The sequence below is a fragment of the Porphyromonas gulae DSM 15663 genome (genome assembly GCF_000378065.1).
In the GTDB taxonomy this organism is placed as follows: Bacteria; Bacteroidota; Bacteroidia; order Bacteroidales; family Porphyromonadaceae; genus Porphyromonas; species Porphyromonas gulae.
The window spans coordinates 1-41,448 of record NZ_KB899173.1; the positions used below are offsets into that span (position 1 = coordinate 1).

The following is a 41,448-nucleotide window of genomic DNA, read 5'->3' on the forward strand; positions in this document are numbered from 1 at the left end:
CCCCCCGACCCGCTTGTCGGAAAAACCCCTTCATCCTCGGTCAATCGGTCATCGATCGCTTTTGCGGTCACAAAAGTACTCCTTTTTTCTTTACAACCAAATCTTTCAAAATCTTTTTTCCTCGAAAATGCCCACAAAACATGCGGAAAAGGAAAGACATCGCCCATGAGAAAAACCGAAAATACAGGCATATATATAATACGGTTCGCGCGCGTAAGAGAGAAAAAGGACTGAAAGAGGAGGAAAATGAGAAGAAGAAAATTTTCTCTGCAAAAAGACTTTTCAGCCGGAAATGTTGGCGGCTGGTCGGGAATAAAGGGCACACCGGGGGAGAGAAGGGTGTCGAAAAAAACAGAGGTTATCAATCGCACAAGCCGAAAATCGAGCCGTAAATCACCCAAATCTCAAACCAAAATCCACCAAAAATGGCGCGAGAATATTTTCGGTCCGGTGCGAGATTTTTTCAACTCCCGCACCAAAACAAAACTTTTCTCAGACCACGTTTTACAGCCCCAAATACACCGAATTTTTCAAACCAAAATGGAAATGACAGAGCTAAGCACCAAAAGTGAAGACATCATCATTAGAGGGGATAGACTTACGTCTGAAAAAAGGGTTTTCTAGAGCAATCCTAAAAAAGCAGTATCGACAACTTGACGTTGGCCGTCCAATTGTTTCTCCACCCCACACGCAAGTGTGCAACAGAGATACCAAGTGACAAATTGTCGTGAAGAAAATAATCGCCCCCCAACTCTCCCAACCAACCAAAACGTTTTACGGAAACATCAGACTCTTGTGGATAGGACACTGTATTAAATTCCATTCCGTAACCAATGCCTACCTGAGCATAGCACGAATAAAAATCGCCTTGGAGAAATTCATACCCTAACCCCACTGCCGGCAAAATACTATGGCGCCTGAAGCGCGCGTCAGGAGTATTACCAAGCTCATCGAAATAGCCGGAAGGGGATAAAGAAGAAGTGAATCCATAATTGACTGTAGCCAAAGAATATATTCGATCGGAGAAGTAGTAGCGCAGGACTACTCCGGTATTCCATCCTTTCTTCATATCCTCACTTGTGTTGTTGAAGTACTCGCGTCCGGCATGGACGCCCACCCACCAACTGTTGTTTTGCGCTATAAGCGTCATCCAAGAAGAAACGATCAGCAAAACGATCACAACGACACGAAATGTTCTCATCTGCATCTTATTGATTTGTCTTCGGAAAAAATTTATTCATGAATTGTCGCCTAATGCGAACTGCTTCAAAAAATGAAAGCGAACAGTCTCCCCTTCCATAAGGCAAGACTGTTCGCTGCATATACCATATTAACATACAACGAAGCCACCGCTATAGGGCACAGTAGCTTCGTTGTATTTAGCACGAAATGCGAATTACTTGAGGTCTAAAGCAGAACCCGCTTTGAAGCGAACTACCTTACGAGCAGGGATAGAAATAGACTTTTTCGTCTTAGGATTGATGCCTTTGCGTGCAGCACGCTCGCTTACAGAGAAAGTACCGAATCCGATAAGAGCAATTTTCTCTCCGGCGGCCATCTGCTCTTTTACAACATCTGCAAATGCATTTACTGCTCTCTGGGCATCAGCCTTGGTGAGGTTGGCCTTTTCAGCTACAGCTGCAATAAAATCTGTCTTGTTCATCTTTTCACGATTAGTTAGTTAGACAAAAAATTTAGTTAGATCATATCACCGCCCCGTAAGTTTATCTTCTTTGTCACAAACAACGACGAGATTCTCTCTCAGAGCTATGGGTAAATGAACAAGCCAAAAGTAACGATTTTTTTTTCCGCGCAATGATTTCAAGAGGAATTTAGCCTTTTCTGGTGCATTTTAGAGAAAAAAATTTGCTATTAGTGGGAATGATTGCAATAGTGCCCTAAATTTTTCGAGACTGATACCAGCGAATCAAAATGGGTGTTGGCAATATAGAAATCTTTTTCCGTTTGGTTATTAGATAAAAAGTATTACCTTTGTGCCACAATTAATCGCGGAGTGGAGCAGTGGTAGCTCGTTGGGCTCATAACCCAAAGGTCGTAAGTTCGAGTCTTGCCTCCGCAACTAGAGAGAAAGAGGCTGTCCATAGACGTAATGTCCGGACAGTCTCTTGTTTTTGTACGCCAAGGCCAAGAAAGAGAGAGACACATGAGGCCTGATTCAACACTGCGGAACTTTGCTTGATCCGACAGGGAGCATTTTCCGGACTTATATCCTTTTTGGAAAAACTATCCCATGATAGCATCTTACTAAACAAAAAAGAGAGACTGCCATCCCAAGGGAAGCAGTCTCTCCAATGAATGATAAATCGAATTTGCCGGAAAAACTTATCCGAAGTCGTCGAAAAAGAGCATATTGCGCGGTACACCAAGGTTTTCCAGCATACCTTTCACCGCATTGGCCATAGGCCCCGGGCCGCACATATAGTATTCTATATCCTCCGGAGCATCGTGATCCTTCAGATAGTTGTCATAGATTACTTGGTGGATAAAGCCTACATAGCCTGTCCAATTATCCTCCGGCTGCGGATCGGAAAGAGCGATATGGAATTTGAAATTCGGAAATTCTCTCTCGATCTCACGGAAGTCTTCTTCGTAGAAAATCTCGTTTTTGGAACGAGCACCGTACCAATAAGAAACCTTACGACCGGTCTTCAGTGTGCGGAAAAGATGCAGAATTTGTGCACGCAGAGGAGCCATACCGGCGCCACCGCCAATATAAAGCATCTCGGCATCCGTATCCTGAATATGGAAATCCCCATAAGGACCGCTCATCATCACCTTATCACCGGGCTTCAGAGAGAAAATATACGAGGAAGAAATACCGGGCTTGATACCGGCCTTCCACTTATTGGTGGCTCTGTCGAATGGAGGAGTAGCGATACGAACGTTGAGCGTAATGATATTGCCTTCAGCCGGATAGTTGGCCATTGAATAAGCACGAACGGTTTCTTCTTCGTTTTTACAGGTCAATGACCATGCATCCATCTTGTCCCAGTCGCCACGGAAGCGATCCTGGATATCGTAGTCGGCATAGCGGATATTGTATTTCGGTATCTTGATCTGGGCATAGCTACCGCTCTTGAAGTTCATGGTCTCGCCTTCGGGCAGCTTCACCACAAATTCTTTGATGAAAGTGGAGACATTCTTATTGGAGAGCACTTCACACTCCCATTCTTTCACACCGAATACCTCTTCGGGAATAACGATGCTAAGATCCTCCTTTACTTTCGTCTGACACGAAAGTCGCCAATGATCCTTTTGTTCTTTGCGAGAGAAAAATCCCTTTTCCGTCGGAAGGATTTCGCCGCCTCCTTCCACTACACGGCAGCGACACTGACCGCAGCTTCCGCCACCGCCACAAGCCGAAGAAAGGAATACTCCCTGATTTTGAAGCGTATTCAACAAAGTACCGCCAAGAGGGACTTCCATCTTGCGTTCATCGTTCACGGTGATCGTCACATTGCCGGAAGGCACCAATTTGCTCTTGGCATAAAGCAGGGCGACAACCAGAATCAGCGTGAGCAGCAGGAATACGACTGCACTGGTAATAATTACTGTACTCATATTTCTACTTTGTTCTTTTTAGAGTTTCACGCCGGAGAAGCTCAGGAAAGCAATACCCATGAGACCGGTGATAATAAAGGTGATACCCAACCCTCTCAATGGTTTGGGAACATTCGAATATGCCAGTTTTTCTCGTATGGCAGCCATACCGACGATGGCCAGCATCCAGCCGATACCGGAGCCGAATCCATAGACGGTAGCCATCCCGACATTGATAAACTCGCGCTGCTGCATGAAGAGCGAGCCACCGAGGATAGCGCAGTTCACAGCTATCAAGGGAAGGAAGATACCCAGCGAAGCATAGAGGGAGGGGCTGAACCTCTCCACCACCATCTCTATGAGCTGTGTAAACGATGCAATTACCGCAATAAAGATGATCAGCGAGAGGAAGCTCAGATCCACCTCGGCATATTGGGGTCCGAGCCAAGAAAGAGCACCGGCCTTAAAAATATAGTTCTGTAGCAGATAGTTGATGGGCAAGGTGCAGACCAGAATGAACGTAACTGCAGCTCCGAGTCCGATAGAGGTCTTCACATTCTTGGAAACGGCCAAGAAAGAGCACATCCCCAAGTAGTAGGCGAAAACCATGTTGTCCACGAATATCGAGCGGACAAACGTACTTATGTAATCCATAATTGATACTGTCTTAATTGATTGTCAGGCGTGTCCTACTTAGTTCTCTTGCAAATCCTTGTTGCGGGCACGGTGTACCCAGATGACAACCGCCACGGTGATCAGAGCCATCGGAGGCAGAATCATCAGACCGTTATTGACATAGCCCAGTTCATAAAAACTCTTGGGAATGATTTGCATGTTCAGCAACGTACCGGAACCGAGCAGTTCGCGGAAGAAAGCGATGATAACCAAAACCCATCCGTATCCCAGTCCATTCCCAACGCCATCGAGGAAAGACTCCCAAGGACGATTGGCCAAGGCAAAAGCCTCCAGACGTCCCATCAGAATACAGTTCGTAATGATCAGACCAACGAAAACGGACAACTGCTTATTCACATCATAAGCAAATGCTTTCAGCACCTGACTCACGATAGTCACCAAGGCAGCAACTACTACGAGCTGAACGATAATACGGATACGCCCGGGGATCGTATTGCGCAAGAGTGAAATAATAACGTTGGCAAATGCCATTACAGCAGTAACGGACAGGGCCATAACGATAGCCGGCTGTAGCTTAGCCGTTACGGCCAATGCAGAACAGACACCGAGCATCTGCACGATAACGGGATTGTTGCTGCTTAGCGGCCCGAGAAGAATTTCCTTATTCTTTTTATTCCAAAGTGACATAGCCCTTATTTTTTTACGTTGTTCATTAGGTATAGTGCATAAGGACGAAGGGAGGATATGAGCATCTCATTCACTCCATCGCTCGTAAGCGTACCGCCGGAAATACCATCCACATAGTCCTTTCCTTCGGCCTTCTGGCCTTTCTTGACTACGGCAACAGATCGGAATTCGCCCTCTTTGAAGATTTCTTTGCCGATAAACTGGCCGGAAAACTCCGTACGAGTGATTTCGGCTCCCAATCCCGGCGTTTCACCTTCGTGACTGAAGTCCGCACCGAATATCGTGTTGCAATCATCATTCAGCGCAATGTACCCCCAGATCGGCCCCCAAAGACCGGCACCGTTCATCGGGACAATATATTTCGTCCGGCCTTCCACCTCGGCAATATAGAGAGGGAGAGAGACGCTTGGATCGTTGGCAGCCAGCTTGAAAGCATTGCGTGTATTGAGTGTGAAAGCTTCGTTTTGGGCTAATTGCTCGCCCTCGAAAGTCTTAGCCACTGTACCATCCTGATTGATGAGCAGCTCTTGCTTGATCACATCCGTGTATCGAGCTATCACTTTGCCCTTATCCTCTGTTCCGGCATTCACCGAGCGGAGGATCTGCTGCATCTTGTCTATCTTCTCATTGTCACGCTGTCTATCGCCCAATGACTGAGAGACGTAAGCCAGCAAAACCGCCACGACAATAACCATCACCGAGGCATAGAGAACGGTATATGAGTTTTTATCTCTATTCATGTCTTTATCGAAATGTTTAGCGGTTAGGATTTCTTGAGCATACGTGCTTTGCGCGCCTTGATGTTGCTATCCACCACGAAATAGTCGATAAGCGGGGCAAATACGTTCATGAGCAGGATCGCAAGCATCATACCCTCAGGGTACCCCGGATTGAGCACGCGGATGAATACGGCCATCAGACCGACGAAGAAGCCGAAGATCCACTTGCCCTTCTCCGTGCGGGCAGAGGTGACGGGGTCGGTAGCCATAAAGACCAATCCGAAGGCAAAACCGCCATAGACAATGTGCATCAGGGGTGTGATCTGCATAGCGGCTGTCGTGCCGATGGCATTGAATACGAGAGCCATCGCAGAGGCTCCCACCAAACCGCTCAGCATGATCTTCCAACTGGCAATCCCTGTCCATATCAGGAGGATGGCTCCGATCAGGATAGCCAAAGTAGAGGTTTCGCCTATGGAACCGGGGATAAAACCGAGGAAAGCATCCATCAGGGAAGAGGGATTGCCCACCACATTATGAATTTCCGGCATATTGGCACCGGCGGTAGCTATCTGACCTAAAGGTGTAGCACCGGAGAACCCATCCGCCACCGGACCTGCGCCGAGGCCGAAGGTGTCAGCCGTGCGGACAAAAACCTGATCGCCGCTCATAGCTGCCGGATAGGCGAAGAAGAGGAAGGCGCGCGTCACGAGAGCCACGTTGAATATGTTGCGCCCCGTACCACCGAACACTTCTTTGGCAAAAACCACGGCAAAGGCCGTTGCCACTGCTATCATCCACAGCGGAGTATCCACCGGCACGATCATCGGGATAAGCAGACCCGACACCAAGAACCCCTCTTGGATCTCTTCTTTTCTATACTGAGCTATAGTAAACTCTATCCCCAGACCAACGGCATAGGAGACGATGAGCTTAGGCAGTACGGCGAGAAGTCCGAAGAGGAAAGCAGGCCAGAATACTACAGGAGCATCGATGGCCATATAGTGTTGTACCCCCACATTATACATGCCGAAGAGCAGGGCAGGCAGGAGAGCCATACACACGACGATCATCGTGCGCTTGCTGTCGATGGCATCGTGTACGTGCACACCATGCTGCGATGTCCTGTTCGGCACAAAGAGAAAGGTCTCGAAGCCGTCGAAGACGGAGTGCAGGCCGTGGAGCTTGCCGCCTTCTTCAAAATGGGGCTTCAGTTTGTTCAGTTGATTCCTTAACGCTTTCAATGTCTTATGCTTTAGAGTGTGAGGGATTCGTCAATTCATTTCCTTATAGAGCATATCCAAGCCCTCGCGTACGATGCGCTGGAGTTCGATCTTGGAGGTATCCACAAATTCGCAAGTGGCAAAGTCCTCCGGAGCTACTTCATATATACCCAAGTCCTCCATCTTGTCGATGTCGAATGCTATAATAGCCTTGAGCAAATACTCCGGATAGATATCCATGGGGAAAACACGATCGTACTCGTTGCTCATGATCATAGCGCGCTCGCCACCTTTGACACGCGCATCGAGCACATACTCCTTGTTTTTGCCCTGTAGCCATGAGAAATAAGCTCTACTCATGCTGTACTGATCCAGACGGGGGGCAGCCCAGCCGAAGAGCTCGTCCACATCGTCTCCTTCAGGGATGACCGTGATCTGGTCACATTGGGCAGAGAGGAAGGGGCTTTTCTCGCAGAGCTTCTTTCCGGTGAGCACATTGCCGTCGATCACACGCTCGTGAGATTCTTTTATTGTCAGTCGGCCAGGGAAGGAAGCAAAGACATTGCAACCCGGCAGGATGCGGACGTATCCGTGAGCAGCAGCGTCTGAACCGGTCATGGCAATCATTCTGGTAAAGTCGACTTTGCCCGTAAGCAGAAAGCGTCCGATCACGATCAGGTCGGTGGCTTTGAGCGTCCACACCGTTTCGCCCCGATTGATCGGTTTGGTATGGTTAATGAGCACGCCCACGTTTCCTGCCGGATGAGGGCCGTGCACTTCTACGATCTCTGCATTGCGCAAGCTCAGAGACGAGCCCGGCTTCAGCCCCACATAGACCTTGCCGGCCGTAAGCTTGGCCAAGGCGTCGATAGCAGTCTGCAGAGCACGCTCTTCTCCTCGAACGACGAAGTCGAAGTCCGGAGCCAATGGAGCAGAAAAGTTGGCGGTAATATAAATGTCGCGCGGAGCGATGTCCGGCGTAGCCACTATGTCGTAAGGACGCTGCTTGATGAAGCCCCACATACCACTTGAGAGGAGGAGGCTTTTGATTTGTTCGGCAGAGAGGGCAGACGGATCTCCGACGGAGAATGATTCGTATTCATTCAGTCCGTCCGGTTTTACCTCGATGCTCAACACCTTGCGCTTGGCACCGCGATTCACCGCGACTACTTCGCCGCTCACCGGACTGGTAAACTTCATGTCCGGGTATGCCTTGTGGTGCATCAGTGCTGAGCCGGCACGCACCTTATCCCCGGGACGAGCCGTCACCTTGGGGATAACACCTTGAAAATCATCGGGTACAACCGCGTAAGTCGGGCTTTTGGCCGGTTCCGGCAGCATTTCCGGTAGCGGTTTGCCTTTCAGATTAAGTGCAAGGCCTTTTTTTATTTTTATAACTTTTGCCATGACACAGAATTATTATTCCAATTTGTGTCGCAAAAGTAGCTTTTTCCCCTATATATACCTATAAGTATGGAGGCATTTGAGGAAAAATTTCCACATAGTTTTTTCCGACCTTTTTCACCCATATTCCGCAGGTCTTTGTCGAAAGAAAGTTTTTCACACTGTTTGCCAACTGCAAAAAGCCACAAATCAGCACTTTAGAAACAGCACCGGGCACTTCCTCCCGGTGCAAATCATCCTCTCGGGAGCGAAAAGCTCCTTGCCGCCCCCCCGGGGAGGATCTCCTCCGAACCATGCCCAAACTGCACCTCAAAATGACTGCCCGGCAAAGGGTGTATTGGGCTGTTATCAACCGAAAGCCGTTTTAAGGAGTAAGGAGTGTAAACCGACAACGGATTTTAGAGAAAACACTGTAATTGATCACGAAGCAGACCCCTCTTCTGTACACGGCACACAGGTCACAGCAATAAAAAGAAATGATCGTTCCCGGCCGGGAAAAGTTTTTTCTGCAGTACGGAAAAGTTGAAAAATCACGGTGCAATTCTTTATACAAAGCCTTCGGATACATAAATGAAGCTTTCAAATATATAAACAAAGACTTCGTTTATATATACGAAGACTTTGTTTAGAGATTTTCCGGCCGGATAATTTATTTTTGTCGGCCGACAGGGAAACTTTTCCCGGCCTGAAAAAAAACAATCTGACGGCGACGAGTAAATCGATATAGACCTCTGAAGAAATGAGGAGGGGTGTCAATATTTTTTTCAAAGGCCTCCAAAAGCAAAATTTTCTCGCTCCACGTTTTTCAGAACTGCGCCGCACAATCTTTTGGCACGACAAATAAAACTCTCGGAGCCATCGGTCTTTTTATCTCCGCAAGGGTGGTAAAATTCGATCGATCACAATAATGCCCTAAACCTTTTTCGGCTTAGGGCACGATTGAATAAAACTATGTTTTCTGAGTGTGTCTACGAGATTATTGCACGCGGAATCTGACTGGTTGGGTTACGCTCGTACGCACCGTCTTGCCTTTCTGTTTGCCGGGATTCCACTTCGGCATGACTGAAATGACCCTGACGGCTTCTGCGTCCAATTCGGGTGCTACGCTTTTTTCTACTCGTATGTTAGTCAGTCTGCCGTCTTTTTCGACAATAAACGAAACTATGACTTTACCTTCGATACCGTTCTTTGCAGATTGTTCCGGATATTTTAAGTTCTTACTCAGAAAGTGCATCAGCTTGGACATACCCCCGGGGAAAGATGGTGGAGTATCTACCTCGGAGTACACAGGATCCTCGTCCTGCTGCAGGGAGATGTCAGGAGCATCAGACAAGGGGGTGGGATCGCTCGCAACGGCTGCTACTACTTCCCGGACTTCGGATACGGCATTGCCTGCCCACAGCCATTTACCGCTCAGAAGCATAAGGGCAGCCAACGGGAGTGCGACAAGATACCTGGCTCCGGCCGCACGATTGGATTTCGTTTTGTTCATCATTCTAATTCTTTCTTTTAAGTCGTTTATATTGTAAGAACTACACAGAGGTCCGGCCGCGACCTCCATCGTAAATCCCAACAATTCATATTGGTATTCGCGTCTGCTCGCACCACTGAGGAGCACAGCCCGATCGGCCAAAAACTCCAAATTGCGCTGCATATCGCGCTTCAAAGCCCAAGCAAACGGATTGAACCAAAACAGCATACATGCCACTTCGGCGATCAAAAGATCGACAAAATGCGTTGCTCGGGTATGTTCTTGTTCGTGGATGAGAATATTTCGCACAGAAGGGTATGACCGCAGATCGGTCGGAAGATAAATACGTCCCCGGAAGCTGAACGGCGTCCTGACGCGAGGCGCAAAGTAAATCGGTACACCCTCTATCTCTGCCCGTTCGGCACCGCGAATAAGACACAGGAGGGAACCGAGGCGGATACCGAAACGAATCAGCAGTACGCCTATGCCAAGTAACCAAGCCAAGAACAGGCTCCGAACGAGAGGTGAGACGGTAGAAACAGAATCCGCCCCTGCCGTTCCGACCAAAGCCTCGGGCAATACGATCTCGATGGAACGGAGTATCTCCATCCCGACCGACCTGTTTTGGACAAATAAGCCCGGCCAAGAGGGAAGGAAATAGCCCAGGAAAGGCAAGATGGCTACCGAGACGAATCCTCCCAAGTAGTAAGCACGACGAAGACGACAGTGCGTATTGCCATGGATCATCAGCCTCTCGAATATCCAGAAGAGAGCCAAGCCGATAGAAGCCACTACCATATATAAAACAAGGGTGTATGACATAGTGCGTCCTAATAGTTTGAATGAACCGAGTCCCTACTCGCTTTCCTCTCCTTTTTCGATCATATCGATCACTTCGCGCAGATCCTTCACGGAAATATCGCTACCGGCGGCAAAAAACTGCACCAGATGCTTATAGCTGCCCGTGAAGTAGTTGTCCACCATGCGGTGCATGGTTCGCGTAGCATACTCTTCGCGAGAGATGCAGATACGATATTGGTAGGTCTTCCCGTCACGAAACGGTTTGATATAGTGTTTGCGTTCCAGATTTTTGAATACCGATGCAAGGGTCGTGTAAGGAGGCTTAGGCTCCGGCACTTCGGCCAGTACCTGACGAATGTTGCACGTCCCCAATTGCCAGATGATATTCATCGTATCTTCCTCTATAGCGGTCAGTCGTTCGATCTCTTTGGGCATACTTTTCTTTTGCTAATGCATTGTTACACCGCAAACATACGAATAATTCGTAAGTACGCAAGCGTTTTCTACGAAAATTTCGCAGATATATTTATCGAGCAAGGAAAAGCATGGCTATCGTGACGAGAGCCAAAAGAGAAAGGGCCTTGGCCGTACGGACAAGAAGTGCGTTCAGCGCCGCACCCTCCTCTCGGAGAAGACGGCGGTAATTGGTCATGAAAAAAGAAAGATAGAGCAGCAGAAGCAGCAAACCGCCGGCCGAGAAGAAAGGATAAAGCACCATCATGGAAAGCAGACCGCAGGCGAGATAGAGCTTGGGGCCGAGGTCGCGTCCTTTCTTCACGAGGATAGTACGCTTGCCGCTCTTGCGGTCTTCTTCATAGTCCCGATAGTTGTTTACGATGAGGATATTGACTCCGGCAAATCCCATCGCTGCGCCCAAATGCCAAAGATCGGCGGGGAAATTTCCGGCCAGGACGTAATAGGTGAAGAGGACAGGGATCAGACCGAAAAAAATAAAGACTGCCACTTCGCCCAATCCATGATAGGCCAGAGGATAAGGGCCGGCGCTATACGACAAAGCGCCGATGGCTACAACAACTCCCACGAGCAGCAGCCACCAGTTGCTAATGGCACAAAGCAGAAAACCGCTAAGGCCGAGCAGAAAAAGAAAAGAGAAAAGAGCTGCGAGAACCTGCCGCTCCGACAACCAACCTTTGGAGATCCCCCGATCGAAGCCTACACGCTGATCGGTATCCGCACCCTTCTTATAGTCGAACCAGTCGTTGGCTATATTGCTGACCGTTTGGGCAGATACTGCCACGATCAAGGCCAAAGCAGCCTGTGTCCAGCGAAAATGGCCATCGGCTATGGCATAAGCTATGGCTACAACGACAGGGCTGACAGATGCCGGCAGGGTATGGGGGCGAAGCAGTGCAAGCCAAGCCCTGAGGCGAGAGGGGGATTCGTTATTGCTCATCTGAGAAAAGACAGCCCGGTAGCGGACGCATATTATAGGAAGAAGCCATCACGGCTCCGTATGCTCCGGCCGAACGAATAGCCAGATAATCGCCGCGCTTGAGTTCGGACATGAGCAATTCGCGCTCGAATACATCGCTGGATTCGCAGATGGGACCGACTACGTCATATTTTTCTGTCAGAGCCGTTGAGGGAGAAGTCGCACGCATCGCCCATTCCCCGGGTTGCACCAACCGGATTTGGTGATGCGCCTCATACAAAGCCGGACGGACGAGGTCGGTCATACCGGCATCCACTATGGCAAACTTCTTGGCCTTTCCTTCCTTGATGTAGAGCACTTGAGTGATCAGACTGCCGCATTGTGCTACCACAGAACGTCCGGGTTCGATATGCAGCCGGGCCTCACCGGTCTCTATCATCCGTCGATACCGCTCGATATAAGCGGCAAAATCAGGTATAGGCTCGGCCTCCGGCTCGTCATAATTGATACCAAGCCCGCCTCCCATATCTATAATGTCAGGGAAATAACCCACTGTACGGAAAGAAGCAAGGATGCGGTTGGTCTTTTCGCATAACTCCTCAAAAACCTCGGCCGACCGTATCTGCGATCCGATATGGAAGTGCAATCCTCTCCATGCCAATGATCGGGACTGTAAAATGTGGGGCATCAGTGCGAGTGCATCTTCGGGCAAAAGACCGAATTTATTTTCTGCCAATCCGGTCGTCATATGGCTGTGCGTATGCGCATCGACCTCCGGATTGAGCCGAAGCAATATCGGTGCGATGACGTTCTTCGATGTAGCCAATTGTTCGATGTTCAGCAACTCGGCTACACTCTCTACGACAAAAGCACCTATCCGCGCCTCCAAAGCGAGCAAGATCTCTTCATCGCTTTTGCCTACTCCGGCAAAGAAAATATCGGAAGCGGGAAAGCCTGCCTCGATAGCCGCTTCGATCTCCCCTCCGCTCACACAGTCCGCTCCGAAGCCGACTGCGGCAATCGTCTGCAAAACACGAGGGTGATTGTTCGCCTTGAGCGCATAGTGAACGGCAACATCGTGCCTTTCCGCACTCCGTACCAGCGCAGCGAGCGTCTTGTCCAAGAGCGTCAGATCATAAAAATAGAAAGGTGTTTTCATTGAAAAACAGGAAGTGGCAGGGGAAGCCTCAGGCTTTTGTCGCACGTGAATTGAAGAGCTTGTTACTCAATGCTATCAGTGCTTTTTTCTTGTCTTCCGCCTTGACGAGTACCGAGACGTTGTAATTGCTCCCACCGTATGAAATCATCCGAACCGGCACTCCTTTGAGCGCATTGATGATACGAGCCTCGAAGCCCACATTGTCCCACTCCATATCGCCTACGATACAGATGATGACCATATCCTTATCGACCGTCACATCTCCGATGTCGGACAAGGCACGAACAATATCGGGCAGATTCTTGTCATTGTCGATGGTCAGGGAAACGCCCACTTCGCTCGTAGCGACCATATCCACAGGCTCCTGGTAGAACTCGAATATCTCGAAGAGCTTGCGCATAAAGTGCCATGAAAGGAGTTTGTTGCTGCTCTTCACCTTGATAGCCGTAATGCCATCCTTGGCCGCAACGGCCTTGATACAATCCTTTTCGGTGTCCAGCGAAATCAGCGTACCGGGAGCATCGGGATCCATCGTATTGAGCAGTCGCACCGGAATATTCTTCTCCTTGGCCGGCTTGATACAGGTGGGATGGAGGATTTTGGCCCCGAAGTGGGCCAATTCCGCAGCTTCTTCAAAATGGAGACGGCGAACGGGTGCCGTAACGTCCACGACACGGGGGTCGTTGTTGTGCATGCCGTCTATATCCGTCCATATCTGAATCTCATCGGCATTTACTGCCGCTCCGATCAGAGAAGCCGTATAGTCGCTACCGCCACGTTGGAGATTGTCGATCTCCCCGAAAGCATTCCGGCAAATGTAACCCTCCGTCAGGAACAGCATATCCTCATCCGGATGAGCCTCTATCATCGGCAAGAGATGCTTCCGGATATAGTCTTTGTCCGGCTCTGCATTCTTGTCGGTGCGCATATAATCCAAAGCCGGCAGCATGGCTACCACTGCGCCCATCTCCTGCAAATAGATCTGCATCATGGCCGTGCTCATCAGCTCGCCGAGGATCAGCACACGCTTTTCCTCGAAGAGGGTGAAGCCCTCCACGTCGCACATATGATCCAGGGAGTCGAGGATGGAGTCGACGGCCTTCATGGCTGTGCTCAGGGTGTCGGGACGCTTGTATAGCGCATTTATTTCGCGATGATATTTCTCTCGCAGCACCTGCACCACCTCTTTGGCCTGTGCCACATTGCGTTTGACGAGGTGCGAAGCTATTTCGACAAGCGAGTTGGTCGTTCCGGCCATTGCCGAAAGGACTATAATCTTTCTGCCTTTTACCGAAGTAATCAGTCGGGCAACACTGCGGATACGCTCAGCATCTCCTACAGACGTACCGCCAAATTTGAGAACTTTCAATTCCTGATCTTATCGTGCTAATCTATTTCCGTATTTTTTCTTGAAGCAGCAGCATCTGCCACCAGCTCCACCAAAGAGGAGGCATCGCCATTCTTGCGGACGGCCAAAGTCCTTGCCGGCAGATCCGACAGCAGACTGCTATTATGCGTGCTCATGAGTACTGCAGTGCCCTGCTTGCTGATTTCATAGAGCAGACAGGCGATCTGCAATCCGGTCTCCGAATCGAGATTGCCCGTAGGTTCGTCGGCCAGGATCAAAGCAGGCTTCGCCAGCAATGCCCTGGCGATACCTACGCGCTGCTGCTCGCCTCCGGAGAGCTCGTGCGGTCGCTTATAAGCCTTTCGGGTCATTCCCACACGGGTCAGAACCTCTTCGATACGCTGCTCGCGGTCGGCTCGGTTCTTCCAATCCGTAGCCCGCAAAACGAAATCCAGATTCTCCGCAACGGTGCGTCCGTTCAGCAATTGGAAATCCTGAAACACAATACCCAATTTTCTGCGCAAATAGGGCAGGTGCTTCCGTTTCAGCTTCACCAGATCGTAATCTATGACGCGGGCATAACCGGCGGAGATAGGTACCTCGGCATACAAAGCCTTCAGCAAAGTGCTCTTTCCCGAACCGACAGAGCCGATCAGATAGACGAAGTCGCCGGCAGAAAGGGACAGATTCAAATTCTGAAAGATGACGTTTTCCTCCTGACAGAGGGTCACATCCCTCATCTCCACTACAAGAGCTTTATCGGCCATACTCAAATATCCATTCGTTTTTTAGAGGCTATTTCCAAGCAAAGTTAAAAATAAACCGTGGAGGACAGCCACTACCGAGTGGCTCGGATCGGTTTACGCGCCATAATTTTCCTGTTTGGTGTGCTAAAAAACGTGGCGCGAGATTTTTGGAGTTTTGGTTCGGGAAGTAAAAATTTCTCGCGCCAAAACGAAAAACTTCTCGCGCGAGATTTGCAGGATTCTGGCGCGACAATTCAGTGGTTTTCGGTGCGTAAACTTCCATTCGGAAAGGGAACGAAGATATTTTGCTCTTGATCTTGTGATTTGGGCACACTACAACATTCGATTCCTGTGTATTTTCTGCACATTCCACCTTGAACCGCAGGAAGTACAATCCTCACCTCCTTGCACTTCAATAAAGTCACACAAAGAAGCAAACAACAAAATCAAACACCTCAAACACTTATCTACTGAAAAAATATTTTTTCACAGTGTTTTTCCACAACCCAATTAACTCTTTATTCAATCTCCCCTTTCCACCCAACGGAGTCTTTCATACAATCCGCTTAGTTGGTTTTCCAACTCCTCAATATTTCTGTCTGGTAGGAGTCCTCTATTTTCCCTAATAATGTCCTCTAAATTCCTGATTTTAGATTTTAGAAAACGAATATCTTCTTCTCGTGAGCTCATGTCTTATTGATTACAATGTTTGTTTTGAAATATCTCTCGAAACTAAAGTACAGATTTTTCTCACTCCTTTTCTAACGAATGCTGAAAAAGTTAACACACGGAAGAGTTGTGAAAATTGATTTCCGGCTCTGCTCGATCTCCCCCTCCCACCGGTCCGACAGAGACTGATGCCCGCTTTCGTCAAAAAAGAGGGAGTGAAACGCTTGTGCAACTGAAAAAAGATACTACCTTTGCATCGCAATCGCGGAAGTAGCTCAGTTGGTAGAGCATAACCTTGCCAAGGTTAGGGTCGCGGGTTCGAGTCCCGTCTTCCGCTCCAAGAGGCAGTAGGCATGCGGCCTATGGCAGTCTCCTCATCCTGAAAAAGGGTGCATCTTTCCAAGAAAGATCGGTCGATAAACAGACGCCCGGGTGGCGGAATTGGTAGACGCGCTCGTTTCAGGTGCGAGTGTTCAAAAGACGTGCAGGTTCGATTCCTGTCCCGGGCACCGACTATCGAGGGAAAGACAAACAAAAAAACAATTTGCGCGGGTGGTGGAATTGGTAGACACGCTACTTTGAGGGGGTAGTGCCGGTTACGGTGTGTGAGTTCAAATCTCATCTCGCGTACTTCAAGAAGAGGATGTTCATTCGGTTGAGCGTCCTCTTTTTTTGTTTGAAGAAAGAGCCAATCGGCGTCAAACCGCACGAAATAGGTATCTTTAGTCTTTGTAAAATAAAAAACAGGCAGAATGAAGCAGCAGGAAAGCGAGCATCCCACAAGTGGCGAAGCCATCATCATCAAAGGGGCGCGCGTCAATAATCTGAAGAATATATCGCTGGCTATCCCGCGAGGCAAATTGGTCGTGGTGACCGGTTTGTCCGGTTCGGGCAAGAGTTCTCTTGCTTTCGACACGCTCTATGCGGAAGGTCAGAGACGCTACGTGGAGAGCCTGTCTGCCTATGCGCGCCAGTTTCTGGGTAGGATGCGCAAGCCTGAGTGCGATCTGATCGCCGGCGTCCCCCCTGCCATCGCCATCGAGCAGCGCGTGGTGAGTCGCAATCCGAGGAGTACCGTAGCCACATCGACCGAGATATACGAATACCTGCGTCTGCTTTTTGCTCGTGTGGGCAAGACCATCTCCCCGACAAGCGGAGAGGAGGTGAAGAAGCACACGGTGGCCGACCTGGTCGCTTACGTTTCCGATAGACCCGTCGGCTCCAAATTGTATCTTCTGGTAGGGCTGCAAGCTCCTCAAGGGCGCAGTCTGCGTGAGCACTTGCAGATCCAACAGCAGCAGGGCTATACGCGCGTTTTCGTAGCCGGGGAGATGAAGCGGATCGAGGACATTTTATCGACCGAAACCGATTGCCCCGATACGACCTCCTGCTTCCTGCTGATCGACAGGCTCGCGGTGGCAGAGAATAAGGCGGACTATGAGTCGCGTCTTGCGGATTCGGCCGAGACAGCTTTTTTCGAAGGAAACGGGGCATGTCTGCTGCGGATCGAAAGTCCGGATGGAACGGTGGAGGAACGGATGTTCAGCAATGTATTCGAAGCTGACGGACGCACCTTTCAAGAGCCGAGTCCGGAGATGTTCAGCTTCAACAATCCTATCGGGGCATGCCCTACTTGCGAAGGCTTCGGGAAGGTAATGGGGATCGACGAAGATCTGGTGGTGCCGAACAAGTCGCTCTCCGTCTATGAAGAATGTGTGGCTTGCTGGATAGGACCCAAGTCACAGATGTGGAAGGACTATTTCATCCAAAAGAGTGCCCCCCTGGGCTTTCCCGTACACAAGCCCTATAAAGAGCTTTCTGAAGCAGAGCGAGAGATGCTCTGGCGCGGTGTACCCACGGGAGAACCGGACTACCCGAGTGTCGGCATCAACGACTATTTCTCCATGCTGCAGCGAGAGATGCACAAGATTCAGAACCGCGTCCGACTGGCACACTTTCGTGGCAAGGCCACCTGTCCCGATTGCCGTGGGATGCGACTCAAGCCGGATGCTCTGTGCGTGAGGATCGGCGGACGGAACATATCGGAACTGACGGCTCTGACCGTGGAGGAGGCTTCGGCATTTTTCGAGGGGCTACAGCTATCGGAAGACGATCTACATATAAGCAGACGGCTGCTGGAGGAGATAGGCAAGCGGCTACGCTTCCTGCTCGAAGTGGGATTGGGGTATCTGACGCTTGACCGCCTGTCCAATACGCTCTCGGGTGGAGAGAGCCAGCGCATCAGTCTGGCTACGCAGCTCGGCAGCAGCTTGGTGGGTTCGCTCTACGTGCTGGACGAGCCGAGTATCGGTCTGCATCAGCGAGATACGCATCGGCTTATCGGTGTGCTGAAGCGACTGCGCGATCTGGGCAATACCGTTGTGGTCGTGGAGCATGACGAGGAGACAATCCGGTCAGCCGATTATATCATCGACATAGGGCCGAAGGCCGGCCGTCAGGGTGGCGAAGTGGTCTATGCCGGCGAATATGACCGCATAGACATGGATACTCCGGGCTACACAGCGGCTTATCTGACAGGACGGGAGAAGATCGAAGTGCCACGGCTGCGTCGTCCGTGGAGTTCCTATATAGAAGTGCGAGAGGCCTCGAAGCACAACCTGAAAGGAGTGAATGTGCGCTTTCCGCTGCACGTACTCACGGTGGTGACCGGTGTGAGCGGATCGGGAAAGAGTACCTTGGTGCGCGATCTTTTCTACGAAGGAGTGAAAAGAATCCTCGAAGGAGGCAATACACAGGGACTAGCCTGTGAGGGCATCATCGGAGACCTCAAGTCTATCCGAGACATTCAGTACGTGGATCAGAACAATTTCGGCCGCAGTACTCGCTCCAACCCCGTCACATACATTGGGGCCTACGACGATATTCGCAAGCTCTACAGCGCATTGCCGCTGTCCAAGCAGATGGGCTACCAGCCCTATTTCTTCAGCTTCAATAAGGAAGGTGGCCGCTGTGAGGCCTGCAAAGGAGAGGGCAGTATCGTGGTGGAAATGCAGTTCATGGCCGATATAGTATTGGAGTGCGAAGAGTGCCACGGCAAACGTTTCCGCAAGGAGATTCTCGATGTGGAGTACTCCGGTGCTAATATCTACGACTTGCTGGAGATGACGGTCAATCAGGCCGTTGAATTTTTCACCGAACATCCGAAAGCCGGCTATACGGACAAGATAGTGGAGAAGCTCGAATGTCTTCGAGAGGTCGGACTCGGGTATCTCAAACTGGGACAGAGCAGCAGTACTCTATCCGGTGGGGAAAACCAGCGCGTCAAGCTGGCTGCATATCTGGGACAAGCCAAACCCGACCCCACGCTTTTCATCTTCGACGAACCGACTACGGGCTTACATATCCATGATATTCGTACCTTGCTGCACGCACTGAACGCGCTTATCGACAAAGGGCATTCGGTCGTGGTGGTAGAGCACAATATGGAGATGATCAAGAGTGCCGACTGTATCATCGACTTAGGCCCTGAGGGGGGAGGAGCCGGTGGGTATTTGGTGGCTTCGGGCACACCCGAAGAGGTGATGCGCTGTCCTACTTCCTATACGGGAATATGGCTCAAAGAGGTATTGGCGAGCGAACAAAACACTTAGCGTACCAATTATAATAATGAATACAATATGATAGGATCAGTATTAGCTTCAATTTTTATCGGCGCTTTGGCCGGTTATATAGCAAGTAAATTACGGAGAGGAAAGTCATTAGGCTTATTTCTCAATATTCTTATCGGTTTGATCGGCGGTGTCCTGGGCGGATACCTGCTGAATTTAATAGGTGTATATAACGGTGGATCATTCTTGGCCAGACTTGCCACGTCTACACTCGGGGCCATCGTTCTATTGCTGCTGGCCGACCTCTTCAGCAAAAAGCGTTGAGCGTCATCGGCTATCTGTTTAGCGATTGGGGGGGTGCAGCGCCCATTGCTTATATCATTTGGGTGTCTAATTATAAAAATGAATTGAAATGTTAGGATCAATCTTAGGCTCGATTATTATAGGTGGTTTAGCAGGTTTTATAGCAAGTAAGTTACGAAAAGGCCGGTCGTTGGGCTTATTGCTCAACATCATTGTCGGCCTGGTCGGTGCTGTTTTGGGTGGTTTTGTGTTGAGTATTTTAGGCTTTTCGGACGGTGGATCTTTTTTGGCAAGGCTTGCCACGTCTACGCTCGGAGCCATCATACTGCTGGCGATCGTAGACTTCTTCGGCGGAAAGCGGTAGGAGGGGATCATTCCCAAGGGCAAATACAATCGAGGAAAAGGCTGCGCACGGCAATCCTGTGAGCCACATTGCGCCTGTGCTCAGCCTTTTCAGCTTGGAAGCTATTGCCTAATTCCTTATATTTGAACTCACAATAAACATTAATTCCTTACAGACGAAAAACAGTTATGGCTAACAGGATAAAAGTTCTTCTGACAGGTGCCGGCAGTGCGCTGGGAAGAGAGATCTTGGCTCAACTCCTCACAATGCGCAAGGTCTTCGAAATTTCCGTTTTGGACATCAAGCGCGGGCATACGATGGCTTTCTTCGAAAAGTACAAGAAGGAGATTCATATTTTCTATGGAGACTGTTCGATACAGGACAATTCTGTAGAGGCTTGTAAGGGACAGGATTTTGTGATTCATTGCCAAAGTCTGGAGAAGGCCAATGCCGACAAGCGTCTTCGCTTGGCCGAGGACGTCAATACGATGGGTACGCGCTACATCATAGAGAATCTGGAACGGTTCTCCCCCGGCGCTTATCTGCTATATATTTCTACGGTAGGGGTATATGGCGACAGACTGAAAGCACCTATGATCAGTGCGGACAATATGACCTGCCCCTCCATGGGCGACTACGATGCTCTGACCAAGCTGCAGGCCGAAAAGCTGGTGCAGGAATCTAGCCTCGAATGGACTATCTACCGCCCGGGCATCATCCTCGGACACGACTCGTCCCTGCTGAACAGCTCGGTATTCTGTATGCCGCTGGCTACGCGTTTCGAGACGGTCCATATCCGCGACCTGGCCTCTGCTTGCGTCAAAGCCTACGAGCATAAGGCTTCCCTCTGGGGACGCACATACAATGTGGGAGGGGGCGAAACCTGCCGCATCGTTTACTCCGACTATATCCGTCGCCTGTTCAAGTTGCTCAGCCTGGGCTACCCGGAGTTTCCGGACAGAGCCTTCGCTACGCGCAATCGCTTCGGGGGGTACTTCGCCGATGGAGATGCACTGGAAGCGATCCTGCACTTCCGCAGTCATACGTTAGACGACTACTTTAAGGAGTTGGCATACCAACAGCCTATTCTGAAAAAGCTGGCTAACAAGATATTCGGCGGTATGCAGCGAAAGAGTCTGGAGGGCAAAAGTGCTCCGCTTCGGGCGATAAAAGAGAACGACAAAGCCAAAAAGAAGTACTACTTCTAATAGCTGGCCCTCTTTCCCTCATACGACATAGAGGCGGTGTATCAAGATTGCTTACGCGACAGCAATCTTGTCGCATCGCTTTCTGTTTTCAATAAAGTGCCGAGCCTAAACTTCCGTGTGCCTACGATTCTTTACAGCCATACTTTCAGGGGATGGGAGTTAGTCTCTTTATTTTCAGTAATTTTGTCGCTCGAAAAATATAATCAGGGGGAAAACAACTACTCCGCACCCTCTCGTTCGGAGATTCCCCGACACGAATCAAGCATATAATAATGATTACAGTCAATGACCTGAGTGTCCAGTTCGGCAAGCGAATACTTTTCCAAGACGTAAACCTCACTTTCACCCCCGGTAACTGCTATGGTATCATCGGTGCCAACGGCGCGGGCAAATCCACTATGCTGCGCGTGATCAGCAAGCAGCTCGATCCTACACGCGGGACGGTAACCTTAGGACCGGGCGAGCGTCTTTCAGTGCTGAGTCAGGATCACTTTGCTTTCGATGAGAATACAGTGATGGATACCGTGCTGATGGGGCACTCCGTCCTCTGGGCTATCATGGAGGAGAAGAATGCGCTCTACGCCAAACCGGACTTCAGCGACGAAGACGGCACACGCGTGGCGGAGCTGGAGGACAAATTCGCCGAAATGGAAGGCTGGAATGCCGAGAGCGATGCAGCCATGTTGCTGAGCGGACTTGGCATCAAAGAGGATCTGCACTATATGCTGATGAAGGATCTGAGCGGAAAGCAAAAGGTGCGTGTATTACTGGCGCGCGCCCTATACGGTAAGCCCGACAACCTTCTGCTCGACGAGCCGACGAACGACCTCGACCTCGAGACCGTTTCTTGGTTGGAAAACTATCTGAGCAACTTCGAAAACACTGTGCTCGTCGTAAGCCACGACCGCCACTTCCTCGATTCGGTTTGTACTCACACAGTGGACATCGACTTCGGTAAGGTGCAACAATTCAGCGGCAACTACAGCTTCTGGTACGAATCCAGCCAGCTCGCTCTGCGCCAGCAACAGCAGCAAAACAAGAAGGCAGAAGAGAAGCGTAAGGAGTTGGAAGAGTTTATCCGCCGCTTCAGTGCCAACGTGGCTAAGAGTAAGCAAACGACGAGTCGCAAGAAGATGCTCGAAAAGCTCAACGTCGAAGAGATTACTCCCTCTTCCCGTCGCTATCCGGGTATTCTCTTTACACCCGGTCGCGAACCCGGCAATAAGATTCTGGAAGTAAAGGGGCTGACGAAGAGTATCGAGGGACAACTTCTTTTCCGTGATCTGAATTTCAATGTCGAAAAGGACGACAAGATTGTCTTTATCAGCCGAGATCCTCGTGCGATGACTGCCCTGTTCAGCATTATCAACGGAGAGATGACGCCCGATGAAGGCACTTACGAATGGGGGCAAACCATTACCACAGCTTATTTGCCGTTGGACAACTCGAGCTATTTCAATACGGATCTGAATCTCGTGGAGTGGTTGTCCCAGTTTGCCAAGGACACGAACGAAGTTTATCTCAAAGGCTTCCTGGGCCGTATGTTGTTCAGCGGAGAGGAGATTCTCAAAAAGGCATCCGTTCTCTCCGGAGGGGAGAAGATGCGCTGTATGATCTCCAAGATGATGATGCTGGATGCCAATACACTCGTTTTAGACACGCCGACCAACCACCTCGACCTCGAGTCCATTCAGGCATTCAACAATACGCTCAAGACTTATCGCGGCAATGTTCTCTTCGCCAGCCACGACCATGAGTTTATCCAGACGGTGGCCAACCGTATCATCGAGCTGACACCGAATGGGATCATAGACAAGATCATGGACTACGATGACTACATCACCGATCCGATCGTAGCAGAGATGCGCCAGAAGCTATACGGCCAATAAGTCTCGCTCGGTCACGACGAGACGTACAAGCAAACGAGAGGGGAGACAAACCCGAAGCAAAGCAGGCTGTTGCAGCCATTATGCTTCTCAGGTTTGTCTCCCCTCTCGCTTTATCTATCGTTTTCTTCGGATCAGCTCGCTGTTCGACTTACCAACTCCCTGTACATCCGCTTATACACCGGCAGATCCACACGGAGAGCTTCGGCCTCACGCACGACATAGCCGGTCAGCGTCTCCACCTCCGTGGATCCGCCCCGCAAGAAATCGCTGTGCATAGACGAAGTACTTTCGGGAGGCATCTTCCGCTGTTTGTCCAGTAGCTGTTGGACTACATCGTCCGGGACTTGCCCGTATTTGGCACGGAAAAGCTCGGCCACCTCTTCCAATAAAGACAGCAGCTCAGGCTCGTGCTCGGTCAAAACAGAGCCGATAGGCTTATCGAAGTAGGCCGTAGCGGTAGCCGTTACGGAGATCATCATGAATTTCTTCATAATGTACCAATCGATGTCGGTCGGATTATATGCACGAATACCCGCAGCAGTAAGCAGTTCGGCAAGGCGCACCTCATCATCCGTCTGCTCGGGAAGTCCCGAACCGAAATAGAAAAGTTCGCGATCAGCCTCCAGCGTGATTAAACCGGGAGCACTCTTGCGAGCAGAAATATAGACACATCCTTTCCATACGACCGTATCGGGCAGATAGGTACGCATGCGTTCGGCTATGTCTGCACCGTTGAGCAAGGGCAGGATCTTCGTGTTCGGCCCGATCATCGGACGGATTTCTGCTACTCCCTTCTCCATGTCATAGTCCTTGGTACAAAAGAGGATATAATCGACCGTGCCGACTTCGGCAGGATTATCCGTGACGCAGGTAGGAGGAGCAAGGAAATCTCGTGAGGGAGTGACCACTCGCAGACCTCCTGCCGCACGGATGGCATCCAAATGCGCTCCGCGTGCGATCCATGAAACTTCGAGGAGACCGTCCATCGTGGCTGTATGGAGAGCAAGCATGGCTCCGTAGTAGCCACCTACCCCACCGAGTCCGAATACGGCGATTTTGATTGGTTGTTGGTTCATTTGCTTCTTTAGTTTATTGAGTATTGGCGACCGGAACTGTCTGCAGCTGTCTGCCACCATCCGTATGACCGGTAAACTCCGGCGCATAGGCACTGCTCACGGTAGCGATACCCGAGGCATAAGCTCCCGAACGAACCACAACGGTGGAGTATTGGAGCTTGTAGGATCCTCTTACCAGACGGTCGAAATAGAAACGCGTGCTGCTATCCTTTATTTCCCTGTAGTAGAACGTTCCGGCTGCATAATCATAACCGGAAAGTTGGCCGATAGGTTCCACCGCAGCCGCTCGCTTATCCGTCAGGACGATAAAATCCATATCGCGATCAAGCGTAATGGTCAGTTGCGTCACGAGCCGTTTGCCAACTTCCAGCCGATCGTCCTCTTGCAGAGGAATGAGTGTTAGCTTGCCATCTATCACCTGCTCGGAGAAAAGCTGCTTCTCCACCGACAGGCCATTACCCGTAGCCACGAGATCCGCTACCGGCGCATCGTATTCTGCCAGGAAAGAAGTCCATGCAAAGCCTTTGCCCGAACGAGCAAGTTCTGCACTTAGTTTGCCTTGCGGAAGATCTTCCACCGCAGCTATCCTACTCTCGCCTGCACCGGCAAATGTGCCCGACAAGGCAGGTATAGGAGCTTGGACAGACACAGTAGCCTCTTCCATTTGTTCTTTTCCTGCACCTAACAAGAGAGCATATACCGCATCGGAAGAAGCCGGCAGACTCGGCCAAAGCTGAGTTCTTTTCTGATTGAGGAGCCACATCTGCAAGCCTTCGATACGAGAGCTGTCCTCAGGTGTACCGATACGAGCGAAGGCTTCGATCGCCTCCGTCTGCATACCATAGCGACGGTCGCACCAGTAATAACCGCCTGAAGGCAGTGCAAAGTGCGCGCCCTGATCCGGTGTGCGGATGATATGCTCACGGATAGAACGGAGGAAATCATCGGCCAGTGCCTTACGCCCTACACCGTGGAGTACGATGGCAGCTCGCGGCATATCCAAAATGGAGATATGCGGAAGGGATCGGAAGAGTATATCGAGGAAATACTTGCGGGCAGCATGACCGCGAGAGCCGGGGGCGCGACTGTCGAGCGTAAGCAGATAGAGATAGTTGAGTGCTCGTTCCGGCAGTATTTTGTACTTACTCTTGGATTTCTTTTCGTATTCCTTCATTCTATCCATCAGTCGTGAGGCAGCATCATCGAGAGCATTCCACCCCATACGCTTCACCGCCTGAAACACCTTATGCTCCGGTGCAGCGGTAAGAGCGGAGAGACGTACCAGCATCGTCATCACATAGTCCGTCAGATAATCGTTGGATGACATCTCAGGATGCCAAGCCCACGAACCGTCAGACTTTTGCAGCCTTTTCAGTTTGTCAGTCAGCATCTGCTCCGTCCATGTCAGACGATCCGAAGCCACGAGAGCCTGCAAACGCTGACGATTGTTCTGTTCGGCCAGCATCTCCGCACGCCAAGGCAATTCGTCCGAGGACAAGGGCGATTTTTGTAAAGCGAGTGTATCCAAAGGCTGCGCCAAGTAGTGCCGCAAACTCTCACCCAAAGCAGGAGCATGCAGCAAGCGACCCGAAACGAGGGCAGCAGCAATACTATTGGCATAAAGAGCCGAAGCCACCGAAACGGCATCTTCCTCTTGTACATCAGTCATCACGGGCAAGGCCTGTACGGCCACCCAAAGCGGATTGCTCACCACCTGAAGAGCCATTGTACCCATAGCCGGTCTGCCGTTGCGATGGGGGAATAGACTATCCAGATCCACCGTTTGGGACTGTCCGCCGTAGAGAATCAGCGGTATGGTCTCCACCACTCGCTCCGTAGCCGGCAGTTGCACGATCGAGTGTTGCTCTCCATCGCTGAAGTCTTGGCTTTCGGCTAAGAAACGTACACCCAGAGCATCATATCCGGAGACAGGATCGAGCGGAAACGACACCGTAACCGTACCACCGGCTTCCACCGAGAACGGAAGCCTCTCGCCGCCCAATAGCTTGTCGGTAGCAGGGTCGAACAGTTCCATGCGGACGAAGCCCTGCTGCACCGTCTCGCTCTCGTTCCGAATCGAAGTCGAAGCCGTACCCTTGTCACCCATTCTCAGGAATCGTGGCAAATTGGGTGTAAGCATAAAGTCTTTCCGCACCTCCACGCTTTCCTCTTTCATGCCCAACCGCATATCCTTCGTATGTGCAAAGAGGAGCAGGTGCCAGCGTGTCAGTGTCTCCGGCAGGGTGAAAGACCAAGAAACTTCACCCCGTTCATCGGTCAGCAACGCCGGCTCGAAGAATGCAGTCTCAGCGAAATTGACACGCACGGAGGATTCTTGAATCCGGGATTCCTTCGATTCGGGTTTTGCTTCATTTACGGCATCTGCCCGAGCAGCTTCCACCGCCATCGGGAAAGCATCGACCGATTTGGCTCGCGAAACTCCATATCCCAATATCACCGGTTCATCATAATAATCCGAAGACACATATCTATAACCGGTAGCAGACCAGAGACAGAGTTGGGGAGTTTTGAAAACAGGGTGTTTGAAACCGACTTGCACGTAAGAATCCTCCACAGATCCCGACACCCGATACCCGCTATTCGGGAAAGACAACCTAATCAAAGAAGCCGGAGAGTCGGCAAAAGAAAAGAATCGGGAGGAGAAAACAGAACCATGCACGATCTTATCAAGAGCAGCATCGTACATCCAAGCAGCCATCATGGTGTGGGAGAGCGGTTTGCCCTCTGCATCGGCGAGACGGAGCTTCCATGTCTCTTTCTCGCCGGGTCGGAGCTTGTCGCGGAAAGTACTCCACGACATCTTTATCTCTCGCTTGGGCAGTCTGCGTTCCAGATCTATGCTTCGACTATACAGCTTCCCTCCGTATACATAATAGAGAGAAACATTCATACTCTCCGGCAACGGAGCTGCCGGAAGCATCGGCACTATCTCGACGATCTCACCCGGCCGGCAAGCGATCATCTCCCTTTCGATGAATCGGCCTGCCTGAGTCAGGTCGTAGAACAGATACAACTCCTGAGCATCCGCATCCTTGGGAGTGGCACCGACCAGGATGCGGGCAGGGCGCTGACTGTCGTATTTCTCCTCCGCCACATATGTCCAAAGACCTTGGGAGGGATTCGACAACTGACGGTCTTTCGGACGGAAGAGATAAATGTCCTTCGTAACACAGTCGGAATCCTCTCCGCCACTCTCGCCAAAACGCAATCGGTACTGTCCCGAAGGCAACTTGCCCCATTCGGCCGGAGCAGGCGTCACCACACCTGAAGCTGCGGTATAAAGCCGACCGATACGTTCATTGTTGCTATCGCACAGGAAGTAAGCGATGGATCCCTGCACCGTCTGTCCGGAAGTATTGGTAAGGGTGAATGTCAGATCCGGCAGATCGGTGGCAAGCCAGTTGTCTTCGTTGGCACGAATATATTTACCCACTTGGACATCCACCCTCTTGGGTTCTTTTCCCACGGGTATTCGGAGTACGGCGGTCTGCGTCTCGCCACCGGGGGCGGTCACATCTGCCGATAGCGTGTAGAGGAAGTAGGAATAGTCTTCCCGCCCTTCCGGCCGAGACAGCGAAACAGGTATGACGAAGTACCCCGATTCATCGACCACTGCCTCACCGGTCTGTACGATCTTATCGGCCACAGGCCTACCCCACCACCAACGCGTATAGGGGGTCAGGCTGAGCCGGTAGTTCACCGTAGCTCCTCGCATACCGATTCCGGTAAAGGTCTTGGCTTCGCCCCGTATGCGGAGGGAGTCGCCCATAGCGTATGCAGCATCGGGACTCCGGAGACCGACTTCGAATGTAGGCCGCTTGTACTCTTCCACACTGAAGGGATATGTATTCCCCTCCACTCGTAGTGCGAACAGGCCATTCAAGATCCCTGCCGGGAGGTCGAAGCTACCGGAGAAACGTCCCATCTCATCTGCCTTGCATAGCAGCCGACCGATCTCCTTGAAGTTAGCATCTTGCAGCACGACTTCAACTTCCGATCCACCGATGGCACGTGCGTCCTCCACGGCATAACCTATCCGGTCGCACTGCCCGAAGAAAAGGACTCTCTGCCCGGGACGATAGATGGCGCGATCCGTGGAGACAATATACTTGCGCTCATTCTTCTTGGAAAGATCCACCTGATCCTGTTTGTAGGTGTAAGCAGAAACAACGGGATGCGAGCGGTCACCGTCGGTATAGGGGAAGAAGCAATTGTAGCTTTTCGGCAGATCGATCCGGCCATACCGATCCGTGGGAGAAAGGGTATGAACCGATGGGCCTGTAGAATAACGCATGGAAGCATCCACCGATGCGCCCTCCACGGGCTTGCCCGTCAGCGCATCGAGTACCTGCACACCCGGCATGGCCTGCTGAGCGAGGAAGAAGAGATCCGATACATGGAGCAGATTGTATTGGGGCACCGGCTTGGTCTCTTCGAGTACACACTGCTCTGCCGAGGCTTTCACCAGATAGACCCCCTTGGGCAGATCCGGAAGTGTACAGCGGATCGAATCCATTTTCATATCGGCCCGGCCCTGTGTCCGGATGCTTTCCGTCCAAACAGGTGTTCCTTTCGCATACGAGTGCAGATCCTCCTGCTTTATACCAGCAGCTTGCAAGGCATTCATTTTCAGTCTGTACAGACTGATGAGGACAGAGCCGACATTGCGCGATGCGATCCGCATGCTCTTCGGGAGACGTGTATGCAGCCGGAGGGGATAGTCGCACTTGACGAAAGAAGCCAAAATACGCGAAGCCCGAGAGCTTTTCAGCAGGTTGATACGAGGAGCCTCCGGATACTTGGACAGATAGCTGTTGCACAGATCGAGAGCAGATACATACTCCTCTTCATTGCAGTAGGCATTCACTCGTCTGTCCACCATACCGATTACATCGGGGAGATCCGAATACGCTGCTATCAGCTCGTCCATCCGACGACAGGAAGCTGCATCATCGAGCTTTCGACACCGCTTCTCGTAGTCCAATCGGTCGGTCTCCATCTCGAGCTGCTCACGTCTGCCAGAGAGATAAGATGCTGCTTGGCGCAGTTCCTGTTCGAGAGCATGCGAAATCTTTTCGTCAGCTTCCGAACTGCTACCGACAGCAAGGGCAAGGACGGATATACAGCTCTGATAGAGCGAACGGGGAGGTGCATCACATTTTTTCGGTTGGGATTCGAACAAAGGACGGAAGTCCTCCGTTCGGGCTTGCAGGAGGGCTTTGCGATAGGAGAGGAATGCATCGAAATCTCGCAGGAAAGCGTCTTCGAACTGCTTTTCGCTCCATAGGCTCAGACGATTATCTTTCGGATTGCCTTGGACTGCATCCATCATATACGCAGGCCTGAACTGTCCGTATAGGACGTACATTCTCAGTCGCATGAAGAGAATCATGGCCCGATCCACAGGCCTGAGCCATGAGGCCTGCATGAGTTTGTCGAGGTCGTTCATCAACGGCTCCTCGGGATAGTCGTTGATGTCGTTCTCCGGATCGTCATAGAGGAACATGCTGTGCAGAAGCATGGGCACATCACGGCGAGATTCGGCCATCACCCTGATCTTCTTCAGCGTCTCGGCCACCTTGCGCGGACGGCGTTCCTGACGGTATTGTTCCAGCTCCTTTTCCAAGGTAGCATAAGGATTCTGTGCATTCATTGCAGTAAGACCGATAGTCAAAGCAAGAAATAGACTGAAGATAACTCGTATGTTCATCGTACTGTCGCTTTGGTATTTGACATATTACCCCAAATATATGGAAAGTATTGTCTCGTTGTAAACCAGCCTGTTATCGAATATCCACCCTGTCCAATGAGGCTGACACCGCCACGGGATGCAGTCCGCACACCGAGGTTCGGGCGAGAAGGCTTTGCCCCCTTAGGCGGCAGGGCGAGAGAAAAACAAAAATGGTGCGTAAAAAACGTGGCTTATGGTGGTGAAAAACGTGGCGCGAGATTTTTTTCGTTTTGGTTCGGGAATGAAAAATTTTTCGCGCCAAAACGAAAATGTTTTGGCGCGTGTTTTCAGTAATTGCGGGGCGGCAATTCGGGCGTTTGTGGTTCGTGTTTTTTCGGTTCAGGAATGCGCTGCAGAATCCAAAGGGAATCGAAAAGAATAGAACTGGCTTTAGTTTCGTATTTTTGCACGGATATGGGACGAATACTGGCTATCGACTACGGACGCAAAAGGACGGGACTTGCCGTCACCGACCCGCTGAAAATCATTCCGGGCGGACTGACCACAGTACCCACCCATACGCTGCTGGACTTCCTGCGCGACTATGTCGGTCGGGAGCCGGTGGAGCGTTTTGTGCTGGGACTGCCGCGCCGGATGAACTACGAAGAGTCCGAATCGATGTCCTATATCCGCCCCTTTGCCGTTAAACTTGCCCAGGCCTTCCCCTCTATACCTATAACGTACGTGGACGAACGCTTCACTTCGCGCATGGCGCAGAGAGCCATTCTGGAGGCCGGGATAGGCAAGATGAAACGGCGGGACAAGGCACTGGTGGACGAGGTCAGCGCAGTCATCATCCTACAGTCGTATCTGGACAATCCCGAGAGATGAACGAGACGATCCCCCCTCCCCTGTTTTGGGACGGGGTGGTAGCGATCCCCACCAAAAGACAAGAGAAAAGACAATCACAAAGACACAACGACTATTCAATAGAATCATGTTTCTTCCCATCTACCTATACGGACATCCGGTGCTGAGAAAAGTAGCAGAAGATATAACTCCGGACTATCCCAAACTGAAAGAGCTGATAGCCAACATGACGGAGAGCATGTACCACTCCGACGGCATCGGCTTGGCAGCTCCTCAAATAGGCTTGCCCATCAGGGTGCTCGTGATCGATGCCGATCCGCTGAAAGAGGATTACCCCGAATGTGCCGGATTCAAGCGCGTGATGATCAACGCCCATATCGAAGAGCGAGGCGAAAATCTCTGCACCGAATACGAAGGCTGCCTCAGCCTTCCGGCCATACACGAGAAGGTGGAACGCCCCACCTCCATCCGCATTCGCTATGTGGACGAGGACTTTCAGCCGCACGAAGAGGTGCTCCACGGCTTTGCGGCAAGAGTGGTACAGCACGAATACGACCATATCGACGGGAAGCTCTTCATCGACCACATCAGTCCGATACGCAAGCAGCTGATCAAAGGGAAGCTGCAAAATATCATCAAAGGCAACGTGCGGACTTCGTACCGCGTAGTGACAGCTCCGACCGGCAAAAAGCGGTAAGCCGTAGCCGAATCCATTTCTCCCCGGTTCCTGATTATGACATTCAAACGCTCCTTATTCTTCCTCCTGCTCCTGCTCTCTGTGGCTACAGCTCGGGCGCAGATAGACGTCGATCGGGTGATCACGATCGGGCGCAACGCTCTCTACTTCAACGACTACGTGGTGAGCATCGGGTACTTCAACCAAGTGGTAGGCCTGCGCCCATGGATGGCCGAGCCTTACTTCTATAGGGGAATAGCCAAGATCAGTCTGGAAGACTATACAGGGGCGGAAGCCGATGCTTCGGCCTGCCTGCAGCGCAATGCGCTCATCCCCAAAGCATATCTTCTTCGGGGCGTGGCACGGCAGAATCTGGGCAAGATCGATTCGGCCATTCAGGACTACCGCCGCGGATTGGAGCTGATGCCGAACGATGAGGGCATGCTGGTGAATCTGACCGGAGTGCTCACCGACAGCAAACGCTACGCCGAAGCACGGGAAAGGGTAGCCGAGCTGCTCAGATTCTACCCCAAAAGCAAGCAGGCACATATAGCTCTCAGCGCAATAGAGCTGGGCGAACAGGATACCGTGGCAGCCATTCGCGAACTGAACGAGGTGCTTCGGATGGACTCTCTCTTCGCTCCTGCCTATTCGCAGATGGCCATGCTGCACCTCAAGAGCAAGCGCAATGCAGAGGCTATGGCAGCTCTGGACAAAGCCATAGAATTGGAGCCGAGCGAACTGTCCAACTATATCAACCGCGGTGTCATCCGCTACCAATCGAACGACTTGCGTGGAGCCATGGACGACTACAGCCACGTCGTTCGCCAAAAGCCGAACGACAAGCTGGCACGTTTCAACCGTGCCTTGCTCCGCTCCTACCTCGGCGACGTGAACAATGCCATCGAGGACTTCGATGTGGTGATCCGTCTGGAGCCGGAGAACTATCATGCGCTCTACAACCGTGCCATCCTCCTTGCGCAGATCAACGAGAACCGAAAAGCCATCGCCGACTTCGACAAAGTGCTGGGGCACTATCCCGACTTTGTCGTGGGCTACTATGCTCGCTCCCAAGCTAAAAAGGCATTGGGCGACACTCGCGGAGCCGAACGGGACTACTGGCGCGCCTTCGACATAGAGAAAGCGGCACAGGGCAAGACCAAAAACACGAAAAAAAGCAGCTCTTCGACTTCAGCCAAAGAGACACGTGAGGACAGCGACGAAACGATAGAGAAGTTCAACCTGCTGGTCGTATCCGAGAAATCCTCCGAGAAACGCACACGCTATTCCAGTCGGATACGTGGGCGGATTCAGGACAACGACGTAGAGGTACAGCCTTCGCCGCTATTCGTCCTCAGCTACTACGAGCAGTCTTCTTCCGATGAAGTGCCGCGCATCTACTATTCGGAAGCCATTACCCGCTTCAACGATAAGAAGGTTCTGCCCAAGCGACTCAAGCCGATCAACCGTGAGGTGGCTCTGAGTCAAGAGCAGGTGGCCTATCACGAACAGGACATAACGGAAATATCAGAGAGGACTGCCGGCAATGCCGACATGTGTTTCCGCCGTGCTTTGGACTATATGCTGATACAGAATTTGGAGCAGGCTATCGCCGATTTCGATCAGGCCGTAGAGCTGAACAAGCAGTTTGCCCTCGCATACTTCGGACGAGCCATAGCACGTGCCAAGCTGATCGAGGCCCGTCAGGGAGCCTCCTTTATCCACCAAGAGGCCGAAACGGTGAATGTCACGACAAAAGCTCTGATCACGACACCGCGAACCAATGCGATGGGCGTACCGGTGGCAGCCGATGCCCCTGAGCGTAAGCCTGCCATATCGGATGTGGACGGTGAGCTGGTGATGCGCGATCTGAACCGCACGATCGAGCTGGATCCGGATTTTGCCTACGCCTACTACAATCGTGCCATACTACTGGCCAGACGAGGCGATACGGATGCTGCCCTGTCGGACTACGACCGCGCCATCAAAGCCTATCCGGAGTTTGCCGATGCTTATTTCAATCGCGGTCTGCTGTTGCTTTCGCGCGGAAAGGCCAAAGAAGGCATCGCCGATCTGAGCCGGGCAGGCGAATACGGCCTCTACAAGGCGTACAACATCATCAAACGAATGAGCGCGAAGTCATGATCTCCGTCAATAATCTGACTGTCGATTTCGGCATCCGTCTGCTCTTCGATCAGGTATCATTCGTCATCAACAGGCGCGACCGTATCGCCCTTGTAGGGAAGAACGGTGCCGGCAAGAGTACGCTGCTCAAGCTGATTGCCGGCATGGAAGAGCCGACATCCGGACACATAGCACGCCCCAAGGGGATCCGCATAGGCTACCTGCCGCAGGTGATGCGTTTACAGGACGGACGCACGGTTTACGAAGAGGTCGAACAGGCTTTCAACGATATTCGCCAAATAGAGGTAGAGGTACAGCGTCTGTCCGATGAGATGGCCGGACGTACGGACTACGAATCGGAGGACTATATCCGGCTGATAGAGCATTATACGAATATGAGCGAGACCCTCTCTCTCATGCAACAGGGCAACTATCATGCCGCGATCGAACAGACCCTGATCGGATTGGGCTTCGGCCGGGAGGACTTCCACCGCCCCACAGCCGATTTCAGCGGAGGATGGCGTATGCGGATAGAGCTGGCCAAACTCCTGCTCCAACGCCCCGAAGTATTGCTGCTCGACGAGCCGACCAATCACCTCGACATCGAATCCATCGGCTGGCTGGAGCAGTTCATCGCCACCAATGCAGGAGCCGTTATCCTCGTATCCCATGACAGGGCATTCATCGACAATACCACGACACGCACTATCGAAATAGAACTGGGACATATATACGACTACAAGACCAACTACAGCCACTATGTGGAGCTGCGCGAAGAGCGACTGCGGCAGCAGCTGCGAGCCTATGAGAATCAGCAGAAGATGATCCGCGATACGGAGGACTTCATCGAACGATTCAGATACAAGGCCACAAAGTCCGTACAGGTACAGAGCCGCATCAAGCAGTTGGAGAAGGTGGAGCGCGTGGAGATAGACGAGCGGGATCGTTCGGCATTTCACTTCCGTTTCATTCCGGCACAGCCTTCCGGTAGTTATCCGCTAATAGTGGATGATTTGGCCAAGGCTTATGGCGATCATCGGGTATTTTCCGGAGCCACATACACCATCGAAAGAGGCGAAAAGGTGGCTTTCGTAGGCAAAAACGGTGCCGGCAAAAGTACCATGGTCAAGTGTATCATGGGAGAGCTGACAGACTACACCGGCAAGCTCGAACTGGGGCACAATGTGGAGCTGGGCTACTTTGCCCAAAACGAAGCCCAGGAGCTAAGGGGGGATCTCACCGTATTCGACACGATAGACCGCGAGGCTGTGGGCGACATCCGTCTGCGTCTGAACGATTTGCTCGGGGCTTTCCTCTTCGGAGGCGAAGCATCGGAGAAGAAAGTAAGCGTTCTGAGCGGAGGAGAGCGAGCACGATTGGCTATTATCAGGCTTTTGTTACAGCCGGCTAACTTCCTTATTCTCGATGAGCCGACCAATCACCTCGATATGCGCTCGAAGGATGTACTGAAAGAAGCGATCAGGAACTTCGATGGGACGGTGATCGTAGTTTCTCACGACCGCGAGTTCCTCGATGGGCTTGTCAGCAAGGTGTATGAATTTGCCGATGGACGGGTGAACGAACACCTCGGAGGCATATACGACTATCTCCGGACTCGCCGTATGCAGACACTGACGGAGCTGGAGCGAACCACTACGATCGAAACCAAAAACACACGGGAGGCGATACCCGAAACGGAAGCCAAAGCGGACTACCGTCGGCAGAAAGAGGTAGCCAAACAGCTGCGTACACTGGAGCGAAGCGTAGCAGCCTGCGAGGAGCGGATCGGAAAATTGGAGTCGGAATTACAGGCAATAGAGGTGCAACTGCAAGATCCGAAGCATGCGACCGATGCGAATCTGTTCGAGCGATACGCCGGCACGAAGCAAGAACTCGAAAAGGCTATGGAAGATTGGGAACAGGCTTCCGAAGCGTTATCCGAGGCCCAAGGATAATTTCAATGTCTCCGCCCCTTATCTCCTCGCCACCTTTCCCAAAAGACGATCTCGCTACCAATCCATAGAAGCCGGGACGACCTTTCACATTCGTCCGAACACCTTTGATTTTCGCACCGTCTTCATCTCCTTTTTTCGGGTTGTAAGTACAATGAAGATCCGTAAAGCGGTAGAAAAGGGTTCTTCGGATTATTCTGGAAGGTTCAAGAATGGACTGCTCCGAAGAAGATAAAGGGAAAAAGCGTGCTACTGGGCCCAGACACAAGGGAAATAAGCCTCCAATCGATCCACAATTTGATCTATTTCCTCATGGCTCGGCTCCCGGACACCATCCAGTTGGTATTCCCAACCAAGAGCTTCGTATTTGTGCTTCCCGTAGGTATGATACGGCAATACTTCTACACGATCGATATTGGAGAAGCGAGAAAAGGCCTGTCCCAGTCGATCTATGTCTTCCGGCGAGTCGCTATAGCCGGGCACAACGACGTAACGCAATCGAACCGGTTTCTTCATCTCCGACAGCAGCTCGGCAGTCTTCAGGGTAACGGTGTTCTGCCGGCCGGTAAGAATGCGGTGACGATCGGCATTGAGCTGCTTGCAATCGAGAAGAACCATATCTACAGTTTCGAACAGGACTTGTGTATCACGATTCATGATACTGCCGTTCGTGTCGATACAGATGTGGATGCCGTTGAGCTTCAGCTCTCTACAGAGGGGAATGAGGGCCTTGGCCTGTAGTGTAGGTTCTCCGCCTGAGAAAGTGATGCCACCGCGACGGCCGAAAAAAGCTTTTTCGGAGAGTGCTCGGCGGAGGATCTCATCGCCGGGCAGGAACTTGGTCTTTTCACATTGCCGAGCGATTGTATCCGGATTGGCGCAATAGAGACAGCGGAAATTGCAGCCCTGCAGGAAGGCCACAAGACGTAATCCGGGACCGTCGAATGTCCCCATAGATTCGAAAGAATGGACGCGTATTACAGGGAGCATATTTCGTTTTTCGTCATTTGTTTTGGAAAAGTATGTAGAGGCTGCATCGGGCTTTCATCCTGCCCGACACAGCCTCTTTGAAAGGTTTTGGGGATATTCTCCTTGTTATCCGAGATGGCTTTCTAAGAGATCCCCGACGATCCGAATCGGATCGGTCTTGTTTTTGCCGAATGGAATTCTGCTTGGAGGCAGCTATCCGTTAGCGCATTCTCTGGTGGAAGCTGCGAGAGATTACCTCCAGCTGGTGCTCACGAGAGAGACGTACGAAGTTCACGGCATAGCCACTTACTCGGATAGTCAGCTGCGGATAGTTCTCAGGATGTTCCATGGCATCCATAAGCATATCGCGGTTCAGTGCATTCACGTTGAGGTGGTGTGCGCCCTTAGAGAAGTAACCGTCCATCATGCCAACGAGGTTTTCCACACGCTCTTCCTGATTGGATCCGAGTGAATGGGGTACGATCGAGAAGGTGTTAGAGATACCATCCTCTGCATCGCGATAGTCCAACTTGGCAACGGATGTCAGCGAAGCAATGGCTCCATTCTCGTCACGTCCGTGCATGGGATTGGCTCCAGGAGCAAAGGCTACGCCCTTGGCGCGTCCGTCGGGAGTAGCACCCGTCTTCTTGCCATACATGACGTTGGACGTGATCGTGAGCACTGAGAGAGTGGGTTGTGCATTCTTGTAGATAGGAAGCTCCTTGAGCATCTTAGAGAAGAGATGCGTTACTTCCTTCGCTATCATATCCACGCGGTCATCGTCATTGCCGTAGCAAGGATATTCGCCTTGGGTGTCGAATCCCTCAGTAAGCCCTTCCGCATTCCGGTGTGGAGTCACCTTGGCATATCGTATGGCCGAGAGCGAGTCTGCTACGATGGACAAACCTGCTGCTCCATAAGCGAGATTGATAGTCGGATCCGTATCGATAAAGGCCATTTGTGCACGTTCGTAGTAATACTTGTCGTGCATATAATGGATGATATTCATGGACTCATTGTAGACACGTGCCACCTGCTTAAGTACGAGCTTATAGTTAGCCATCACCTCATTATAGTCCATCGGCGATTGATGCTTGAGCGCAGGTATGCCCGGAATCATGAGCGTTCCAGTATTCTCGCAGCGACCTTCATTGATAGCCAGCAAGAGGGCTTTAGCCAAGTTGGCACGAGCTCCGAAGAACTGGATCTGCTTGCCAATCTCTTGGAAAGATACGCAGCATGCGATACCGTAGTCATCGGAATTACGAGTTGAACGCATCAGGTCATCGTTTTCATATTGGATAGAAGACGTGTCGATAGATACTTGTGCACAGAAATCCTTGAAGCCCTGCGGGAGATCCAAGCTCCAGAGTACGGTGATGTTGGGTTCGGGACTCGGTCCGAGATTGTAGAGCGTCTGGAGGAAGCGGAAGCTGGTTTTGGTCACCTTGTGACGACCGTCTGCCAATCTACCTCCGATGGCTTCAGTTACCCAAGTGGGGTCGCCGGCAAAGATGTCGTTGTAAGACTCCATACGCAGGTGACGTACCATGCGCAGTTTGATCACGAATTGGTCTATCAGTTCCTGTGCATAGCTCTCATCGATAAGACCTTTGTCGAGATCGTGGCTGATATAAATGTCGAGGAAGGAAGACACATTACCAAGACTCATGGCCGCACCATCCTGCTCTTTCACTGCTGCCAGATAAGCGAAATACACCCATTGAACAGCTTCCTGTGCGGTATAAGCGGGGCGGCTCACGTCATATCCGTAAGTGGCGGCCATATCCTTGATCTCATGGAGGGCACGGATCTGCTCGCTCACCTCTTCACGCAGACGAATGCGCGCCTCTGTCATCGGACCGGTCAGATCGTGAAGGTCTGCTGTCTTGGCTTCTACAAGACGGTCGATACCGTAAAGGGCCAAACGACGATAGTCACCGATCACACGACCACGTGCGTAATTGTCAGGCAGACCTGTCAAGAATCCAAGTGAACGGAAAGAACGGATTTCTTCCGTATAGGCATCGAATACCCCGTCGTTATGCGTCTTGCGATAATGTTTGAATATCTTTTCTACTTCCGGGTCCATTTCCAACCCGTTTTCGTTAAGAGCTTTTTTAACGACCTGATAGCCTCCGAACGGTTTCATGGCACGACGTAGTAGAGCATCTGTCTGAAGGCCTACGATGGTCTCATTATCGCGATCGATATAGCCGGCTGCGAAAGCATTGATTCCTGATACGGTGTGAGCATCGATAGAGCGTACTCCATTGTTGGCACGTTCTTCTGCCAAAGCTTTCACACAGGCATCCCATACCTTTTTGGTTCGTTCCGTAGGAGGACAAAGGAATGAGGCATCTCCATCATAGGGGGTAACGTTATGGAGGACAAAGTCGCGAACGTTAATTTCGTTCTGCCAAAGTCCTGGCTTGAAATCTTTAGTTTCAGTCATTTTTTCTAATAGTTAAGCAATGGTTACGTTTATGATTTTTCTCATTTCGCGGACGAAGATAGTAAGAAGATTGAGGAGATAATGCAGTCTGCAATCCCCTTTTATAGGTAAAATGCAAAACAGCTCTGCACCACCGTGCAGAGCCGTTCTACTCATTTGTCTGAAAATGTGAAACTTACGATCAAGCCACGGGAATATCCTTATTTACATTGCGATAGCCTGCCAAAGCATAATAAAGCAGAAATACCAATGACAAAACGATCACCCAGTAGCTATTGATATAGCCGACCCAGTCTGCAAAATAACCTTGGATCAGAGGCAAAATACCTCCACCGCAAACCATGACCATAAAGAAGCCGGAAGCTGCTTCGGTATATTTCCCGAGACCTTCCACCGCGAGGTTGAAAATACCTCCCCACATGACAGAAGTACAAAGACCGCAAAGCACAAGGAAAACGATACTCATCGGTATGGTGTTAAGGCCGAATGATATATCAGAGCGGAAAACCGGCATAGAGGCTTGTAGTCCGATCGGGGTAAAGATAGCAGCCAGGACGAGAATTATTCCCAATGAGGATACAAAAGTCAGCATAGCCTTACTGGAGACTTTTGCCCCCACCGCAGCTCCGACCATGCGTCCGATCAGCATCAGGAACCAATACGTCCCTACGACAGAGCCGGCAATCGTAGCATCAAAGCCCAAGCCACCTTTGTCGAGAGAGGAAGTCATGTACTTATTGATAAAATCCTGAATGCTTACTTCTATCCCCACATAAAGGAATATGGCTATCGTACCCAATACGAAATGACGGAAGGCAAAAGGACTATGCGGCAGCTTCTCCGTACTGCTGTTTTTCGTGACGGCCGGCTCGGGAATATTGACGAAATAAAGCACTACAAATGCAAGTGCAAAAATGCACATGGCCAAGATAATAGCAGGATAAGCCTGCTTGATATTGGCCTGCTGTACATTGCTGCCGATAAAATAGCCTACGAGCACAGGGACGAGCGTTGCCATCAGGGAGTTGAAAGAACCTCCCACCTGAATAAGTTGGTTGCCTCGGTTGCCACCTCCGCCCAACGTGTTGAGCATCGGATTGACTACCGTATTGAGCATACACATGGAGAAACCGGCCACGAATGCACCGGTCAGATAAACAGCAAAGCTGCCCATCTCTCCGGACAGGAGTTGTATCCCTATACCAACAAATCCGACAGCAATGGCCGACAAGGCTGTCTGCTTATAACCGATTCGCTGGAGCAGCATTCCCGCAGGATAGCCCATAAAGGCATAAGCGATGAAATTGGCAAAATAGCCGAGTGTGGCCATGAAGTTGGATGTCTGAAACTGATTTTTGACAATGACTCCCATCGGACTAGCCAGACCTGTGACGAAAGAGATCATCCCGAAGAGGGCGATCATCATGATAATGGGCAGAAGAAAGTTTCTGTTCTGTTGAGTTGTATTCATCTTCTATATGGATTAATTAGTTATTGCAGACGGAATCAGTTTACACGGCTGATGGGACGATCGCCTTGCAAAAAGCCAAGGACATTATCGCAAAGCTCATGTACCATATCGACACGAGAGTCATAGGTTTGGGTTCCGATATGAGGCGTCAGACTGACGTTGTCCATCGTGAAGAGTTCGGGGGAGGGTATGTCGTTATTCTCGAACACATCCAGTCCGGCAGCTGCAATACGCTTTTCACGCAGTGCCTCTACCAAAGCTCGCTCGTCCACCACGGCGCCACGAGCCGTATTGATCAGTATAGCCGTGGGCTTCATCATCGAAAGCTCCGCTGCTCCGATCAGGTGTCGGGTATCAGGAGTCAGAGGAGTATGAAGCGAGAGGACATCGGATTGGCGAATCAGATCGTCTTTCTCAGCAAAGGTGACCCCCTGAGCCTTCTCTTCGGCTTCGCCCAGTCGAGTACGCTTGTTGTAGAGGACGTTCATCCCAAACGCCTTGCATCGGCGGGCTACTGCCGCTCCAATATTGCCATATCCCAAGACACCCAAAGTCTTGCCGTAGAGGTTTACTCCCAAACGACAGAGACGTCCCCGCCCCACCGCTTCGCCATCGTGGCGGAAAAGTCTGTCCCACTCGGCAATACGGCGTGTACAGCTTAGGAGCAACGCCAACGCCAGATCCGCGGTAGGCTCTACTACCGCACGCGGAGTATTCGTCACAACGATACCTTTCGACGTGGCATATGCCACGTCGATATTGTTGTAACCGACAGCATAGTTAGTCATCCCTTAAAAAGCATTTGCAAGAGAGAAGTCATTCATCGATGGTCTCTCGCTTAGCTTTTCGCTTATTATTTTGAGCAGGTGCAAAAGAGCCTTCATGGCTCTTTTGAAGTTGTAAGCAGCTGCTGCCAATAGTATGTTCACAGCATCCCCAGCCAATCCCTTGTAAAAGTTGCGGCCTAAACGATGATCTGATTTCAAGTGTCCGATGGTGGGTTCTATGCCTGCTCGCTTGCAGAATAGTTTGTG

At 51.1% G+C, this 41,448-nt stretch carries 36 protein-coding genes and 4 tRNA genes; 16 read left to right on the forward strand and 24 right to left on the reverse strand.

Annotation, left to right across the window (positions count from 1 at the left end; all coding sequences use genetic code 11):
• The coding region (locus F452_RS12440) for a hypothetical protein (protein WP_208854511.1) at positions 1–191 on the reverse strand (191 nt) is incomplete at its 3' end.
• Between the two features lie 55 nt (positions 192–246).
• On the opposite strand from F452_RS12440, the gene F452_RS13565 reads away from it, so the two are divergent.
• Positions 247–624: a DUF1661 domain-containing protein gene (locus F452_RS13565; RefSeq protein ID WP_244263773.1), complete on the forward strand. Its 378-nt coding sequence runs from the start codon at positions 247–249 to the stop codon at positions 622–624.
• Positions 625–631: 7 nt separating this feature from the next.
• Here F452_RS13565 and F452_RS0108340 read toward each other — a convergent pair whose 3' ends face one another.
• Together F452_RS0108340 and F452_RS0108345 are read right to left on the reverse strand one after the other, a co-directional pair.
• Positions 632–1,207, reverse strand: a complete 576-nt coding sequence (locus F452_RS0108340) for an outer membrane beta-barrel protein (protein ID WP_018965755.1) — start codon at positions 1,205–1,207, stop codon at positions 632–634.
• Positions 1,208–1,396: 189 nt separating this feature from the next.
• A complete protein-coding gene (locus F452_RS0108345) occupies positions 1,397–1,663 on the reverse strand; it encodes an HU family DNA-binding protein (RefSeq protein WP_018965756.1) in 267 nt (88 codons plus the stop codon).
• Positions 1,664–2,008: 345 nt separating this feature from the next.
• On the opposite strand from F452_RS0108345, the gene F452_RS0108350 reads away from it, so the two are divergent.
• Positions 2,009–2,080, forward strand: a tRNA-Met gene (locus F452_RS0108350).
• Between the two features lie 263 nt (positions 2,081–2,343).
• Here F452_RS0108350 and nqrF read toward each other — a convergent pair.
• The 13 genes from nqrF to F452_RS13410 all read right to left on the reverse strand — a co-directional run bounded on the left by nqrF (position 2,344) and on the right by F452_RS13410 (position 15,355).
• Positions 2,344–3,582: an NADH:ubiquinone reductase (Na(+)-transporting) subunit F gene (nqrF, locus tag F452_RS0108355; protein ID WP_018965757.1), complete on the reverse strand. Its 1,239-nt coding sequence runs from the start codon at positions 3,580–3,582 to the stop codon at positions 2,344–2,346.
• A gap of 18 nt (positions 3,583–3,600) precedes the next feature.
• Positions 3,601–4,215 (reverse strand): NADH:ubiquinone reductase (Na(+)-transporting) subunit E, encoded by a 615-nt coding sequence (nqrE, locus tag F452_RS0108360; protein ID WP_018965758.1) that lies wholly within the window; start codon positions 4,213–4,215, stop codon positions 3,601–3,603.
• Positions 4,216–4,254: 39 nt separating this feature from the next.
• Positions 4,255–4,884 carry an NADH:ubiquinone reductase (Na(+)-transporting) subunit D gene (gene nqrD, locus F452_RS0108365; protein WP_018965759.1) on the reverse strand — a complete coding sequence of 210 codons (630 nt, stop codon included), beginning with the start codon at positions 4,882–4,884 and terminating at the stop codon, positions 4,255–4,257.
• 5 nt (positions 4,885–4,889) lie between these two features.
• Complete coding sequence (locus F452_RS0108370) at positions 4,890–5,624, reverse strand: Na(+)-translocating NADH-quinone reductase subunit C (protein WP_018965760.1); 735 nt, start codon at positions 5,622–5,624, stop codon at positions 4,890–4,892.
• Between the two features lie 23 nt (positions 5,625–5,647).
• Positions 5,648–6,847 carry an NADH:ubiquinone reductase (Na(+)-transporting) subunit B gene (gene nqrB, locus F452_RS0108375; protein WP_018965761.1) on the reverse strand — a complete coding sequence of 400 codons (1,200 nt, stop codon included), beginning with the start codon at positions 6,845–6,847 and terminating at the stop codon, positions 5,648–5,650.
• A 30-nt stretch (positions 6,848–6,877) separates the two neighbouring features.
• Positions 6,878–8,233 (reverse strand): NADH:ubiquinone reductase (Na(+)-transporting) subunit A, encoded by a 1,356-nt coding sequence (nqrA, locus tag F452_RS0108380; RefSeq protein WP_018965762.1) that lies wholly within the window; start codon positions 8,231–8,233, stop codon positions 6,878–6,880.
• Positions 8,234–9,206: 973 nt separating this feature from the next.
• Positions 9,207–10,523: a M56 family metallopeptidase gene (locus F452_RS0108395; protein ID WP_026292320.1), complete on the reverse strand. Its 1,317-nt coding sequence runs from the start codon at positions 10,521–10,523 to the stop codon at positions 9,207–9,209.
• Between the two features lie 33 nt (positions 10,524–10,556).
• A complete protein-coding gene (locus F452_RS0108400; protein ID WP_018965766.1) occupies positions 10,557–10,937 on the reverse strand; it encodes a BlaI/MecI/CopY family transcriptional regulator in 381 nt (126 codons plus the stop codon).
• 91 nt (positions 10,938–11,028) lie between these two features.
• Positions 11,029–11,916, reverse strand: a complete 888-nt coding sequence (gene menA, locus F452_RS0108405) for a 1,4-dihydroxy-2-naphthoate octaprenyltransferase (protein ID WP_018965767.1) — start codon at positions 11,914–11,916, stop codon at positions 11,029–11,031.
• Entirely contained in the window at positions 11,906–13,054 is a 1,149-nt protein-coding gene (gene lysA, locus F452_RS0108410; protein WP_018965768.1) for a diaminopimelate decarboxylase, read from the reverse strand. The genes menA and lysA overlap by 11 nt, the downstream gene beginning before the upstream one ends.
• A gap of 28 nt (positions 13,055–13,082) precedes the next feature.
• Positions 13,083–14,423, reverse strand: a complete 1,341-nt coding sequence (locus tag F452_RS0108415) for an aspartate kinase (protein WP_018965769.1) — start codon at positions 14,421–14,423, stop codon at positions 13,083–13,085.
• Positions 14,424–14,440: 17 nt separating this feature from the next.
• The gene (locus F452_RS0108420) at positions 14,441–15,169 is read right to left on the reverse strand and encodes a cell division ATP-binding protein FtsE (protein WP_018965770.1); all 729 of its coding nucleotides are present in this window, start codon (positions 15,167–15,169) and stop codon (positions 14,441–14,443) included.
• 123 nt (positions 15,170–15,292) lie between these two features.
• Positions 15,293–15,355: a DUF1661 domain-containing protein gene (locus F452_RS13410; RefSeq protein ID WP_394358162.1), complete on the reverse strand. Its 63-nt coding sequence runs from the start codon at positions 15,353–15,355 to the stop codon at positions 15,293–15,295.
• Between F452_RS13410 and F452_RS13415 the strand changes: the two genes are divergently transcribed.
• From F452_RS13415 to F452_RS0108465, 9 genes are all read left to right on the forward strand, one after another.
• Positions 15,342–15,662: a DUF1661 domain-containing protein gene (locus F452_RS13415; protein ID WP_394358163.1), complete on the forward strand. Its 321-nt coding sequence runs from the start codon at positions 15,342–15,344 to the stop codon at positions 15,660–15,662. The two genes, F452_RS13410 and F452_RS13415, sit on opposite strands and share 14 nt — an antisense overlap.
• A gap of 419 nt (positions 15,663–16,081) precedes the next feature.
• A tRNA-Gly gene (locus F452_RS0108430) sits at positions 16,082–16,157 on the forward strand.
• 86 nt (positions 16,158–16,243) lie between these two features.
• Positions 16,244–16,326, forward strand: a tRNA-Leu gene (locus F452_RS0108435).
• 37 nt (positions 16,327–16,363) lie between these two features.
• Positions 16,364–16,447 (forward strand) — tRNA-Leu (locus tag F452_RS0108440).
• Positions 16,448–16,569: 122 nt separating this feature from the next.
• Positions 16,570–19,428: an excinuclease ABC subunit UvrA gene (gene uvrA, locus F452_RS0108445; RefSeq protein ID WP_018965772.1), complete on the forward strand. Its 2,859-nt coding sequence runs from the start codon at positions 16,570–16,572 to the stop codon at positions 19,426–19,428.
• Between the two features lie 27 nt (positions 19,429–19,455).
• The gene (locus F452_RS0108450) at positions 19,456–19,710 is read left to right on the forward strand and encodes a GlsB/YeaQ/YmgE family stress response membrane protein (RefSeq protein WP_026292322.1); all 255 of its coding nucleotides are present in this window, start codon (positions 19,456–19,458) and stop codon (positions 19,708–19,710) included.
• 88 nt (positions 19,711–19,798) lie between these two features.
• Entirely contained in the window at positions 19,799–20,053 is a 255-nt protein-coding gene (locus F452_RS0108455) for a GlsB/YeaQ/YmgE family stress response membrane protein (protein WP_018965774.1), read from the forward strand.
• Positions 20,054–20,220: 167 nt separating this feature from the next.
• Entirely contained in the window at positions 20,221–21,240 is a 1,020-nt protein-coding gene (locus F452_RS0108460; RefSeq protein WP_018965775.1) for an NAD-dependent epimerase/dehydratase family protein, read from the forward strand.
• A gap of 272 nt (positions 21,241–21,512) precedes the next feature.
• Positions 21,513–23,129: an ABC-F family ATP-binding cassette domain-containing protein gene (locus tag F452_RS0108465; protein ID WP_018965776.1), complete on the forward strand. Its 1,617-nt coding sequence runs from the start codon at positions 21,513–21,515 to the stop codon at positions 23,127–23,129.
• 131 nt (positions 23,130–23,260) lie between these two features.
• Here F452_RS0108465 and F452_RS0108470 read toward each other — a convergent pair whose 3' ends face one another.
• The 3 genes from F452_RS0108470 to F452_RS13420 form a co-directional block, all read right to left on the reverse strand.
• Entirely contained in the window at positions 23,261–24,205 is a 945-nt protein-coding gene (locus F452_RS0108470; protein WP_018965777.1) for a 2-dehydropantoate 2-reductase, read from the reverse strand.
• A gap of 13 nt (positions 24,206–24,218) precedes the next feature.
• A complete protein-coding gene (locus F452_RS0108475; protein ID WP_018965778.1) occupies positions 24,219–29,936 on the reverse strand; it encodes an alpha-2-macroglobulin family protein in 5,718 nt (1,905 codons plus the stop codon).
• 73 nt (positions 29,937–30,009) lie between these two features.
• The gene (locus F452_RS13420) at positions 30,010–30,219 is read right to left on the reverse strand and encodes a DUF1661 domain-containing protein (RefSeq protein WP_230587310.1); all 210 of its coding nucleotides are present in this window, start codon (positions 30,217–30,219) and stop codon (positions 30,010–30,012) included.
• Here F452_RS13420 and F452_RS12900 point away from each other — a divergent pair.
• From F452_RS12900 to F452_RS0108495, 5 genes are all read left to right on the forward strand, one after another.
• Positions 30,151–30,339 carry a hypothetical protein gene (locus F452_RS12900; RefSeq protein WP_039443708.1) on the forward strand — a complete coding sequence of 63 codons (189 nt, stop codon included), beginning with the start codon at positions 30,151–30,153 and terminating at the stop codon, positions 30,337–30,339. The genes F452_RS13420 and F452_RS12900 overlap by 69 nt on opposite strands.
• 32 nt (positions 30,340–30,371) lie before the next feature.
• Positions 30,372–30,788, forward strand: coding sequence for a Holliday junction resolvase RuvX (gene ruvX / locus F452_RS0108480; protein ID WP_018965779.1), 417 nt, complete (start codon positions 30,372–30,374; stop codon positions 30,786–30,788).
• Between the two features lie 106 nt (positions 30,789–30,894).
• On the forward strand, positions 30,895–31,464 hold the full coding sequence (def, locus tag F452_RS0108485) for a peptide deformylase (RefSeq protein WP_018965780.1): 570 nt from the start codon (positions 30,895–30,897) through the stop codon (positions 31,462–31,464).
• Between the two features lie 36 nt (positions 31,465–31,500).
• Positions 31,501–33,588 carry a tetratricopeptide repeat protein gene (locus F452_RS0108490; RefSeq protein ID WP_018965781.1) on the forward strand — a complete coding sequence of 696 codons (2,088 nt, stop codon included), beginning with the start codon at positions 31,501–31,503 and terminating at the stop codon, positions 33,586–33,588.
• On the forward strand, positions 33,585–35,522 hold the full coding sequence (locus F452_RS0108495) for an ABC-F family ATP-binding cassette domain-containing protein (protein WP_018965782.1): 1,938 nt from the start codon (positions 33,585–33,587) through the stop codon (positions 35,520–35,522). The genes F452_RS0108490 and F452_RS0108495 overlap by 4 nt, the downstream gene beginning before the upstream one ends.
• A 246-nt stretch (positions 35,523–35,768) precedes the next feature.
• Here the strand turns inward: F452_RS0108495 and pflA are convergent, their stop codons facing one another.
• The 5 genes from pflA to F452_RS0108520 all read right to left on the reverse strand — a co-directional run.
• The gene (gene pflA / locus F452_RS0108500; RefSeq protein WP_033317177.1) at positions 35,769–36,509 is read right to left on the reverse strand and encodes a pyruvate formate-lyase-activating protein; all 741 of its coding nucleotides are present in this window, start codon (positions 36,507–36,509) and stop codon (positions 35,769–35,771) included.
• A 199-nt stretch (positions 36,510–36,708) separates the two neighbouring features.
• On the reverse strand, positions 36,709–38,943 hold the full coding sequence (gene pflB / locus F452_RS0108505; protein WP_018965784.1) for a formate C-acetyltransferase: 2,235 nt from the start codon (positions 38,941–38,943) through the stop codon (positions 36,709–36,711).
• Between the two features lie 181 nt (positions 38,944–39,124).
• The gene (locus F452_RS0108510; RefSeq protein WP_026292323.1) at positions 39,125–40,414 is read right to left on the reverse strand and encodes an MFS transporter; all 1,290 of its coding nucleotides are present in this window, start codon (positions 40,412–40,414) and stop codon (positions 39,125–39,127) included.
• 35 nt (positions 40,415–40,449) lie between these two features.
• Positions 40,450–41,202 carry an NAD(P)-dependent oxidoreductase gene (locus F452_RS10880; protein WP_018965786.1) on the reverse strand — a complete coding sequence of 251 codons (753 nt, stop codon included), beginning with the start codon at positions 41,200–41,202 and terminating at the stop codon, positions 40,450–40,452.
• 3 nt (positions 41,203–41,205) lie between these two features.
• A partial coding sequence (locus F452_RS0108520) for a transposase (RefSeq protein ID WP_018965787.1) occupies positions 41,206–41,448 on the reverse strand: 243 nt, incomplete at its 5' end.

Coding starts and splice junctions, on each gene's coding strand:
- F452_RS0108400 (WP_018965766.1), bottom strand. CDS start 10,937: ATGCCCAAAGAGATCGAACGACTGACCGCTATAGAGGAAGATACGATG.
- F452_RS0108510 (WP_026292323.1), bottom strand. CDS start 40,414: ATGAATACAACTCAACAGAACAGAAACTTTCTTCTGCCCATTATCATG.
- F452_RS10880 (WP_018965786.1), bottom strand. CDS start 41,202: ATGACTAACTATGCTGTCGGTTACAACAATATCGACGTGGCATATGCC.
- def (WP_018965780.1), top strand. CDS start 30,895: ATGTTTCTTCCCATCTACCTATACGGACATCCGGTGCTGAGAAAAGTA.
- nqrE (WP_018965758.1), bottom strand. CDS start 4,215: ATGGATTACATAAGTACGTTTGTCCGCTCGATATTCGTGGACAACATG.
- nqrD (WP_018965759.1), bottom strand. CDS start 4,884: ATGTCACTTTGGAATAAAAAGAATAAGGAAATTCTTCTCGGGCCGCTA.
- uvrA (WP_018965772.1), top strand. CDS start 16,570: ATGAAGCAGCAGGAAAGCGAGCATCCCACAAGTGGCGAAGCCATCATC.
- F452_RS0108490 (WP_018965781.1), top strand. CDS start 31,501: ATGACATTCAAACGCTCCTTATTCTTCCTCCTGCTCCTGCTCTCTGTG.
- F452_RS13565 (WP_244263773.1), top strand. CDS start 247: ATGAGAAGAAGAAAATTTTCTCTGCAAAAAGACTTTTCAGCCGGAAAT.
- F452_RS0108345 (WP_018965756.1), bottom strand. CDS start 1,663: ATGAACAAGACAGATTTTATTGCAGCTGTAGCTGAAAAGGCCAACCTC.
- F452_RS0108395 (WP_026292320.1), bottom strand. CDS start 10,523: ATGTCATACACCCTTGTTTTATATATGGTAGTGGCTTCTATCGGCTTG.
- nqrA (WP_018965762.1), bottom strand. CDS start 8,233: ATGGCAAAAGTTATAAAAATAAAAAAAGGCCTTGCACTTAATCTGAAA.
- F452_RS0108475 (WP_018965778.1), bottom strand. CDS start 29,936: ATGAACATACGAGTTATCTTCAGTCTATTTCTTGCTTTGACTATCGGT.
- F452_RS0108450 (WP_026292322.1), top strand. CDS start 19,456: ATGATAGGATCAGTATTAGCTTCAATTTTTATCGGCGCTTTGGCCGGT.
- F452_RS0108495 (WP_018965782.1), top strand. CDS start 33,585: ATGATCTCCGTCAATAATCTGACTGTCGATTTCGGCATCCGTCTGCTC.
- F452_RS0108455 (WP_018965774.1), top strand. CDS start 19,799: ATGTTAGGATCAATCTTAGGCTCGATTATTATAGGTGGTTTAGCAGGT.
- nqrF (WP_018965757.1), bottom strand. CDS start 3,582: ATGAGTACAGTAATTATTACCAGTGCAGTCGTATTCCTGCTGCTCACG.
- F452_RS0108460 (WP_018965775.1), top strand. CDS start 20,221: ATGGCTAACAGGATAAAAGTTCTTCTGACAGGTGCCGGCAGTGCGCTG.
- ruvX (WP_018965779.1), top strand. CDS start 30,372: ATGGGACGAATACTGGCTATCGACTACGGACGCAAAAGGACGGGACTT.
- menA (WP_018965767.1), bottom strand. CDS start 11,916: ATGAGCAATAACGAATCCCCCTCTCGCCTCAGGGCTTGGCTTGCACTG.
- F452_RS0108465 (WP_018965776.1), top strand. CDS start 21,513: ATGATTACAGTCAATGACCTGAGTGTCCAGTTCGGCAAGCGAATACTT.
- F452_RS12900 (WP_039443708.1), top strand. CDS start 30,151: ATGGTGGTGAAAAACGTGGCGCGAGATTTTTTTCGTTTTGGTTCGGGA.
- F452_RS0108420 (WP_018965770.1), bottom strand. CDS start 15,169: ATGGCCGATAAAGCTCTTGTAGTGGAGATGAGGGATGTGACCCTCTGT.
- F452_RS0108370 (WP_018965760.1), bottom strand. CDS start 5,624: ATGAATAGAGATAAAAACTCATATACCGTTCTCTATGCCTCGGTGATG.
- pflA (WP_033317177.1), bottom strand. CDS start 36,509: ATGCTCCCTGTAATACGCGTCCATTCTTTCGAATCTATGGGGACATTC.
- pflB (WP_018965784.1), bottom strand. CDS start 38,943: ATGACTGAAACTAAAGATTTCAAGCCAGGACTTTGGCAGAACGAAATT.
- F452_RS0108340 (WP_018965755.1), bottom strand. CDS start 1,207: ATGCAGATGAGAACATTTCGTGTCGTTGTGATCGTTTTGCTGATCGTT.
- lysA (WP_018965768.1), bottom strand. CDS start 13,054: ATGAAAACACCTTTCTATTTTTATGATCTGACGCTCTTGGACAAGACG.
- F452_RS0108470 (WP_018965777.1), bottom strand. CDS start 24,205: ATGAACCAACAACCAATCAAAATCGCCGTATTCGGACTCGGTGGGGTA.